47 protein-coding genes, 1 tRNA gene and 2 pseudogenes (1 of these 50 cut by a window edge) are annotated in these 57,671 nt (G+C 43.9%); 8 read left to right on the top strand and 42 right to left on the bottom strand.

The genetic code is table 11. The features are described from left to right. From ACG95_RS04040 to ACG95_RS04010, 7 genes are all read right to left on the bottom strand, one after another. On the bottom strand, nucleotides 1-986 hold the 5' portion of the coding sequence (locus ACG95_RS04040; RefSeq protein ID WP_047999269.1) for a hypothetical protein. The gene continues 163 nt to the left of window position 1, outside the view; 986 of the gene's 1,149 nt are visible here — the first part of the coding sequence; it begins with the start codon at nucleotides 984-986; the stop codon falls past the left edge of the window. Nucleotides 987-988: 2 nt separating this feature from the next. Then, a complete protein-coding gene (locus ACG95_RS04035; RefSeq protein ID WP_047999268.1) occupies nucleotides 989-1,588 on the bottom strand; it encodes an AAA family ATPase in 600 nt (199 codons plus the stop codon). Then, the gene (locus ACG95_RS04030; RefSeq protein WP_047999267.1) at nucleotides 1,589-2,254 is read right to left on the bottom strand and encodes a YveK family protein; all 666 of its coding nucleotides are present in this window, start codon (nucleotides 2,252-2,254) and stop codon (nucleotides 1,589-1,591) included. Nucleotides 2,255-2,341: 87 nt separating this feature from the next. Continuing rightward, nucleotides 2,342-3,055: a D/L-lactic acid transporter LarD gene (gene larD, locus ACG95_RS04025; RefSeq protein ID WP_047999266.1), complete on the bottom strand. Its 714-nt coding sequence runs from the start codon at nucleotides 3,053-3,055 to the stop codon at nucleotides 2,342-2,344. A 195-nt stretch (nucleotides 3,056-3,250) separates the two neighbouring features. Next, entirely contained in the window at nucleotides 3,251-4,168 is a 918-nt protein-coding gene (locus ACG95_RS04020) for a YihY/virulence factor BrkB family protein (protein WP_047999265.1), read from the bottom strand. Nucleotides 4,169-4,391: 223 nt separating this feature from the next. Next, a complete protein-coding gene (gene wecB / locus ACG95_RS04015) occupies nucleotides 4,392-5,510 on the bottom strand; it encodes a non-hydrolyzing UDP-N-acetylglucosamine 2-epimerase (protein WP_047999264.1) in 1,119 nt (372 codons plus the stop codon). A 271-nt stretch (nucleotides 5,511-5,781) separates the two neighbouring features. Further along, a complete protein-coding gene (locus tag ACG95_RS04010) occupies nucleotides 5,782-6,948 on the bottom strand; it encodes a serine hydrolase domain-containing protein (protein WP_047999263.1) in 1,167 nt (388 codons plus the stop codon). Between the two features lie 225 nt (nucleotides 6,949-7,173). On the opposite strand from ACG95_RS04010, the gene gdhA reads away from it, so the two are divergent. Further along, complete coding sequence (gene gdhA, locus ACG95_RS04005) at nucleotides 7,174-8,520, top strand: NADP-specific glutamate dehydrogenase (protein WP_047999262.1); 1,347 nt, start codon at nucleotides 7,174-7,176, stop codon at nucleotides 8,518-8,520. 128 nt (nucleotides 8,521-8,648) lie between these two features. Here the strand turns inward: gdhA and ACG95_RS04000 are convergent, their stop codons facing one another. Both ACG95_RS04000 and ACG95_RS03995 read right to left on the bottom strand, forming a co-directional pair. Next, complete coding sequence (locus tag ACG95_RS04000) at nucleotides 8,649-9,212, bottom strand: hypothetical protein (protein WP_047999261.1); 564 nt, start codon at nucleotides 9,210-9,212, stop codon at nucleotides 8,649-8,651. 624 nt (nucleotides 9,213-9,836) lie between these two features. Continuing rightward, complete coding sequence (locus ACG95_RS03995; RefSeq protein WP_047999260.1) at nucleotides 9,837-10,274, bottom strand: hypothetical protein; 438 nt, start codon at nucleotides 10,272-10,274, stop codon at nucleotides 9,837-9,839. Nucleotides 10,275-10,468: 194 nt separating this feature from the next. Between ACG95_RS03995 and ACG95_RS14355 the strand changes: the two genes are divergently transcribed. Continuing rightward, nucleotides 10,469-10,648, top strand: coding sequence for a hypothetical protein (locus tag ACG95_RS14355; RefSeq protein ID WP_152668278.1), 180 nt, complete (start codon nucleotides 10,469-10,471; stop codon nucleotides 10,646-10,648). Nucleotides 10,649-10,844: 196 nt separating this feature from the next. Here ACG95_RS14355 and ACG95_RS03990 read toward each other — a convergent pair whose 3' ends face one another. Together ACG95_RS03990 and ACG95_RS03985 are read right to left on the bottom strand one after the other, a co-directional pair. Then, nucleotides 10,845-11,711, bottom strand: coding sequence for an alpha/beta hydrolase (locus ACG95_RS03990; protein WP_047999259.1), 867 nt, complete (start codon nucleotides 11,709-11,711; stop codon nucleotides 10,845-10,847). Then, a complete protein-coding gene (locus ACG95_RS03985) occupies nucleotides 11,704-13,014 on the bottom strand; it encodes a PTS transporter subunit EIIC (protein WP_047999258.1) in 1,311 nt (436 codons plus the stop codon). Before ACG95_RS03985 ends, ACG95_RS03990 begins: the two co-directional genes overlap by 8 nt. A 133-nt stretch (nucleotides 13,015-13,147) precedes the next feature. Between ACG95_RS03985 and ACG95_RS03980 the strand changes: the two genes are divergently transcribed. Both ACG95_RS03980 and ACG95_RS03975 read left to right on the top strand, forming a co-directional pair. After that, nucleotides 13,148-13,588 (top strand): universal stress protein, encoded by a 441-nt coding sequence (locus tag ACG95_RS03980; RefSeq protein WP_047999257.1) that lies wholly within the window; start codon nucleotides 13,148-13,150, stop codon nucleotides 13,586-13,588. Between the two features lie 210 nt (nucleotides 13,589-13,798). Beyond that, complete coding sequence (locus ACG95_RS03975) at nucleotides 13,799-14,146, top strand: TM2 domain-containing protein (protein WP_047999256.1); 348 nt, start codon at nucleotides 13,799-13,801, stop codon at nucleotides 14,144-14,146. A gap of 100 nt (nucleotides 14,147-14,246) precedes the next feature. On the opposite strand, the gene ACG95_RS03970 is transcribed toward ACG95_RS03975, so the two are convergent. The 4 genes from ACG95_RS03970 to ACG95_RS03955 all read right to left on the bottom strand — a co-directional run bounded on the left by ACG95_RS03970 (nucleotide 14,247) and on the right by ACG95_RS03955 (nucleotide 17,133). Next, nucleotides 14,247-14,319: transfer RNA gene (locus ACG95_RS03970), tRNA-Arg, on the bottom strand. Between the two features lie 56 nt (nucleotides 14,320-14,375). Then, nucleotides 14,376-15,731 carry a DEAD/DEAH box helicase gene (locus ACG95_RS03965; RefSeq protein ID WP_047999255.1) on the bottom strand — a complete coding sequence of 452 codons (1,356 nt, stop codon included), beginning with the start codon at nucleotides 15,729-15,731 and terminating at the stop codon, nucleotides 14,376-14,378. 12 nt (nucleotides 15,732-15,743) lie between these two features. Beyond that, on the bottom strand, nucleotides 15,744-16,751 hold the full coding sequence (locus tag ACG95_RS03960) for a Gfo/Idh/MocA family protein (RefSeq protein ID WP_047999254.1): 1,008 nt from the start codon (nucleotides 16,749-16,751) through the stop codon (nucleotides 15,744-15,746). A 181-nt stretch (nucleotides 16,752-16,932) separates the two neighbouring features. After that, on the bottom strand, nucleotides 16,933-17,133 hold the full coding sequence (locus ACG95_RS03955; protein ID WP_047999253.1) for a cold-shock protein: 201 nt from the start codon (nucleotides 17,131-17,133) through the stop codon (nucleotides 16,933-16,935). 342 nt (nucleotides 17,134-17,475) lie between these two features. Here ACG95_RS03955 and ACG95_RS03950 point away from each other — a divergent pair, with 342 nt between their 5' ends. Further along, a complete protein-coding gene (locus tag ACG95_RS03950) occupies nucleotides 17,476-17,859 on the top strand; it encodes a DUF4828 domain-containing protein (RefSeq protein WP_047999252.1) in 384 nt (127 codons plus the stop codon). 167 nt (nucleotides 17,860-18,026) lie between these two features. On the opposite strand, the gene ACG95_RS03945 is transcribed toward ACG95_RS03950, so the two are convergent. The 20 genes and pseudogenes from ACG95_RS03945 to ACG95_RS03855 form a co-directional block, all read right to left on the bottom strand. After that, nucleotides 18,027-18,698: a GH25 family lysozyme gene (locus ACG95_RS03945; RefSeq protein ID WP_237756443.1), complete on the bottom strand. Its 672-nt coding sequence runs from the start codon at nucleotides 18,696-18,698 to the stop codon at nucleotides 18,027-18,029. A 20-nt stretch (nucleotides 18,699-18,718) separates the two neighbouring features. Continuing rightward, nucleotides 18,719-19,597, bottom strand: coding sequence for an SIS domain-containing protein (locus ACG95_RS03940; RefSeq protein WP_053072663.1), 879 nt, complete (start codon nucleotides 19,595-19,597; stop codon nucleotides 18,719-18,721). A 183-nt stretch (nucleotides 19,598-19,780) separates the two neighbouring features. Continuing rightward, the gene (locus ACG95_RS03935; RefSeq protein ID WP_047999250.1) at nucleotides 19,781-20,665 is read right to left on the bottom strand and encodes an alpha/beta hydrolase; all 885 of its coding nucleotides are present in this window, start codon (nucleotides 20,663-20,665) and stop codon (nucleotides 19,781-19,783) included. Further along, the gene (locus tag ACG95_RS03930; RefSeq protein ID WP_047999249.1) at nucleotides 20,655-21,971 is read right to left on the bottom strand and encodes a PTS transporter subunit EIIC; all 1,317 of its coding nucleotides are present in this window, start codon (nucleotides 21,969-21,971) and stop codon (nucleotides 20,655-20,657) included. Before ACG95_RS03930 ends, ACG95_RS03935 begins: the two co-directional genes overlap by 11 nt. Before the next feature lie 258 nt (nucleotides 21,972-22,229). Beyond that, nucleotides 22,230-23,489 carry a DUF4097 family beta strand repeat-containing protein gene (locus ACG95_RS14150; RefSeq protein WP_237756451.1) on the bottom strand — a complete coding sequence of 420 codons (1,260 nt, stop codon included), beginning with the start codon at nucleotides 23,487-23,489 and terminating at the stop codon, nucleotides 22,230-22,232. Nucleotides 23,490-23,570: 81 nt separating this feature from the next. Further along, nucleotides 23,571-23,894: pseudogene (locus ACG95_RS14710) on the bottom strand (PadR family transcriptional regulator); the annotation flags it as partial. A 212-nt stretch (nucleotides 23,895-24,106) separates the two neighbouring features. Next, nucleotides 24,107-26,446: a cation-translocating P-type ATPase gene (locus ACG95_RS03920; protein ID WP_047999248.1), complete on the bottom strand. Its 2,340-nt coding sequence runs from the start codon at nucleotides 26,444-26,446 to the stop codon at nucleotides 24,107-24,109. 173 nt (nucleotides 26,447-26,619) lie between these two features. Next, the gene (locus ACG95_RS03915; protein ID WP_047999247.1) at nucleotides 26,620-27,195 is read right to left on the bottom strand and encodes a TetR/AcrR family transcriptional regulator; all 576 of its coding nucleotides are present in this window, start codon (nucleotides 27,193-27,195) and stop codon (nucleotides 26,620-26,622) included. A 301-nt stretch (nucleotides 27,196-27,496) separates the two neighbouring features. After that, the gene (rlmD, locus tag ACG95_RS03910) at nucleotides 27,497-28,867 is read right to left on the bottom strand and encodes a 23S rRNA (uracil(1939)-C(5))-methyltransferase RlmD (RefSeq protein WP_047999246.1); all 1,371 of its coding nucleotides are present in this window, start codon (nucleotides 28,865-28,867) and stop codon (nucleotides 27,497-27,499) included. A 402-nt stretch (nucleotides 28,868-29,269) separates the two neighbouring features. Next, nucleotides 29,270-30,286 carry a diacylglycerol kinase gene (locus ACG95_RS03905; protein ID WP_047999245.1) on the bottom strand — a complete coding sequence of 339 codons (1,017 nt, stop codon included), beginning with the start codon at nucleotides 30,284-30,286 and terminating at the stop codon, nucleotides 29,270-29,272. 118 nt (nucleotides 30,287-30,404) lie between these two features. After that, the gene (gene gatB / locus ACG95_RS03900) at nucleotides 30,405-31,829 is read right to left on the bottom strand and encodes an Asp-tRNA(Asn)/Glu-tRNA(Gln) amidotransferase subunit GatB (protein WP_047999244.1); all 1,425 of its coding nucleotides are present in this window, start codon (nucleotides 31,827-31,829) and stop codon (nucleotides 30,405-30,407) included. Further along, entirely contained in the window at nucleotides 31,829-33,292 is a 1,464-nt protein-coding gene (gene gatA, locus ACG95_RS03895; RefSeq protein ID WP_047999243.1) for an Asp-tRNA(Asn)/Glu-tRNA(Gln) amidotransferase subunit GatA, read from the bottom strand. Before gatA ends, gatB begins: the two co-directional genes overlap by 1 nt. Then, on the bottom strand, nucleotides 33,292-33,612 hold the full coding sequence (gene gatC, locus ACG95_RS03890) for an Asp-tRNA(Asn)/Glu-tRNA(Gln) amidotransferase subunit GatC (protein ID WP_047999242.1): 321 nt from the start codon (nucleotides 33,610-33,612) through the stop codon (nucleotides 33,292-33,294). The genes gatA and gatC overlap by 1 nt, the downstream gene beginning before the upstream one ends. 32 nt (nucleotides 33,613-33,644) lie before the next feature. Beyond that, nucleotides 33,645-34,820 carry a CamS family sex pheromone protein gene (locus tag ACG95_RS03885; protein ID WP_047999241.1) on the bottom strand — a complete coding sequence of 392 codons (1,176 nt, stop codon included), beginning with the start codon at nucleotides 34,818-34,820 and terminating at the stop codon, nucleotides 33,645-33,647. Continuing rightward, on the bottom strand, nucleotides 34,817-36,856 hold the full coding sequence (ligA, locus tag ACG95_RS03880) for an NAD-dependent DNA ligase LigA (RefSeq protein WP_047999240.1): 2,040 nt from the start codon (nucleotides 36,854-36,856) through the stop codon (nucleotides 34,817-34,819). The genes ACG95_RS03885 and ligA overlap by 4 nt, the downstream gene beginning before the upstream one ends. A 20-nt stretch (nucleotides 36,857-36,876) precedes the next feature. Continuing rightward, a pseudogene (gene pcrA / locus ACG95_RS03875) lies at nucleotides 36,877-39,145 on the bottom strand (DNA helicase PcrA). Nucleotides 39,146-39,423: 278 nt separating this feature from the next. After that, complete coding sequence (locus tag ACG95_RS03870) at nucleotides 39,424-40,593, bottom strand: 5-(carboxyamino)imidazole ribonucleotide synthase (protein ID WP_047999239.1); 1,170 nt, start codon at nucleotides 40,591-40,593, stop codon at nucleotides 39,424-39,426. A gap of 118 nt (nucleotides 40,594-40,711) precedes the next feature. Next, nucleotides 40,712-41,257 carry a DUF2179 domain-containing protein gene (locus ACG95_RS03865; protein WP_047999238.1) on the bottom strand — a complete coding sequence of 182 codons (546 nt, stop codon included), beginning with the start codon at nucleotides 41,255-41,257 and terminating at the stop codon, nucleotides 40,712-40,714. A 127-nt stretch (nucleotides 41,258-41,384) separates the two neighbouring features. Beyond that, entirely contained in the window at nucleotides 41,385-41,972 is a 588-nt protein-coding gene (locus tag ACG95_RS03860) for a xanthine phosphoribosyltransferase (protein WP_047999237.1), read from the bottom strand. 52 nt (nucleotides 41,973-42,024) lie between these two features. Next, on the bottom strand, nucleotides 42,025-42,663 hold the full coding sequence (locus tag ACG95_RS03855) for a glycoside hydrolase family 73 protein (protein ID WP_047999236.1): 639 nt from the start codon (nucleotides 42,661-42,663) through the stop codon (nucleotides 42,025-42,027). Between the two features lie 139 nt (nucleotides 42,664-42,802). Between ACG95_RS03855 and ACG95_RS03850 the strand changes: the two genes are divergently transcribed. Further along, a complete protein-coding gene (locus ACG95_RS03850; protein ID WP_047999235.1) occupies nucleotides 42,803-43,777 on the top strand; it encodes a Gfo/Idh/MocA family protein in 975 nt (324 codons plus the stop codon). Nucleotides 43,778-44,059: 282 nt separating this feature from the next. Here the strand turns inward: ACG95_RS03850 and ACG95_RS03845 are convergent, their stop codons facing one another. Continuing rightward, nucleotides 44,060-44,983 carry a prenyltransferase gene (locus ACG95_RS03845; RefSeq protein WP_237756442.1) on the bottom strand — a complete coding sequence of 308 codons (924 nt, stop codon included), beginning with the start codon at nucleotides 44,981-44,983 and terminating at the stop codon, nucleotides 44,060-44,062. Nucleotides 44,984-45,114: 131 nt separating this feature from the next. Between ACG95_RS03845 and ACG95_RS03840 the strand changes: the two genes are divergently transcribed. Next, on the top strand, nucleotides 45,115-46,092 hold the full coding sequence (locus ACG95_RS03840; RefSeq protein WP_047999313.1) for a polyprenyl synthetase family protein: 978 nt from the start codon (nucleotides 45,115-45,117) through the stop codon (nucleotides 46,090-46,092). An 86-nt stretch (nucleotides 46,093-46,178) separates the two neighbouring features. Here the strand turns inward: ACG95_RS03840 and cydC are convergent, their stop codons facing one another. The 4 genes from cydC to ACG95_RS03820 all read right to left on the bottom strand — a co-directional run bounded on the left by cydC (nucleotide 46,179) and on the right by ACG95_RS03820 (nucleotide 52,237). Then, on the bottom strand, nucleotides 46,179-47,939 hold the full coding sequence (gene cydC / locus ACG95_RS03835; protein WP_047999233.1) for a thiol reductant ABC exporter subunit CydC: 1,761 nt from the start codon (nucleotides 47,937-47,939) through the stop codon (nucleotides 46,179-46,181). After that, the gene (cydD, locus tag ACG95_RS03830) at nucleotides 47,939-49,678 is read right to left on the bottom strand and encodes a thiol reductant ABC exporter subunit CydD (protein WP_047999232.1); all 1,740 of its coding nucleotides are present in this window, start codon (nucleotides 49,676-49,678) and stop codon (nucleotides 47,939-47,941) included. Before cydD ends, cydC begins: the two co-directional genes overlap by 1 nt. 131 nt (nucleotides 49,679-49,809) lie before the next feature. Beyond that, entirely contained in the window at nucleotides 49,810-50,805 is a 996-nt protein-coding gene (gene cydB / locus ACG95_RS03825; protein WP_047999231.1) for a cytochrome d ubiquinol oxidase subunit II, read from the bottom strand. After that, nucleotides 50,798-52,237: a cytochrome ubiquinol oxidase subunit I gene (locus ACG95_RS03820; RefSeq protein WP_047999230.1), complete on the bottom strand. Its 1,440-nt coding sequence runs from the start codon at nucleotides 52,235-52,237 to the stop codon at nucleotides 50,798-50,800. Before ACG95_RS03820 ends, cydB begins: the two co-directional genes overlap by 8 nt. Before the next feature lie 424 nt (nucleotides 52,238-52,661). Here ACG95_RS03820 and ACG95_RS03815 point away from each other — a divergent pair, with 424 nt between their 5' ends. After that, the gene (locus ACG95_RS03815; RefSeq protein WP_047999229.1) at nucleotides 52,662-55,142 is read left to right on the top strand and encodes a serine aminopeptidase domain-containing protein; all 2,481 of its coding nucleotides are present in this window, start codon (nucleotides 52,662-52,664) and stop codon (nucleotides 55,140-55,142) included. A gap of 130 nt (nucleotides 55,143-55,272) precedes the next feature. Here ACG95_RS03815 and ACG95_RS03810 read toward each other — a convergent pair whose 3' ends face one another. Continuing rightward, on the bottom strand, nucleotides 55,273-55,857 hold the full coding sequence (locus tag ACG95_RS03810; RefSeq protein WP_047999228.1) for an ECF transporter S component: 585 nt from the start codon (nucleotides 55,855-55,857) through the stop codon (nucleotides 55,273-55,275). A gap of 99 nt (nucleotides 55,858-55,956) precedes the next feature. Beyond that, nucleotides 55,957-57,381: an amino acid permease gene (locus ACG95_RS03805; protein WP_047999227.1), complete on the bottom strand. Its 1,425-nt coding sequence runs from the start codon at nucleotides 57,379-57,381 to the stop codon at nucleotides 55,957-55,959. Nucleotides 57,382-57,671: the final 290 nt, after the last annotated feature.

The raw sequence follows: 57,671 nt of genomic DNA, 5'->3' as shown, positions 1-57,671 counted from the left end.
GAACTATATGTCACCTTTTTCATTCTTTGCACCATTCTCAAAAAAAGCGAATTATATTTATTCATATAATCAGAGTCTTTAAATACTTTATCTGTAATAAGTACTAAATCAGCTAACGACATCCTGACATTCGAATTCCCCAAAACTGGACTCTTTGCAACATACTTATTCTTTTGGATAAGTATGTTTTTTTTCTTTAAATATTTATACCCTATAACATCGTTAGCCTGGTTTACTTCAGGTTTAATAATTCTTGTGTCTGATAATCCCCAGTCTTTCACAATAAGATCATTAAATGAATCTTCATAATTTTTATGAGTAATAGACGTAATCAAAGCAAGTTTAAGCAGTTCATCCGCCGACACTTGTTGTTTTGTGGTATCACCTACACGTAAATATTTCAAAACAAAGCTCTTACTTGTAGTATTACCAAACTTGCTAATATTTTTCTTGTTAATAACTAAATTTGATCCATTTAAAAGAAACGATCTTACACTAATCGTCTCACTAGATTTCAATTCAGGCAAATACGAATCTAGCCGATTATTTAATTTGATTTTTCCACTTTTAATTAATGAAAAAACCATTATATCATCAAGAAATTGCTGGAAATCACCAACGGAAACCGTACTATTAACCTTGAATTTGCTACGTGTACCCGCATTGGCATATCCATTTTGACCCGAAAAAATAATTCTATTTTTGGCAATTCCTAAATATGCACCATAAAACTGTGCCTCCGTCATTTCGGAATTATTCTTTTTCCATTGCACTAACTGTTTCTTTGAATTCAGTTCCAATGTATTAAGCGCTGTACTTTCAAAAAAAATTTTTTGCAATCCAACAGGAGCAGTTGTCTTGTTTTCTGTAATTTCTGACCCGTTTGGTTTCACTTTGCTTAATTCAAAAAAAGTTAAACTCAAAAATAATGTTATTAGAACAGCCACACAGCTATAAAAAAATATCTTTTTTGTGGCAACACTCATTTTCATTGCCCCTTAGCATTTATATAGCCTAACAGATTGATTTCATTGTTGCGCAAATTATTAATAAACTTGAACATCTGTCGCTTTTTTACTGTGTTTTTTTCAATGCTTACAATAACTCCATCACTTAATTTCATAACCCGTTCTACATCTGTATACGAATTATCTGTCATAATCGGTGTATTAATTAATATTTTATTGTAATTCTTTTTTAAGCTGTTTAATAAACTATCAAATCGAGGATCTCCAATTAAATATTTTGTATCCGAACTAGCCTTTTCACCAGAATTTAATACCGAAATATCTTGATTAGCCACTTTTTTTATTATTTGATCCCTCGAAATTTTCCAATTGTTTAGATAGTCTGATAAGCCATATGTCACTTTCAGTTTAAAAGCATCCACAAAAACATTCTTTGAGAAATCCGTGTCAATTATCAACACACTTTCTCCAGATAAAGCATACATTATAGCCAAATTAGCAATAATTGTCTGCTTAGAAATCGAATTATTATATGTAACAAATGTAAATACTCGATTTTGCTCATTGCTTTCCGTAATTTCCATATTTAATCTACGAATAACTTCTTTTATATTGTTCATTTACTCACCAGCATTTTCAATTTCAATTGTTCCAAAATTTGTTTTACCAAAAACATCAGAGACAAACTCCTCGTCTTTGATGTTTCCAAATGTCAAATCAGCTAACATTTTAAAAATAAAAATAATAATAAAAGCAATAATAAATCCATACTCAAACCGTTTTACTATACCAGAAAATGGTTTTTTTACAGTTACTTTGTTAGACTTGGAAACCAAAGAAATATTGGCGCCTGACAGGTATTTACCAATATTTGCTATCAATTGCGTTTCACCTTGTTGTGCTAGAAATTTAGCATAAGCTACATTATCACTTGTTACTACTAAATTAAAGAATGGCGTATTACTAGATTCTGAACCATTGGATACAACATCGACAGTATACTCAATTTTTTTCGATTCATTTTTCCATTTACTTTTATTGACCTGTTCAGTAAGGATTTGTTTGAATCTTCTAGACTGGACAAACTCGCTATACGAACTCACTAAACTATAATTATTATCATTCTGTACCATTTCACTTGAAACGCTATACTGATTTTTACTTCCAATTGAGCTAATATAAGCACATGCAGCGCCGGCAAGTATGCTAATTGCCAGTACAATCCAAATATTTTTTTTAATTATTCTGACAAATAGTTTCCTACTAATCTTTATTCCAAAATACATATTTTGCCCCTCTTTAAATAGAATCACTGTTAAACATGGGTTATAACATAAAAAAGCAAGTATGTATTAAAATACTTGCTTTTTTGATTAAATTCCAAAGAACCCATGCATAAACAATGCCGCACAAGCTGCCCCAATAAATGGTGCAATCCCTGGAACGATGATTCCGTATTGCCAGTCGCTATCAGCCTTATTCTTAATAGGTAAGATGGCGTGCGCAATCCGGGGACCCATATCACGAGCAAGGTTCATTGCGAACCCGGTTGGGCCACCAAGACCCATACCGATTGCCCATACTAACAACCCAACACCAATTGGAACGATACCTGGAGTCTTCACTTGAGAAATAGCTAAAATCCCAGAAATAAATAAGAACGTGTCGAAAAATTCAACGAAGAAGTTCCGTGGTAAGTTCCGTACTGCAGGTGCAGTTGAAAATAAGTTACGAATCGTAATTGGAGAAATTTCATCAGCTGAAGCAGCGAAGTGATCAGCGTACATCACCCACACGATTACAGCACCAACAACCCCACCCAAAACTTCCGCAATTGAATACGGGATAAACATTGCCCATGAAATGTTCCCTAAAATACATTGAGCGAACACCATGGCTGGGTTAATTGAAACGTCACCGAAAATAAATAACGCAATTGTAATCCCAAAACCCCATGTCGTAATTGCGAAGATATGGCCAGAACCCCGGTACTTAGTTCCTTTTAAAACCTCACTACAATGTACACCGACACCAAAAATAATCATCAAGGCGGTTCCCATGAACTCTGCCAACAGCTGATGAATCACTATGTTTCTCCTCCTGTGGCGATCAAAGCGCCTGTTTATTTTGAAATAGGCGCCGTCGACTTTCAGAAAGCGTTGGGCCTTTTTTCACATAGACACCATTATACACAAAATTCGAACTATTTAGTACCATAATTATAAAAAACAATAATTTTACAGGTTTCAGTCAGCCAATGCAATTATTATGACGCTTATCCATTACGATGACTTCTTCTTAAATAGACGCCGCCGAATCCGCCGAATCATCCGTGGCGACTTAGGTTCAATCGTCTGCTCGAACCATTCCTGGACGCTAGCATTAACCACCCCACCAAACATCAACAAAATCCCCGAGAAGTTCAGCCAGAACATCAAGACAATCAAACTTCCAATGGTTTGGTAAGAGGTAATCCGACGTGCAAAGAGCTCAACGTAAAAACGGAACCCTTGTGAGATGACAATCCAGCCAACCGTTGTGACTAAAGCCCCCGTCCACACGTATCTTAATCGAACTTTGGCATTTGGCACGAAGTAGTACAACGAGATTGCCACGAGAAACATCCCAACAAAGGTGATTAAGTTTTTATTCGCCAATAATTGATTGATCCAATCAGGAACAATCGCTTTGGTCAGATTAGTCAAGTTCAAGATCAAGTCCATGATCACCTGACTCAAGGTGAAGAAGATCGCGAACCCAACAATTAGTAACAAGAGTCCTAATGTCAGGAAGAACGCAATCACCCGCGTTAGGATCGCCCCCTGCGCACTCTTAACGCCATACGCTTCATTTAAGCTTCTACGAATCGCCGCAATGATTTGGGAAGCTGACCATATCGAGACCACGATCCCAATTGAAAGACTTCCGCTACTGCCACTGGAAAGGAACGAGACCAAGATTGGCTTAAACGTTTTATAGATATTACTTGGAATAAACTCCTGAGCATATGCCAAAATCTGCTCGGTCTTGAGGCTAAATCTAGCCACAATATTCCCAGCAATCAAAATAATCGGTGCAATCGACATCAATGCATAGTACGCCAGAACAATCGCGTTATTACTAACATTGGCTTGGTTATAGCGCCTAATCAGGATCTCTAGGCCTTTCGTAATTTTAGGATACCGTTCTTTTAACTTCATTAATAATTTCCTCAACGTTAATTAGTATCTACCATTATACAATGGAATCACGTCAACCACACGCTTGATACTAAGCTTTTGCATTTGTGACAAAAAAACAACCGGCAAATGATACGGTTAAGTACCATTGCCGGTTGTTTTCAATCTCGCATCATTATCAATAAGATTATTATCACTACAACATCTAAATACATAAGATAATAATTTAAAATTGTAAATTTCTCTATTTTAGGCCAATCTTTTTCGCAATCGCATCCAGAATATATTCCGCCGCGTGCCCATCACCATACGGGTTCTTGGCATCTGCCATCCGTTGGTATTCTGCATCATCATCCAACAACTGAGTCATTGCCGCTGCCACCTTTTCACCATCCGTCCCAACTAGCTTCAAGGTACCAGCAGTAACACCTTCTGGTCGCTCAGTCGTTTTCCGTAACACTAGCACCGGTTTGTTCAGCGATGGCGCCTCTTCTTGCACACCACCCGAATCAGTCATGATGAAGTAACTTCGAGCTGCCATGTTATGGAAATCTAAGACGTCGAGCGGCTCAATTAAATGAATGCGTTCTGTATCCCCTAAGATACGCTTAGCAATCTCTTGAACCACCGGACTCAAGTGCACTGGATAGACAACTTCAACGTCATCGTGCTGTTGCACGACCCGTTTAATCGCTGTAAAGACGGCTTCCATTGGTGCGCCTTGGTTCTCCCGGCGGTGCATTGTTAAGAGAATCATCCGGTTACCCGGTTTAATCATGTCGAGAGCCGTATGCTGATAGTTCTTTGATACGGTCTGGTGCAACGCATCAATCGCCGTATTACCAGTTACTGTGATATTATCCGCTGAATGATTCTCCTTGAGCAAGTTCTGCTGACTCAGCTCAGTCGGTGCAAAGTACATATCGGCTAAGACGTCCGTCAACTGTCGATTCATCTCTTCCGGGAATGGTGAATACTTATCCCACGTCCGTAAGCCGGCTTCAACATGGCCAACCGGAATCTGATGATAAAAAGCACTGACACTAGCCGCAAAGGTCGTGGTTGTATCACCATGAACTAACACGATGTCCGGTCGTACTTCATTCATAATTGTATCCAACTTGGTCAATACCCGGCTAGTAATACCGGCTAACGTCTGATTTGGTTGCATAATATTAAGATCGTAATCAGGAGTGATATGAAAAATCGCCAATACCTGATCTAGCATCTCACGATGTTGTGCGGTCACCACCGTTACTGGTTCAAAACGTTCTTGCTGTTGTAATTGTAGAACAATTGGTGCCATCTTGATAGCTTCAGGACGCGTCCCAAAAATCGTCATTACCTTAATTTGTTTTACCATTAATATTCACCTGCGTTATTTATATTCTAATTTTATGATAACGTTATTATCGCTAACTAGCCAGCTATCACACAATAATTTTCCATTATTTTAACGATTATAATTTTTCTCCCCCATCGTACAGGTCTAATCGATTATCAGGACAAGCCTACCAGGTATTCCGATATATCAAGTTGCTAAGGTTAGGCGACATCCTTAACGAGCTCTCGCATCTAACACAAATCAATCTATAAAAAAACTTGAGACTTATACTCAAGCTTTTATCTAGTTATTAAAAATTTTCTGTCTTCATTAAAATACTTTGGATCGAGTTTGCTACTTTATTATCATTTGAAAAATCACCCTGATTTTCAAACAGGACGACACCGACCCGCGCATCACGTGTCCCCATATAATAGGTATGAAAAGCATTATCATTCCCACCAACTCGAATCGTACCACCTTTTTGATAATAAATTCCGGCCGCATATTTAGTCTGGAAGTGATCCGATAATTCTGCAATTCCCGCATCGCTGAGCAAATCACCACTCTGAAGACTGTACATGAATTTGTAATAGTCACCGACACTCATATACAAACTGCCACAACCTAGCTCACTGGATTGCAACGGTTTCGAAATGATCGCGCCTTGTGATTCGCCATTACTTAATCGGTACGACGCCGGATTGACCACGTTACCCGGAATATCATTGTACGCATACGTATGTTTCAGCCCAAGCGGTTTAATAATCACGTTTTGTAACGCTGTCATATACGATTTATGTGTCACTTTGCGAATTACGCCAGCCAACAACGTAAAATTGGCATTAGTATATGCATAAGCATGGTTTCCTGTTGAAAGTGCATGCTTAATCGTAAAAGCGATTTGGGCCTGTTCGGTAGGTAGCACACTGTTAGGTGTATGCTCAACCATCCGCATCCCAGACGTATGATTAAGTAACTCACGAATCGTAATCTGATTTGCATACGGAATATCTGGGTAAAACCTACTCAATGGCGTTGTCATACTTAATTTGCCTTCATTAATTAGATGTTGAATAACCGCACCAGTAAGTGCTTTTTGCAGCGATGCTAAGGGGTATGCTTCGGTAGCTGTATTGCGAACCTGATCACTTGCATCTGCATAACCATATGTCCGAACTCTTACATTTTTAGGCCCATTCGTCGTAAATAACAAGGTTCCCATAATATGGTGTTGATTAACTAACTGATCAATCTGCTTAATTGCTTGTCGCTGCGTCAACCAGCCTGGTCGAGGCGTTTTCTTAACAACCTCTTTTTTCTTAGCTGGCTTGACTTTCGACGCTGCCCCTTCTACTTTAGTAGGTACAGTTACTTGTTCAGCTTGTTGCTTTGATTGCTGCATCCCCCATATTCCTGCAATAGTCAAAATAATTACAATCGGAATAGCGATAATTAGCCACCTAACTCTTCTCATGCAAATCCCCCCATTACTGATAATCAAGTATACTGCCAGCAATTCTAAATTGCATCTAAAATCAAATTAATGTTAGCCTGCTAAACTAAATCTTAACTTTATCCTAATCACTGATTAAGACAAGTAACGCTCAGTAGCTGATCTGTAATTTAACTCGTGCAATGAGCGAGCATAACCAGTAAAATTAAACAGATAGTTAGTCTTATTTTGAAAGGATGATTCCTAATGAGTCGTGCAACCGAATATTTACAACATGTTTACGCTGTAATTGAACAACGTGATCCTAACCAATCTGAATTCTTAGAAGCCATTCATGACTTCTTCCAAACAATGACCCCCGTATTCGAACAACATCCCGAATACATTGACGCTAACATTCTGGAACGTTTAACCGAACCAGAACGCGTCTTTCAATTCCGGGTTCCTTGGCTCGACGATGCCGGCCACGCGCAAGTTAGTCGTGGCTTCCGGGTCCAATTCAATTCTGCCATTGGCCCTTACAAAGGTGGTTTGCGACTACACCCTTCCGTAAACCTCAGTATCGTCAAATTCTTAGGGTTTGAACAGATCTTCAAGAATGCCTTAACTGGCCTACCAATTGGTGGCGGTAAGGGTGGCGCCGACTTTGACCCTAAAGGCAAGTCTGACAATGAAATCATGCGTTTCTGCCAGAGCTTCATGACTGAACTCAGCAAGTATATCGGCCCAGACACCGACGTTCCAGCTGGTGATATCGGTGTTGGTGGACGTGAGATTGGCTACCTCTATGGTCAATACAAACGCCTCCGTGGAGCTGACCGCGGCGTCTTGACTGGTAAGGGACTCAACTATGGTGGCTCACTCGCTCGGCCTGAAGCAACTGGCTACGGTCTCGTTTATTACACCAACGAGATGTTGAATGCCAACCAGCTTTCGTTTCCTGGTCAACGAGTCATCGTATCAGGTGCCGGCAATGTCGCTACCTACGCCATTCAAAAAGTGACAGAACTTGGCGGCAAGGTCATTACCTGTTCCGATTCTAACGGCTACATTGTCGATGAAGACGGCATTGACTTTAAAATCGTTAAACAGATTAAAGAAGTTGAACGAGGTCGCATTAAAGATTACGCTGACCGTGTTGCCAGTGCCGTTTATCACACGGGATCTGTCTGGGACGCTCAGCTAACTGCCGACATTGCTCTCCCATGTGCGACCCAAAATGAAATCAACGGTGCTCAAGCCAACAACTTAATTGCTGGTGGCATCAAAGTCGTCGCGGAAGGTGCCAATATGCCAAGTAGTCCTGAGGCCATCGAGGCTTACCAAGCAGCTGATATTCTCTATGGGCCTGCTAAGGCAGCTAATGCTGGTGGCGTTGCCGTTTCAGCACTAGAAATGAGTCAGAATAGTATGCGTTTAAGTTGGACTTTCGAAGAAGTCGATAACCGCTTGCAACAGATCGTGCAGGACATCTTTGCCCAATCTGTTGCGGCAGCTAATGAATACAGTGTTACTGGTGATTATTTAAGTGGTGCTAATATTGCGGGCTTTACCAAGGTCGCCGACGCCATGATTGCCCAAGGATTAGTTTAATTTAAATGGGGCAGTACTCGTTATATGGTTCTAATTAAAACAACCGCGAAATCAAAATTTTGATTTCGCGGTTGTTTTAATTATAAAAAAATTTCTGTTTCTTCTATATTAATAGCTAATTTAATTGATCAATCTTGATCATCCGGATAACCCGTATGTGCCACAAGCTGTGAATAAGTGGCATGCAACGTCTCGGCTGCCACGTGCCATCCAAGTTTAAGTAGCGGAATCAACCGTAATGGATCTTCTACTGGAACCTGATGCTCATGTGCAAATTTGCAAATTGCCGGCAATACTTCCATGTCAGAATTAGCGAAGTAATAATTTCCCTTTTCCGTCAAGACAAAGATGGTGGCCCGAAACGCGTGCCGTGGATCCAATCCTTGGCCCACGTGCCAACGAATCGCCCCAATCTGAATACGCTGAACATCACCTAAAGCCATCTCACCAAGATTACGACCTTCTGGTGACCATAAGACGACCCTTGTTGGAGTCAGTTCGACCATAGCGTACTTGCGACTAGTCGTGCCGGATAACCGGCGTAACCAGTTACGTTCTGGCTTTGGTTTTGGGTACTCCTGCCCCTGAATTTCAAAGTGAAACGGCACAATGCACTTCTGTGCCCGATCGATGGCCCGGTAATGACCCGCAATCTGATGATTAGTAAAAACTGATGCCATTGGTTTAAACATGCTGCTCACTCCTCTCACCGTCAGTATACGCTTTCATCACTAAAATAACAGCGATTTAGTCACGACAGTTTTCTAATTCTGTTGCTATTTTGACTTTTACCGCATGACTTTGATTAATCTATCTCGCTCATACCAATAAAAATAGTGACCAGATTATCTGACGTAATCTAGTCACTATCTCAACCCTATTAGTTGCGCTTCATCCTATGTGTTTCATTAACTAACAACTATGTGTGTGCTGGCTGATGATCAAAAGAATCAGCCACCCCCGCGTTGAAGCTCACAGTATGGGCCAATAAATGAAATCAATGATTGCTGAAATTAACAGCCTTCCCTTTTGACCTCAAAACGATAACACTTAAGTTACCATTCTGACCAACGCTATTATACCATCTTTGTTAGCGCTTACACAATCTTAATAACAGGCTTTTTGTTAATTAGACTATACCTTTAGATCTCAGTTGATTGATCTGTTTACTAGTAAGCTTGTTAACTGCCAGTAGTTCACTTATTTTAGTAATAAAAAAGACGGTGACTTTGTCGTCATCGCCTCCTCAGTAGTCGAATGTTAATAGCCGAAACGTGCGCTACAAGGCAGTTTGTGCCCCACTCTATTCCTGATTACTAAGCATTATTAGGTTCGCTATCATTGAAGTCAGCTGGCATGATGGCAAAGTTGCTAGCTTCCGTTGATAGTAATGCTGCATAGGCCCGTACCTTGGCAGATAATGCTGGAATAATCGCATCGTTTAAGTTATTTAACATATCTTGTTCGTCTTCTTCAATTGATTTACTATCTGATTGACGTTCAATAATGCTAACTAATTCGCCACTTAAACGGACAATTGCAAATACAGTGGCTGAAAGATCAAACATTTCCTCTTTATAGGTCACTTGCAATTGTGCTTGCACAACATCGTCACCAAAGGTCTTCTTCACGTCTGGGTTAGCCGTTGTGTAACTGAACTGGCCTTGTCCAGGTGTATCGTCTTCCTTACTCCGGTCGTAGATGATTTGGAAATGTAAGTCTTGGATTGCTGAGTTTAAGATTTCAATATTCATGTTAGTAAGCCCCTCTTTTTATATTACCTTCACAATAAAGGAAAACGACCTAAAATACAATTAAATTACAAAGCTTTTTGCGGATTGTTAGCTAATCCTCACTGATTGTGCTAAAAAGCTTCCTGTTAAGCCTGATTTGACGAGCAACCCAATTACTTATACACTAAATATTAGTTTAGGGGGATCCAGCTATTATGAGACAGCATCATTTATACCGATTATTACTGACGCTAACCGTTTGTGGTAGCCTGCTAGCAGTTCCGGCACTCGACGCCCACGCGCTAAGAGTTCGTGGTCCACGAATGGCCCTACGCCATACAACTAAATCTCGTCATAAAACAGCACACCATTCACGTGCTCGGGGACGACGTTAACAGAACGTGGCGCCTCAGACAGTTAGTTTGGTAACCCGACTGCTTATGGGACACGTTTCAAAACTAATGTGTTGTGACTAAATAGACGACTTCAGAAATTAAAACTCTGAAGTCGTCTATTTTAGTCACGTCCTTAATTCTTTTTATGACTCATCACAACAATATTCGCATCCTGACAATTCCTGCCTAAGATGACTTAATGCTGAATCCGCTGCGCATTTTGTTGCTGAACTTTATCAGACATGTTTTCTGCCAGTAGATATTGACGGATCAAACTAACAATCTGCTTATTTTGCGGTAAATCAGAATGCGCAGTGTTAGCACCCGTCACCGTGATTTCCGTAAAGTGTTTAACCTGATCTTGGAAGATGTACTTACCATAATTAACACTGTTATACGGTACGGTACCATCACTCGTATAGTTTTCCGTCCCGGCGATTGAGTACACCGTCAGTGATTCCGGCAACCCCGTCCGATATTTATAGAGTTCTTGAAACATCGGCGTCTTAGCTGTCGTACTCGTTGACTCCATATTGTACGGTGAGGCGATTGTCATTAAACGATCAATATGGACCTTAGGCGTTTCCTTCAGATAGCGTTCTAGGAATAGCGTCCAGATCAAGCCCCCATTAGAGTGACCTAACGCATAGAAATGATTGAAATGATAGGTCTTCACTAGATCCTTAAACGCCGTATTCAACCAGACCGCCTGCTTGTCGATATTCGCCTTACCATCGTGATTATTCGCAAAGCCGATCACAATAAACGGTTCATTATCGTTGTGATCAATACTACCACTATATTTAATCGAGCCATCCGTCTGTACGGTCAGTTTCAGCACACTATGCTTCTTCGGCGTTTCCTTACCCAATTCAGTAATCAAACTGTCAAACCGGTTCTGACTCGCACTAGAACCTGGCACCATGATAACCGGCGCCATCCGAGAACGACCGGTATTCTTTAACGTTTTAATATTTGCCTGTGTCCACGTGTAGGCGGGCCAACTGATCCCAATCAGCGCAACCAGCCCTAGTAGCCACCGCCACCAATACCGTCTAATCATGAGTTACATCCCCCGCTTCATCCGTTCGGTTCGCTAACAAGACAAATGGTAAATAAATTGCCGTTGCAACGACCAAGTTGATCACACTGACTACTAAGGCCTGCCAGGTGCCACCCGTTCCCAACCAGCCGGTTAAAAAGCCCGGCATCGTCTTAGTCACTGGATAAACGACTGGCGGCATGAATTTCAATACTAAGGCCGTCCACGTAATGATCATGCTTGCTATCGGTGCGAGTAAGAACGGAATTGCTAGGATAGGACTGTAAGCAATCGGTAACCCTACTAATAAAGATTGATTAATATTGAACAGGGCCGGCAAAGCGCTCACCTTAGCCACTGAACGATAGTTACGATTACGTGAACGCCATAGGATCGCAATCAGCAGCGCCAACGTCATCCCGGGACCGCCGACATTGGCAAAGGCGTCAAATAACGTATGTAACGTAATTGAATTAGGTGCGCCCCACGCAGAACCATGTTGTAACGCATAAGCTAGGTTTTGAACCGTGCTGGTTGTACTGTTACCACTAAAATCAACGGGCCCAATGATCCCAATCAGCCAGTACAGATTGCTCAACGATGATACCCCCAGAATCGCTAACAGTGAGGACCCAGGGTTAGTAAATGGTAAGCTAAACACGGCGTAAAACAAACCGTTCAAGCCAGCTTTACTAGCAAAGCTTATTCCGTAGCCCACAATGCTAAAGAATAATAGTGCCACGACCATTGGCAACCAGTTATTGCGTGCTCGCGCCAACAGGTGAGCTTGTGTTTCTACTGGTTGCGGAACGTGTGGCCGTCGTGATAAATGGCTAAACAGCCACCCCGTCACTAAGCCAACCAGCAATGCTAAGAAGATTCCCTGTGTGCCTAGATTATCCTCTAAGAAACGGGAACCAGTCATCTGACCCGATTTAGCAAAGAAATTATAATTAATATTTAGCATCATAAAACTAATAGCCGATGTAATCCCTGCCAACAAGTTATCTCGCTGTGCAGACCGTGCCACAAAGTTCGCCGCCGCAAACGCGGCAATGATGGCTAGAATGCCATTAATACTCAGATTAAGCATCGTCGTATACGTAGCTAGCTCCTTAAAGCCTGGTACCCAATGACTCAAGTAATAAATATGATTTAAAAAACCATTGCGTTGAAAAATAGCTTGATTCACAAAGCTAACGTAGGCACCAATAAGTGCAAACGGAAACAGTAACGTTAACGTATCTCGCAACGCTCGCCAATAGCGTTGCCGTTCTACCACCCGTTCAAATCTCAACAACCCAACCTGTAACCTTTTAATCATGGTTAACCCCCAAAGAAATTTACTGATTTAAATATACGCCAGTTCGACCACCTTGCCCACTACTGAGCGTTAAATTTTTAAGCAGCAAGGTTATCCATTATACTTATTAAAAAGATAACTGGAGGTGGTTAGTATGCCTAGCCGTTATACAAATATTCTCGTTCCTGTCGATAGTTCCGACGCTGCCCAAGCTGCCTTTATCGAAGCCGTCAATATTGCGCAACACCACCAAGCGTCACTAACCGCATTATACGTAGTTGATGACAGTGCCTATCACGCACCTGCTATGGACCCGGTACTGTCAGAATTATTGGATGCCGAGGCTGCTCATGCCAAAGCTGCCATGGAGAAACGTCAGCAGTTCGTGACCACTACCACAACGCCTGCTTTTAAAACTGAGATCACTTATGGTATTCCTAAACACACGATTGAAGACTACGCTAAGCAACACCCTGAGACTGATTTGATCGTACTGGGTGCCACGGGTAAAGATTCACCACACCGGGTCGCTGTTGGTTCCACAACTAGCTACGTGGTGGATCACGCACCGTGTAATGTGATCGTGATTCGTTAACTACTAATTAGATTCGCTTAGATAATAAATCCGATTTTTTATAAATTATCACAAGTCCTCATCATATTTCCCCTAATTATTGATCCACTTGATAATTAGGGGAAATATTTCTATTTCATCCTCTGTAAAATCATAGTATGATGGTCAATGGTACTTTTTTATTCGTTTATATTAAGTACTGAGGGATAAAATTATTTTGGAGGATCTATTATGTACAATAATTTACGCAACCAATTAACTAACGAGGAACTATTAGTTGTTAATTCTGAAGTCGAACGATTGCAGAAAAATACAGCAGTTGCCTTTCTACTTTGTATTTTTCTTGGCACACTCGGTGCTCACCGCTATTACATGGGTAGAACAGGTTCTGCCGTTGCTATGACACTGATTACCGTGTTAACCTTTGGGGTCGGTACCATCGTCACCGGAATCTGGACACTCGTGGACCTTTTCTTAATCAGTGACTGGTTACGCGATGACCGCGAAAAGATTGCCACTAATGCCGCCATGGCAGCAATCAATCGTCGTGGTATGCAAAACACAGCTAATAGTTTTTAAGGTTACTTGCTAACAGCTATTTATAATCTATTTTTTCTTAATTAAAAAGCTCACAACCCACATCAGTAACTACTCTGATGCGGGTTGTGAGCTTTTATTATGGCTCCACCCGGACTCGAACCGGGATCAACCGCTTAGGAGGCGGGTGCCCTATCCAGTTGTGCTATGAAGCCATTAACAATCCATCAAATATCATCTCACGGATTGTTGAATTTAGCAATTGTTGATTCTATTTGTCGCTGAAACGGTCGCGGTTCTTCTTCCGCATGCCTTTTTTCTTCGAGTGCTTGTTATGCCCCTTCTTCTTCACTGGTGCATCAACTTTCGCATTACGATGACCACTAACTGTTGAGTGCTTAGTTTTGTCACCACGAGTTGCATGTTCCGTTGTGACACCGTCTGCCCGACGTTGCCCATTAGCCGCCGTAGTATCAGATGTCTCTGCGTGATTATTAGGCATTGGTGGCTCGATCCGAGCTGGTTTAGTGTCGACAATATGATAGCCTGCCAAGTAGCCCGGCTTGATCTCATAATCGGTTTCGGCCATCAGCTTCTTGAAGTTACGGATATCGTGATCATTCCCAAAGGTCAAGACCAGTCCTTCAGCACCCATTCGACCAGTCCGACCACTACGGTGAATATACGTCGTGACATCTTTAGGCAGTTGGTAATTAATAACTGCTGGCAACTCAGGAACATCTAAGCCCCGTGCTGCTAAATCAGTCGTCAATAATAATTCAACTTTACCCTGACGGAACAAACGGAGTGCCTTTTCACGTGCAACTTGCCGTTGATCACTAATCAATGATACGTAGTCAACGTGTTGGTGTCGAAGTTCCAGCGCCACGTGCTTGAGTTCTTCCATCTTATTGAAGAAGACTAATGCCCGCATGTGATCGACTCGGCTAATCCGCTTCAGTAATTCTACTCGTTGACGATTACCGACTTGCATGGTTCGATGTCGAACCACACCCTGGGTCTGATCAATTGCCCGCACGTCGATCTTCTCAACGTTTTGTCCAAACCAACGTGGTAACTCATCCAAAATTTTAGTTTCAGTCGCTGAGAAGAAACCTAACTGTAACGTTTCCGCAAAGGTTGCGTCCAGAATTTCTCGAATCTGATCAAGGGTCTCATCAGTCAATAATTCGTCAGCTTCATCGACGATCATCAATTTTAAATGGCCGAATTTGAGTTTGCCATCAGCAATTAAATTCGTTACGCGACCGGGCGTCCCAACAATAATCTCAGGATGTTGCTTGAGCTTTTCCATCTGGCGCTTCACGTTAGCACCACCGGTAATTGCCAGCACCTTGGCGTCAATCAACTGTGCCCATTCGCGGACAACGGTCGTGGTCTGCATGGCTAGTTCTTGTGATGGTGCGAGAATCAAAGCCTGCGTTCCCTCACCAGGTTGAATCATTTCCAGTAATGGCCACGTAAAGGCCAGCGTTTTACCGGAACCAGTTGGGGCTAATCCTAAGACTGACTTACCAGCTGCTAAGGGTTCTGCTACCGCCGTTTGAATCGGTGATAATTCGTCAAAGCCTGCTTCGGTAAATTTGGTTTTAAATACGTCTAACATAGTGCCTCATTTCTATTTGACAGCGTCGCGCGTTTCACCCGTAAAGTACAGGTGGCCCGACTGCCGTAAATTAAATAATAGTTTATTAACGTTGCGACTCAGTTGTCGCCATGCTAAGTATTCACGTTGATGATTAGTTGGATCGTTGATGACCATCGCAAAGTCACGCGCCTCAGCTAACATCGGGTTAGCATCCGGCTGCACGCCTAACTCATGGGCCTGACCATCTGCATCTCGATAAGTTACCCGACCTAATTCAGCCGGATTATCAAGCACGATGGCATCCCGTAAGCCATTGATCTCAGATGATAGGAACGAGTTACTCGTCTTACCAACATTCAAGGTCACGGTAAAACCAGCATACCGTAATACGGCCACGCCCTTACCATCGACCTTGGTACGAGTCAGCGTTGGATAGTACGCCGCTTCCTCAGGCATTCCGAACCAGCCAACCGCATCATAGGCTAAGTAAACGCCAAGATCTTGAAGTGCACCCCCAGCATAGTTCAGAGAGAAGATATTCGGCTCTTCGCCTGCCCGGACCGCATCATAACGTGAAGAATATTTCATATAAGTTAAGGTCGCACCCTGAACCTGTTCCAGCTGATCAATCTGTTGCTTGACCCGTTGGAAATTCGTTTCATGTAATTGGCGGGCTGCTTCAAACAACAGTACGTCTGGATGCGCTTTTAACGCGGTATCCAGTTGCTGGAACTCACGTTGATTAGCAACAGCTGGTTTCTCAACAATCACGTGCTTGCCATGTTCAATCGCTTGCTGGGCCTGGCTAAAATGTAGGCTATTCGGCGATGCAATGTACACCGTATCAAAACTGCCCTGACTGAAAAAAGTCTCCAAGTCCGTAAAAGTCTCCTCCGCATGATTATGCGTTGCAAACTCCTGTGCTCGTTCTAACTGCCGTGAATAGACCGTTGTTAGTTGCCATTCACCCGATTCAATCGCCGCATCAACAAACTGCTGTGTAATCCAATTTGTCCCGATAATGCCTAATTTTAACATGTGCCGACCCCTTTCAAACACGCCATTTAACTGCTACACGTTGACGGCGCTTACTCGTATCCTTATTTTACCAGTTTTAAGGTCTGAGGTGGGCACCGATGTCTAAAAGATGTGGTATTCACAAGCTAAATTTGGCGAAAAAAAAAGAGCCACCACGCGGGTAGCTCTTTTAAAGTCATGCCTATTGAGGAACAACGTTAGTAGCTTGTGGGCCACGATCGCTTGATTCTTCATCAAAGGTAACTTTTTGGCCTTCTTCTAAGGTCTTGAAACCGTCAGTTTGGATAGCTGAGAAGTGTACAAATACGTCTGTACCATCTTCACCAGTAACAAATCCATAACCCTTATCAGCGTTGAACCATTTTACAGTACCATTTTTCATAAAGCAAATCCTCCTAGGATATATCAAACCAAAAGTAACGAAACATCTATGTTATTAACACCTAAAAGAATTTGAGGTAACAATCAAATGATACTTTAAAACTTCAGATAAATGCCAATCACTGTTTATAGATTACCACACTCCCCTAATAAATACCAATTTTAAATTGAATTAATCTGAAAAAACATTTTATTGATTGATTAAGTTAACATTGCGTTACATTCATTACCGCTACGTAACGAGGACGTAAAAGCTTCAATAAGAAACCACTTATTACGTGACGTCACCCTTGTTTTAGTGGTATATTTTAACTGTAAACATATCAGAAAGAAGGTTGATCCGGTGAAGCGACGTGGCGCTATTTTATTTGGTTTATCCCTATTGGCAGGACTCTCAAGTACCCTAGTCCGCAAACGGCACCCTAACCGAGTTACTACTGGGGATCTCACTGTTTTTTACGCGGGAACTTGGACTTATCGTGACGAAGAGCACCGCCGTGATCACACGTTAGAGATCGATCCTAATATGATCATCCGTGTCGACGGTCGGGCAATGCCCGCCACCGTTGAATCCATATCAGCTAGCAAGCTCGTGTTACTTGATCAATACGGCTTTCATCTAGAAATCAAGGCCAACGAGCAACGGCCTGTTGCCCTGTTTGATGAAGCTGACAACCGTAATTATGTGATTTTATCACCACAACAATTAAATCAAGTAAGTGACTAAAAAGGCCTGGAAATCAATCTTTCCTAGCCTTTTTTATTGACTTTAACTTAGATGAACGTGCTCATTCCAAATTCTTAGCAATCACTTGGTTAAACGCGTCCACGCTACCGTTATACAAAACGCCCGTAAATTCTTGCCGTGTTCCGTTTTGACGATACACGGCGCGGTCAGAATAATGGATAAACATGACACGTTTGGCTTGGCGATGTGTTTGGACCAGTGTCAGACCACAGTGCCGTTTTTTTCAACACCGGTGTCACTAATTGTTGGGCGACTGCCGGCGTAGACCAAACCACACAACTACGTCCATAATCCTGCGATAATTGATTGACTAAAGTCCGTAACTTAGCTTGATTTTGCTTAACCGCAACCGTTTTAGCCGTATAATCGCCATAATATTGAACTTGAATGGCAATCGGTAGATTACCGACGTTATCGCCGACCGTTTTCTCAAAGTAAGCTGCTTGATCTTCCGCAGAGGTTGAAAAACTGAACGTCTGAACAACACCAACACCTAACGAAGTTCCAAGAACCCGTTGATAGTTGCTAGCAAAATTGTCATCCGTATAGCTAGCTCCCTGAGTTGCGTGTAAGTAGACAAACTTCAGCCCATCGTTTTGGAGCGCCGCAAAATCTAAATAGCCATCATTTTGTGAAACAGCCACGCCGCGGACATTGAAGCCCCTAGTCGCAGCCATACTTCGCCAACGCACCCAAATGAGGCCACCCCAAATGCTCCCCATAAGTATCAATAAGACCAATAGCCACACTGCCCGCTGACGCCAACGTGCCCACCTAGTACGTGTATAGATTGGTCGATAATGTTGTCGCTTTGTCATCCCATCAATCCCTTACCTAACTAGAGTTCCGTCCGTGTTTGGCTGATTGCATCACGCACCCGGCCCAGACTCGCTGCCATCTCAATATTACCGTGGACCGCTGTCATTAAGAACAGACTGTCGATAATGCTCATCTGAGCAATCAATGACGTCAATCCTTCCGAACGATAATTAATTTCTTCAGCTACTGATATAAATGCCACCGTACTCTCCCGAGCTAATGGCGAATTACCGAAACTCGTCAGCGCAATCACTGGTACTTTTTGCGCAATCAAGGTCGATAATACTTGTAACGTTTGCTGGTTACGGCCAGTATGTGAGATAACGACCGCAACATCTTGGCTCGTCATCTGGGCCGCTTGCATTAATTGCATATCATAATCACTATTATGGGCACATAAAATCCCCGTACGAACAAACTTGTGATAGCCATCGAGCGCTGCCACCGCCGAGCCACCTAAACCATAAAATCCAATGATCCGGGCTTTTAACAATAAGTGGACCGCTTGCTTCAGATCGTCCTCTGTCATGACCTGGCTCGTCTGATCTAAGGAACTCCGAATACTATTAAACGTCGATTCTGCGATACCCTTGAACGTCGTCTGCTTCTCAACATCTTGAAAAGCCTCCGCGTTACTCTGTTCAACGGGCTCTGCTGCCATTAGTTCTCTTGAAAAATCCCGAAAACTATTAAAACTGATCCGCTTGACGAAACGCGAAACGGTCGCCGTCGAAACACCAACTGCGGCAGCTAAATTTGAAATAGACTGGGCCGCCGTTTTAACGGGGTCAGCAATAATATAATCTGCAATTTTTCGATCGGTGACACTAAGATTCGGATAATATGAACGAATCAAAGTGAGCACCCGATTACGATGTGTGGGCATTTGTGTCGACAAACTAGCCACCTCCATAACCAAATTTTACCACAGTTCTTAGCAACGCCCTAAACTTCTCCGCACCGCCCTCAAAAGACAAGCTGCCAGTACCAGCTTCACATCCAGTCATCAAGGCTATTAAAGTAGGTAATATGTAAAAAACACAAGCTCCTTGATTTGAACTCAAGCAACTTGTGTCCTCACTTATTCAGTGGTATTAGCCGTCACTAATCTTTTATTCCGACTTGGCTTTTTGTCCAACATATACGTCCGAATCAACGTAACAATCTGTTGATTTTGCGGTAGATCCGAGTGTTGCGCATCGTTACCCGTGACCGTAATCTCGGTAAAATGCTTCACTTGTCCCTGATAGACGTACTTCCCCGCTTCAACACTGCGCGCAGGAACCAAACCATCCGAATCGTAATTCTCCGTCCCCGCTACCGAGTACATGGTTGCCGACTTCGGTAAGTTGTCGCGGTACTTAATAAAATCAGCTAACATCTGCGTCTTATGACTAAGATTAGCTTCTGAGAAATTATACGGTGAACCGATCGTCATAATTCGTTTGACCGTAATATCATCACGATTAAAATAATGTTCAAAGAAGTAGGTATAGATCAAGCCCCCGTTAGAATGCCCGATTGCTTTAAAATTATTGAATTGATATTTAGCCGCAACTTTTTTAAAAGCTAGTGAAAACCAGCGCGCCTGCTTCTTAATATTGCCATAGCCGTCATGGTTGTTTTGAAACCCAACGACAATTACCGGCTCATTATCACGCGGCCTTAACGCCCCAGTGATTTTAATTTGATCATCCGTGCCAACCGTGATTTTAATAAGGCTATGTTGCCGATGATCCGCCTTATTTAATTGCTTGACCAACGTGTCAAAGCGATTCTGCGTGGCACTGCTGCCGGGAATCATGATAATCGGTGACATCTGTGAATCGTGCCGACCCGTCATGGATTTAACATTTGATTGCGTCCACTGATACGATGGTCCCACTAAGAGTCCTAAGAAAAGGAGACCTAGTAATAAGACAATCAAACTACGCCGCCGTCGCGGCCAATTAGGTTTAAGCATCATGATGTACCCCCGCTTCAGCTTTTGCTGCGTTAAGAATGGCTTCCGCTAACCGCATAAATGGTAAATAGATTGCTACTGAGAGTGCTAAATCAATAATCCCAATCAATAATGCAATCACGTTGCCGTTGGTCCCAATAAATGCAATTAGGGGTCCCGGTGTTCCCACTGGTACGGGATACACGACCGGCGGAATCCAGTTGAGCCCAATGGCAACGGTTGCCACTGCCATATTAACTAAGGGCGCAATAATAAATGGAATTAAATAAATCGGATTATACAGCACTGGCAAGCCGGTCATCATTGGACCGTTACTGTTAAACAGCGCTGGCAGTAAACTCCAACGTGCCACCACGTGATAATTATGATTATTACTAGCAATATAAATCGCAATAATCAGCGCTAGCAACATCCCGGTACCACCAAACGTGCCAAAAGCATGGTATAGCGTATTGGCAGTATAGCGATATGGCACGTGATACGCAGAATGATGGGTCAATGCATAATTCAGATTGGTCGTCATACTCGTACTGTTAGTGACCAGCCGTTCTTGAAACGGCCCCGCAAAGCCAAAAATTTCTAGTACTAAAGTTAATGCCGCTAATCCAAACGTTAACCACAAACTATGACTAGTCATAGCGAATTTTTGAAACGCCACTAAATTTTCAGCTGAATAAGTCGCAACCGTTAGCCAATTAAGCCCCAGACTAATGATCACAGCTACGATTAAGACGACCGCCATCGGTAATAATGAGCCAAACGTACGGTTTAGGATCTCAGAAGTATGTGCGTCGCGGGCACCATTGACTGGTTTACTAAACCATTTGAAACACAATCCCGTCATCCCGCCAACAATCAAAGCACCCGTGAATCCATTAGTCCCAATTAGTAACGTATTGAACGTACTGCCCTGACTTTGATTAGTGTACTGGTAGGCCATGATCAACAACGCGATGGCCGCTGTCAATCCAGCTAACTGATCGTCACGCTGATTAAACTTAGCGTGATACTTAGCCGCACCGAAAGCGACAACTACGGCCACCCCGTTCAACGTCAGGCTAGTCAAACCATCAAACGGATAGTGTAAATATTGATAATACGGCACCCACTTTGACAGGTGAAAAATGCTGGCAATAAAGCCAGTTTTCGTCAAAACCGCCTGCTGAATGATTTGACTAAAAGTCCCAATTAAAATCAGCGGAAACGCCAAGATCAACGTTCGTTGAATAATTCGATAAAAGTTAGTTTCTCGAAATCGCAATAGTCGCGGAACTAACCGTTGAATCAGTTGTTGCTCGCTGATTCTCATGAACCCCCACCCCAATTCCTGTTAGTTGTTGAACTCTATTATAAGCCGTTTTCATGTCGCAAACTATCAGAGTTTTACAAAATAGGTCAGCAATCGACGCTACCCTATACTTGGGCCAACTAAATTTGTATTTTTCCACAACTAACCGACTTCCATCGGCTAATTATGCCCGACGTCTCTCAATTTTTAGAAATAAAAAACGTTCAGGATTTTTATCCCAAACGTTTCTTCACCTCACAAGACCAATTAGTTAAGCCATTAATAAACGTAAATAGAACCAGAATGCGCACGACCACGAATCAAGTAATCGCCAGCCGTACCAACGCGCCCCGTCTGATAACTGTCAGCAACGTGTTCGGCTTGCCCAGTACGTGGAGCTTTAACACGACCACTATGTGATTCTAGTTCGTAGCGATAACTTGCCGCTGTCGGCGTTGTGACCTTAACGGAACCACTGTGGGCATCCAGATTAATATCACCATCAATACTGGCAAAGTCCAATTTGAGTGACCCTGACTTAGCCTTCCAACTACCGCCACCACGCAGTTGACTGCCAATAATGCTACCGCTAGTTGCACTAACTGTATAAGTTCCAGCTGTCACTTCACTCAACCGAACCCGGCCACTCTTAACTAACAGTCCCAGTTGTTCAGTTACTTGAACCTGTGAAACGTCGCAACTGCCTGAAATCACTTCAGCGCTCAATGCTTGTGCATGTATGCTAGCAAGTCGCGCGCTACCACTAGTGAGCTTTAAGCTGAACTGATTTAATTGTTCTAATCCTGCTGCTAGAACACTCCCTGAGCGACTGATTAGAGATAAATCACCGGTGAAGTCTACCGGAATCTGAATCTGAACGTGTACTCGTAAGGGAATCAAGAATGGCACCTTCCCCTGAACAACTTGAAGACTATTGCCAACCTGTTCAACCTGCGCCTTATAAGCTGGGTTCTTATGGTTCATATACTCACGAATAATGATTTCATCGCCAGCACCCTGAGTGGGTAAAATCTTTACCCGTGCTGATTTATAATTAATCGCAATTGTCACGATTTGATCCGTTGTCAGCCGTTGTTCATTAACTAATGGTAAATTATCATGGTATTCGCCCGCCAAATTAATCGGGATGCTAGGTTGCACAAAGTCTGGTCGTTGCCGAGCATCACCATTCAAATTAATGCCGTTACCGTCAACCGTCCAACTACCTAATTTAACCCCGTTGGCATTTGCCTGAATTGCGCCGTGATTAATTGACACACCCTCACCAGTGATTTTAAGGGTCTCACCATCATCAATCATGATGCCATCCTCATTCATCTCAACGTGATGTCCATGAATCGTTTGGGTTGTGCCATTCTCATCATTGACCTGCTTGATCAAGTCGTTGATGTCGCCAAAGTCACTGAATGCTTCAGCAACTGCTTCCTCTGGTTCCATTCCACTACGTTCCTTATCATTAGCAGCTTCGTTCAGATCAGTCGCTAGCTCTGTTTTTAGTTCCGTTAAAGCTGGCGTCATCGTTTGTGTTTTAAAATAAGTTGTTAGTCGCATTGCAACCAGTTGTTCAATCTTTGCTGACATCTGCATCGATCCTTCTAAAATTAAGTCATCTATTACTTGCTTGGCAAACTGCCACTCTTCAATGCTGTGCGCTAAAGTCGTGCGACCCTGTGTCGTAATCTGATAATACTTACGCCGGCCACCCTGGGTCTCATTACCCCAATAACTTGTGATTTCACCATTCTTTTCTAACCGCCGAAAGACCGTGTAGAGTGTGGCTTCATTGATGTCATAGGCTTCATGACTCAACTGTTTAATCGTTTTAGCAATCTCATAGCCATAACTATCACCCTGATTCAAAATATTGAGGACAATCGTAGCAGTGTGACCGCGAATCGTATCCTTCGAAATTTCCGGTTTCATCTGACATGCTCCTTTACCATAACTACTTTGTGTCACATAGTAATTCAATAGACATAATATACCATCGATTACTGTGTGTGTCAAAGTAATTGTCTTAAAATAATCTCTATAAAAAGAAATACCCTAAAACCAAAATGATCAGTTTCAGGGTATTTCTTACTAACCGCTATCCATTTTTAACTTAACTAAGTTCTTATATCCTACTCTAATGCCTAGCGCCAATTGATTCGGCTCAAGACGCGTTTACCCAAGCCATTCTGTAACACAATGAAGACGGGATAAGCACTGATCATTAACGGTAAGTAGATAGCCGCCAACGACCAGTCCCACAAGCTGACCAATGAGAAAATCTGACCACCGAATAAAAAGACTAAGACAAAGAGTGTCGACATTAACAATACTAAGCCAATTTTAAAGCGGTTGAGCGGCCGTGCCGCAATCAACAGCGCGTTCAAACTGATAATCCCAGTCATTAGGACACTCAAAGTGGCGGTAGTTTCAAAGCTCAACTGGAACTTATTGCCCAGCAACATGATAACCATCACATAACCCACCACGCAGATTGCTGCTGGTACGGCAACCTCCATGACCTGTTTCATAAAACGGCCGGTGATTCGGCGATAGTCCGGTTGTAAGGCTAAGAAGAAGGTCGGAATTCCAACCATCAATGATGAGATAGGCGTTAACTGAATCGGTTCAAACGGATAGCTGTGACTCATAAAGATAAAGATCAGCGTCAACGCGACTGAATACATCGTCTTAATCAAGTACAGCGCAGCCACGCGCTCAATATTATTGATAACTCGACGTCCTTCATTCAGCACTTGGACCATCGCATCAAAATTTGAATCAATCAAGACAAAGTCAGCTAAACTCTTAGTCGCTTCGCTACCGGTCGCCATAGCGATACTACAATCTGCTTGCTTCAGCGCCAATAAGTCGTTGACGCCATCACCCGTCATCGCAACGGTATGACCAGCTCGCTGGTAAGCTTTGATCAAGCGCTCTTTCTGTTGGGGCGTCACCCGCCCAAAGACCGTGTAGTCAGCTACTAGTTGGTCGTAATCAGGCTGTTCACCGACCTGACTCATATCAACGAGCCGATCCGCATCTTTGATCTCAGCGCGTTGGGCAATACTTGCGACAGTAACCGGGTTGTCACCCGAGATGACTTTCAATGCCACATCTTGATTTGAAAAAAAACTAAAAGTTGTTTTGGCGTGGGGCCGCAATTCATCCGTAATCAGAATCAACGCTTGCGCCTCTGCCTGAGTCGGTTTTGGTGTCATCAACGCTTGTACTTGTGCTAACACTAGCACCCGGTAACCAGCTTTTGCCAGCTCATGAATTCGTGCTTGCAGTGCTGCTGGTACGGTCTCGAAGATAAATTCTGGCGCCCCCATCACAAAGGACTGACCATCAAATTCGGCCCCACTCCACTTACGACTAGAAGAAAATGGTAACACTTTAGTCGCGTGGATTTCGGGCTGACCAAATGCCGTTTTGATTGCCTGAGCAGTCTCGTTATCATCGTCAATGGCCGTCACCAGTGCAGCTAATCGATGTTCAACATCGGCTTGCACGTGTTGTCCCCACAGCTCTAAACGTTCAAAAACTAGCTTGCCGCTCGTAATCGTACCAGTCTTATCCAGACAGAGCGTATCTACTCGTGCTAACGCCTCAATCGCGGGTAATTCTCGGACTAAGACCTGGTGCCGCCCCAGCGTAAACGCTCCTGCAGCCAATGCCACCGATGTTAATAAGACTAACCCTTCCGGAATCATCCCAACCATTGCGGCTACCGTACCTAGAATGGCCCGATTCTGGCTCTCACCACGCATCAACGTGGAAATAAATAGCGCAGCCCCTAACGGAATAATCGTAAACGTCAAAATTTTAATGATTCGATTAATAATTGCTAATAACTTACTTGGTGTCCGGCGTTTCTGTTTAGCCGCCTTAGCCATCTGTTTGATAAAGCTGCCATGGCCAACCCGCGTTGCTTGCACCACAGCGTGACCACCCAAAATGACGCTACCAGAAATCAGTTCATCACCAGCGCTCTTAATTACTGGATCAGCTTCACCCGTAATCTGAGATTCGTCAACCTCTAATCCGGCTGTGACCCTGACAAGTCCATCAACCGGTAGTTGGTCGCCACGCGTCACCATCAATAAGTCGTCCTGCACGATCATTTCCTGCGCAACTTCAGTGACCTGACCACCACGCCGGACTTGCATCTTAGTAGCTGAAAGCAGCGACAACTTATCCACCTGCCGTTTAGCCCGAATTTCTTGGAAAATTCCGATACCAGTATTAACAATTACAACGAATAAGAAGAGTATATTCTTATAACTACCGGTGAGTAGAACTAGCCCCGCCAGCAGAACGTTGATCAAGTTGAAGAGCGTCAGTAAGTTATCCCTAAAGATCTGCTTTACACTTCGCGTTAGTGGTGGCAGTGGTTCATTCTTTAGGCCCGCTGTCAGGCGTTGATCAACCTCCACAGTAGTCAATCCATGTTTAACTGGTGGTAAATATCGTTCTGACATAGCGTGCCTCCTCATTTGAAAAATCCGTTAACTCTATTGTAAACGATTTTCTAAAACCGGTTCCATAAAGATGCTCGAATTTGGTAAATCCTAATAAATATTAACTCTCTTATGCTTGATTCCACAAAAAAAGCGCCTACCAACTAAACTGGTAACCACCTTAATGTTAAAATTTAAATTTCAGTATTTTCTGCTGGCAAATGCGTTTGATCAATCGCTAGCTGCATGGTTTTAGTGAACCGTTCGTCCAGCACATCACCCTGCATCAAGAAGAAACCACCAATTTCTTGGATAATAAACCCAAATAAGGTTGACCGGTAGAGCGTATTTTCCACTCGTGCCGAATCATCTAACTGTAGTGGTTTAAACATATCTTGATATAATTTCACGATGTTTTTCCGCGTCCGGGGAATCTTCAAACTATCATTTAAATCCAGTAGCACAGGCGCAAGACCGCGATGTTGCAGACACGCTGCACGAAATTCCTGAGCAAAAGCCATCAACGCTTCATCACCATTAATTCCAGAAATCTTTTCAGTTAGCCGATCCGCCACACTCTGCACGAATTGTAACCCAACTTGATCTAAAAGATCACTCAAACTATCTACATAGTTATAGATGGATTGTGGGCGGACATCTAATTCTAATGCCAAATCGCGGATGGTTAATCCGTTAATACCTTTGCTTTCAATCAACTGATTAGCCGTTAATAACACCTTTGCCTGTGTTAGCGTTCTTCTCTTGACCATAATGCTCCCCCGTCTTCAAATTATTCGTTTATCATTATAACCCAAACAGCCGTTCAACCGGACCAAAACGCTTATTTTTTATTAAAATCACAACAATTAATGAATTATTTTACTAACTGATGGCCTAATTAATGCAGATTGGAAATAATTTTATGCTACTTTCTATACGTTTAACCATTTTCATCAAGTAAATAAATCAAAGTTCATTTTTGGTCCTACTATCAATTAACCTTATCGTCATAACAGTTATCCAACAAAAAAAGACACTCCAAGTAAAAAGAAGTGTCTTACAAGTTCAAATCTATTTCCGTGTTAAAACGGTCACTGCTTCGATATGCGGCGTTTGTGGGAATTGGTCGACCGGTTGGACCGGTGCACTAATTTCGTAGCCGTATTCAGCAAAACGTTGAACATCACGTACTAAAGTTGATGGGTTACAACTAATGTAAACGATCTTCTTAGGTGCCATTTCGCCAGCACTCTTGATGAATTCAGCATCCAAACCTTTACGTGGTGGATCAACGACAATCACGTCCGGCTCAACGCCTTCTTCTTGCCACTGAGCCATAACTTTTTCAGCACTACCAAGAACAAACTTAGCGTTCTTAATACCGTTCTTATCAGCATTTTGACGTGCATTGTCGATAGCAGATGGTACGATATCAACCCCGTACACTTGCTTAGCATGTTTAGCCATCGTTAATGAAATCGTTCCGATACCAGAATAAGCATCGATAACCGTTTCGTTACCCGTTAGTTCAGCTTGATCAATGGCTAATTGATACATTTTTTCAGTTTGTTGTGGGTTCACTTGGTAGAATGACTGGGCTGAAATTGCAAAGTCTAAGCCTAACAATTGATCAGTAATCGTTGCTTTACCAGCTAACAAGTTGTTATCTGGTCCCAAGATAACGTTAGTCCGCTTTGAATTAACGTTTTGAACAACACTCACAACTTCTGGTAACGCTGCCCGAATTTCTTCAGTAACCACGTCAGCCATTGGTAAACGCTTCGAGCGGGTCACGATGACAACCATCATTTCATGGCTGTAGTAACCACGACGTACCATGATGGTGCGAACCGTGCCACTGTGATGGAATTCATCATAAGCCGTTTCATGATACTTACGTAAGATATCACGAACAACCACGATGGCCTTATCAATTTCTGGATCTTGAATATAGTAATCTTCAATTGGCATTAATTGATGACTATTCTTCTTGAAGAACCCAGTTGTTAGCTGTCCTTGAACCTGACGAACAGGAACTTGGGCCTTGTTACGGTATTGCGTAGGGTTTTCCATCCCAATCGTTGGTAAGACTTCTACATCGTCCATATGAACCTTAGCAAATAATTCAGCAACTTGATGTTGCTTGAATTTTAGCTGTTCACTGTATTCCAAATGTTGTAATGGTGCAATCCCAGTTTGACGGTAAACACGTCCCTTAGGATTAACTCGGTGTGGACTAACCTGATTGATTTTTTCGACTTCACCGAACGCAAAGTTTTTAGTAGTTTTGGTAACCTTAACTGAAATCTGTTCTTCAGGTAAAGTATTTTCAATAAAGATTGGGTAGTTGTCGACTTTCGCCACACCCATCCCTTGGTACGTTAAATCCATGATGGTAACGTCTAAGACATCACCCTGATGTACTGGTAAATCAACTTTCATTAATTGGTTCCTCTATCTTTCTTGACGACTTAATTATCATTCAATAACACTTGAACTGGTTATTGGTGCCGTTGTTCGTTTTGTTTTAAGAGCGACAGTTAGACGTAATCAGCGTGTAAGTTTAAATGGCTTACTGTGCTAACTAATCCACTTGATTGGCTGTGAACTCGTCCTAACTTTACTGTCGAAACGTGTAAGGCCCAGCTGCTCCCTGCGCTTACTCACCTTAACTGTCGAAACGTGTTCATGGGGACAAATGGCTCCGCTTGCTACGCTAATGAATCATTGCCAAACCCGCAATCATCCACTAGCTAGGCAATGCTCACCATTTACCCGCCCCCATGAACACTCTTAAAAAAATTACCGCTCCCCATTGTATCGGTAAACGGTAATTTTAGCAAGTTATTCAGGTTTATCTTCATCCGTCGCCGCTGGTAATTGATCTACCGCTGACACGAATTGACGTTCCGCATTCTCAATTTCCAAATCAGATTCCGTGATGGCTTCATCAGGAATCTGATCCGTATCCGCAAACATTTCAATATGTTGCTTCAAGTTACGGAAAGTCATCGGTGCATCGCCACCATATTCACCATCTAAATTAATCATCAGACGATCATTGACTGGTTTAGCAACCACCTTGTTGGTCTTCACATAAATGATTGCTGGATCATTGATATGTTTACCACCATTTAGAACCAACGTCATCAGATGTAACATCTTCGCTAAGTTCCCGGTCTTCACGATAATCATCGTGAATTTACCGTCATCTAACGAAGCATCCGGTACCAACTGTTCAAAACCACCAACTGAATTAGTCAGTGCTAAGAAGAACATCGATGCCTTGCCCTTATAATGACCACCATCATACTTAAGATCCATCTCAACTGGCTTCACCCGTGGCAATAATTCAGCTCCCTTAGCCAAATACGCCGCGTAACCAAAGATTGATTTCAACTGTGACGGTACGTCGTAAGTCAATTCAGTCAATAGACCACCAGCCGCAATATTAATAAAATATTGCTCACCAGCTTGGCCGATATCCATCTTGACGGTTTGGTTCTTTAATACTACTTTCGCAGCCGCAACCGGATCATCACGCGGAATCCGCAGTGCCCGAGCATAATCATTGGTTGTCCCCGCCGGAATGATTGCCATCTTAGGCCGTCGCTTTAATCCTGCCAGCCCATTGACCACTTGATTGATGGTCCCATCACCACCAGCTGCTACAATCAATTCAAACCCATCCTTGGCGCAGCGATGAGCTTCATCCGCTGCCGAATTAGGTACCGCAGTCGTTGCAAACGCACTGGTTTCATAACCAGCTTGTTCAAAAACGCCAAGAATTTCAACCAAGTCGTGAGCTAGTGCTTCACGCCCAGAAGTTGGGTTGTATATAAGTCGTGCCCGTTTACGCATGTTTCATTTTCCTCCGCTCACACGATCGGGTGTCTACATCTGTCATGCCAGATCTACTGGCAATAACTTTGTAATCCGGATTCAACACCCGCATTTACCTTACTCCGTAACACACACCTTACCGTGCTTTTAATGATGTCATTAATAGTTGGTTGACCACTTTAGGATTGGCTTGACCATGCGTCTGCTTCATAATTTGACCCACTAAGAAGCCGACCGCACGATCCTTACCATTCTTGAAGTCATCGATTGATTGTTGGTTATTATCCAAGATATCGTCAATGATTGGTTGTAACTTGGCTGGATCAGATAATTGCACTAAGCCCTTATCATTGACCCATTTTACAGGTTCTGAACCCGCCATGATGGCCTTGAAGACCTTCTTGGCAATCTTACTTGAGATAGTCTCATCCGCAATCATCTTAACCATACCAGCTAAATGCTCTGGTGTTAAGTCCGTTGCCAATAATTCAACCTTATTTTCGTTCAGGTAGGCGTTAACGTCCCCTTGTAAGTAGTTCGAAGTCAACTTAGGATCTGCACCCTGAGCAACGGTTGCATCAAAGAAATCTGACATTGCCTTAGTCTGCGTTAAGACACCCGCATCATAAGCCGTTAAACCAAATTTGTTGATGTACCGTTCGCGACGTGATCCTGGCATTTCAGGAAGTGATTTTTGAATTTCTGCAATCCAGTCATCATCAATATCAACTGCTGGTAGATCTGGTTCTGGGAAGTAACGGTAATCATCGCTACCTTCTTTGACCCGCATCAAGATCGTCTTACCAGTAGTTTCGTCAAAACGACGCGTTTCCTGTTGGATCTTGCCACCCGCCATCAGAACACGTTGTTGACGTTGTTCCTCATATTCAAGTGACTTACGCACGTAGTTGAAGGAGTTCAAGTTCTTCATTTCGGCTTTGACACCGTACTTGTCAGAACCAGCTGGTCGAATCGAAATATTAACGTCGACCCGCATTGAACCTTCTTCCATCTTAACATCAGAAACACCAGTAAATTGAATCCGTTGCCGCAACGCTTCACAGTAAGCATAAGCTTCTTCTGGCGTGCTAATATCTGGCTTAGATACGATTTCAATCAGCGGGGTCCCCTGACGGTTAAGGTCAACGTAAGAGTAATCACTCTCATGGGTATTCTTACCGGCATCTTCTTCGATATGCATCTCTTCGATACCGATCTTTTTCTTCTTACCATCAACTTCGATTTCAATCCAACCATCGTGCGCAATTGGTTTTTCATGTTGCGTTACCTGGTAAGCTTTCGGATTATCTGGGTAGAAGTAGTTCTTACGATCAAAGTAAGTGTGTTGTTCAATCTCAGCGTGTAGGGCCGTAGCAGCCTTAATACCGGCTTCCACCACACCCTTATTAGGTGTTGGTAAAACTCCAGGATAACCCCAGTCGATCACGTTCGTATTCGCATTTGGTTCGGCACCAAATTGAACGGGTGACGGACTAAAGATTTTGGAATTGGTTTTTAATTCAACGTGGACTTCTAGCCCAATTGTCGTAACAAAATTCATTAGTTAGCACCTCCGACTTCTGGGGTCTGCTTGTAAACTTGCGTGGCTTGTTCAAAAGCGTACCCAGCCTTGTAAAGCGTACTTTCATCAAATGCTTTACCAATCAATTGTACCCCGACTGGCATCCCATCAGCGAAGCCTGCTGGAACGGACATCCCTGGTAAACCAGCTAAGTTAACTGGAATCGTTAAGACGTCATTCATATACATCGTAATTGGGTCTGAGACTTCATCACCCAACTTAAATGCTGGTGTTGGGGCAACTGGTCCCATGATTAGATCGTAGTCTTCAAAGACCTTGTTGAAATCATTGATGATCATTGTCCGCACTTGACCAGCTTTATGGAAGTAAGCGTCGTAATAACCAGCTGATAAGGAGAACGTCCCCAACATGATCCGACGTTTAACTTCGTCCCCAAAACCTTCAGAACGGCTACGAACATAGACATCTTCTAGGTTCTTAACGTCATCTGCTCGGAAACCATAACGAATCCCATCAAAACGTTGTAAGTTTGATGACGCTTCAGAAGAAGCAATGATATAGTAAGCGGCCACACCGTAACGACTGTTTGGCAAGGAAACTTCTTCAACAGTGGCACCGAGATCTTCAAACTGTTTGACAGCCTGTTCGATAACGGCACGGACTTTAGGATCGATTCCTTCGCCCATGTATTCTTTTGGTAAACCAATCTTCATGCCCTTGATGTCACCAGTTAAACCAGCAGTAAAGTCTGGGACTTCACGCTTAGAAGACGTCGTATCATGGACGTCATTACCGGCGATCATGTTCAAGGCAGCGGCATTATCCTTAACCGTCCGTGTCATTGGTCCGATTTGGTCCAATGAAGAACCGAACGCAATCAAGCCCCAACGTGAAACCCGACCATAAGTTGGTTTCATCCCAACGATACCGTTAAAAGAGGAAGGTTGGCGAATTGAACCACCCGTATCAGAACCAAGTGCAACTGGCACTTGACCAGAAGCTACGGCAACAGCAGAACCACCCGAAGAACCACCAGGTACCCGGCTAATGTCCCAAGGATTACGAGTGACGTGGAAAGCAGACGTTTCCGTTGAGCCACCCATGGCAAATTCATCCATGTTGGTCTTACCAACGATCAATGCGTTGCTAGCCAATAACTTATCAACGACAGTGGCATCATAGACAGGCACAAAGTTCTCGAGCATCTTTGAAGCTGCAGTTGTTGTTAAGTCCTTAGTGACGATGTTGTCTTTAACGGCTAATGGAATACCAGCAAAGAGATTGTTAGCATCAATTCCGTTTTGATCTAATAAGGCAGCTTGCTTCAGCGCCTGATCTTCATTGAGGTTTAAGAAAGCCCCTAATTGTGGGTCAACTTGAGCCATGTTAGCAAAAGTGGCTTTAGCTAATTCAGTGGCACTGATCTTTTTAGCAACCAGGTCAGCATGCAAACTAGTTAAATCTTGGTCGAAATAAGTCATTATTCACCGTCCCCACTTTCATCAATAATTGCTGGCACCTTAATTAAGCCGTTGGCAGTCTCTGGTGCGTTGTCCAACAGTGCTTGTCGTAATTTTTCGTCACTCTTAACGGCAACGTCTTCACGTAATGAATTCGTATGGTCACTCATCCGTGACGTTACGGCAACACCAGTCGTATCAACCGCACTCAATTCTTCGAACATTCCGATAATTTTTTCTAATTGTGGTGTAAAGGTTGCTAATTGCTCAGGCGTAAATTCTAGCTTAGCTAGTCCCGCAACGTGTTGCACTTGTTCGGCGTTAATTCGTTCTTCAGCCATCAGATTTCCTTCTTTCTCACATCTTACTTAATTTAATTGTCGCCCTGGTCACTAAAGACGTGGGTGTAGTACGAACTACCCGTAGCCGTTCGTGCTAAGAAACTTTGAATATCCCCATTGGCACTCTTAACCGTGATTTCAACGGGAACACCGGATGGCAAGTAGCGTTTAGCCGCTGTTGCCAAGTATTGCGTGAAACTAGTAATTTCAGTTTCACTATAGAACTTAGTCGTAATATTGACACTCAACTTGCTCAATGACTTGTCTTTGTAATGCGCATTCGCCGTTACACCAGACAAATTCGGGAAGAAGTTTTGGACGTGCGACTTAAACGAACTGAAATCAGATTCGTCATTACTATTTGCGCCAGAGTTTTTAGACTCAGTCGTTGCTGGGAAGACATAATTTTGCCAGTTCAGGGACTTCCAGTTAGTAATCGAAGTTGACCCGTTCTTTGAAACAGCATAAGCAATCATGTTACCACCTACTAAGCTATCATTGGATGACTGCTTATAGAGTGCTAAAACGATTGGGACGTTCTTCAAAGCAGATTTTTGACGTAACCGTTGTAACACAGTATTAGCCATCTTCTTACCCTGAGCCGTTAATTCTGTCGTTGAGATATCAGTTTCGTAAGTCGCCCCGTATTGAACCTTTGTATAGTAATCAATGGAGTTCAATCCTAAACCAACGGTAACGCCACCTAAAGTTAGCTTACTACCACTTTGAATCATATAATCCTGTTCTTCAAGTTGTTGTAAGTAGATTGGGTTACGCGTATTTGGATCCGTTTTACCATTATTCTTCGGATTTAAACCGTCTGGGTTACTGCTTGAGACGCGTCCCAACCAGTTTTCAACCGTTGACGTACTCAAATACTGACCTTCTTGGAAAACGTATTTACTCGTCGAAAACTCTTTCTTAGAGACGTCCAACAAACCCGTTTCAAAGCTCTTCAAGTTCATCACGTTGTCATTTTGCGATACGTTGACGCCCCGCGACGTACTCGTCCGGTAACGGCCATTCTTAATGACTCCTTGATAAAATTCACTATCAGTTGAACCAGTTGTAGTCGTGGCTTTTGAACCCGTTGTCGTGGTGCTAGTACTACTTGAGCCAAATGATGAGCCCTTTAAATTTCCGCAGGCGGCTAAGACAATGGCAGCCATTGCCACTAAACCGATCGTGCGTATGCGTTTAACATTCACGCTTGTGCATCCTCCCTCATTGTCTCGCTGAACTGGGCTTCATCCCATACAGTAATGTCCAGCTGTTGTGCCTTTTGCAACTTACTACCGGCATCGCTACCCGCAATAACCAGGTCAGTCTTCTTTGAAACACTACCGGTAACGGTTGCCCCGTTAGCTTGCAGCCACTGAGTCGCATCACCACGGGTGAAACTAGTCAGCTTACCCGTTAACACGACCCGTTTACCAGCAAACCAGCTATTGCTTTCTTCAGCTACTTCAACACTAGGGCCCTGATAAGTCGTATTGACCTTAACTTCTTGAAGCTCCGTGATCAGTGTATGGACTTCTTCGCTCGCAAAATACTGGACGACCGCATCCGCAATGACGTCACCCATCGAATCGATTTCAGCAATCTCTTCTTGAGCAGCGCCCATCAACGCTTCGATCGAACCAAAATGTTGCGCAATCAGTCGAGCAACCTTCGCGCCCACGTGTCGAATACCGAGGCCGAACAATAACCGTTCAAGTGAATTATCACGGCTACGGTCAATTGCTGTCAAGAGCTTTTCAGCAGATTTATCTTTTACTTTATCTAATGTGAGTAATTGTTCCGTCGTTAAACGGTACAAATCTGCGACATCCGTTACTAAGTGGTTGGTATATAACTGCGCAATGATCCGAGGACCAAGACCATCAATATTCATCGCATTCCGCGAAGCAAAGTGGACTAACCCCTCTTGTACTTGGGCTGGGCACTTAGGATTGATGCAGCGCAATGCGACTTCATCTTCCAGATGAACCAGTGGCGCCTCACACGACGGACAAGTCGTTGGAATCACTAATGGTTCAGCATCTTTAGGCCGTTTAGTCATATCAACCGCTGAAATCTCAGGAATAATATCGCCAGCCTTATGCAGTAAGACGGTATCCCCAATCCGAACGTCCTTAGCCGCAACGTAATCTGGATTATGCAATGAAGCCCGCGCAACCGTCGTTCCGGCTAACTGTACGGGTTCCATAACGGCAGTCGGTGTGACCACTCCAGTTCGGCCGACCGTCCATTCAACTTCTAACAACAAGGTCGGTTGTTCATCCGGTGGGAATTTAAACGCAATTGCCCAGCGAGGGACTTTAACCGTTGCCCCTAACGAGCGTTGTAATGGCAACGAGTTCGCTTTAATCACGATTCCGTCAATGCCATAAGCTAAGTCAGCCCGTTGATTTTGATACCGATCAATATAACTAAAAATGTCAGCCATCGAATGAGCGACTTTAAAATCAGGATTGGTTGCAAAACCTAGGTCTGCCAATTCTGTCAGCATCTCACTCTGCGTACGTGCCGTCAGTGGTTCGTAGTCGGCAACGTTATACATAAACGTACTCAACTGCCGTTCAGCTACGACTCGTGAATCAAGTTGCCGCAACGTCCCAGCAGCTGCATTCCGCGGATTAGCAAAGACTGGCTCACCAGCAGCTTCACGCCGTTCATTCAGCGCAGCAAACGCCGCTTTGGGCATGTAACACTCGCCCCGAACCTCAATGGTCAGTGGCCGGGTTAACTTCTGTGGAATCGACTTAATCGTCTTGATGTTAGCCGTGATATCCTCACCAATCGTCCCGTTCCCACGAGTGGCTCCTTGGACTAACACACCCTCTTCATATCGGAGTGAGAGTGCTAAGCCGTCGATCTTCAACTCACAGTTATAGTCAACCGGCTCACCAACGTTTTGCTCAACGCGCTCAGTGAACTCTTTTAATTCAGCTTGTGAGAAGACATCGCCTAGTGACAGCATTGGAATCGCATGGGTTACCTTGGTAAAACCAGCCCTGACAGTCCCACCGACTAACTGCGTTGGTGAATCCGGTGTAACTAGTTGGGGATAGGCCTGTTCCAATTCAACCAACCGCGCATACTGGCGGTCATACACATCATCTTCAACGTTCGGCGCATCTTCATCGTAATACTGGCGACGCCATTCATTTAGCTGGGTCCGTAATGCAGTGACTTCTTCAGTCGCCTGCGTAACGTCCGTTGCGTTGGTTTTATCTGCCATCAGCCACTCCTCCTAACTTTTTAATCCTGAACTTTTTGAATCGGAGCAAAGGCTGCTAAGAGTCGTTTGATTCCTTCTGACTTAAATGCGATATCTAATTCCGCGTCCTCACCAGCGCCGGTCACTTTGACGACTGTTCCAGTTCCCCATTTACGGTGGGTCACCTTGTCACCAATTGACCAACTATTCTTGTCAGCGCCAGTCCCAGAAGCCTTTTTAGCTGTTGCTCGGGTACCCACAGGATTCTTCTTGTAAGACGGTGTAAACGCCCGGCGATCCCGATCAGAACCGAATGGTACTTGTGGTCCATCACTACTATTCCCATCCAAGGTGTTCTCGTTTTTAATCAACTTGGTGTCGATTTCATCGATAAATCGTGACGCAGGATTATTCTGTCGGCGACCATAGAGCATCCGTGAATAAGCATTCGTTAAGTACAGCTTAGTTTCAGCACGGGTGATCCCCACGTAGGCCAAACGCCGTTCTTCTTCTAGCTCGTCTTCATCCATCATTGCACGTGACAGTGGGAAGATGCCGTCTTCCATCCCAATCAAGAACACAACTGGAAATTCAAGTCCCTTAGCGGCATGTAACGTCATTAAGGTCACAGCTTGTGGTTCTTCTTCCACGTTATCAATGTCAGAAACCAGTGCTAAATCAGCTAAGAAATCAACGAACTTATCGCTGTCCTCTTCCTCAGGTTGGTAGCTATCGTCGAATTGCTTCGTTACGGATAGAAATTCTTCGATATTTTTCAATCCGCGCTTGGGCTCCCAAGGACGTGGTTGCTTTGGCATCCTTCAACGCCTTCATGTAACCCGTCCGATTGAGAATTTCCTGTGTCAGATCCGTTACGGACAAGTATTCGCGCATCGCCCGTAACTCATTCATGGTCGTTGCAAACTTCGCTAACGCTCCCTTAGTCCGTGCTGAGATACCGTTAGCCATGTCGACGTTACTTGCAGCTTCCAGCATCGAATAACCAGCTTCATCAGCGAATAAACGCAACTTATCAACACTAGTTTGACCGATACCCCGTTTAGGTTCGTTAACGATTCGTTCAAAATTCATTGAATCTTGGTCATTAACCACTAACGTCAAGTAAGACAAGACGTCACGGATTTCTTTACGGTCGTAGAACTTGTTACCCCCGACCATCGTGTACGGAATGTTGGCCTTAACCAGTGATTCTTCCATGACACGTGACTGGGCGTTGGTCCGATATAGAACGGCAAAGTCACCGTAATTAAAGTGCTGTTCCTCAATATTTTCTTGGATCTTAGCAATCACAAAGTGGGTTTCATCACTTTCACTCTGACCACGATAATACGAAATTAATTCGCCAGTATCATTTTCTGTCCATAATTTTTTAGGACGACGCGTCGAGTTATTGTCGATAACCGCGTTGGCAGCTGTTAAGATCGTCTTCGTTGAACGGTAATTCTGTTCCAACATCACCGTATCAGCTTGTGGATAATCCTTTTCAAAATCAAGGATATTCTCCATATTGGCACCACGCCAACCATAGATTGATTGGTCGGCATCCCCAACAACACAGAGATTCTTGTACTTGTCAGCCAACATATTGACCAACGTATACTGAGCGTTATTCGTATCTTGGTATTCATCCACGTGAATATAGTGGAATTTGTTCTGGTACCAAGCTAACGTTTCGGGGTTCTGTTTGAATAGTTGAATCGTCAACATGATCAGATCATCGAAATCGACCGCTTGATCCGCTGCTAACTCACGTTGATACTGCACGTAAACGTCTGCCACAACACTTTCGAATGGGCTAGCTGCCGATTCTTTATACATCTCAGGCGTTTGTACGTCATTTTTTGCATTTGAAATTGCCGATAAAATGGATCGTGGATCAAACTTTTTAGAATCAATATTTTGTTCCGTTAAGATTCGTTTAACTAACGTCCGTTGTTCGCTTGTTCCCGCAATCGTGAAGGCACGGTTATAACCGATCTGTTCAATGTCTCGGCGTAGAATCCGAACACACAACGCATGGAACGTTGATACCCAGACGTCGCGTGCTGAATCACCTAATAATTTCCCAACTCGTTCACGCATTTCACGAGCGGCTTTATTCGTAAATGTAATCGCTAAAACGTTCCAAGGATTGACCCCTTGTTCTTCAATTAAATAGGCCACTCGGTGCGTTAAGACCCGTGTCTTTCCTGAGCCGGCACCGGCCATAATCAGTAGTGGTCCCTCTGTGTCTAAAACGGCTTCCTGTTGCTTGTCATTCATTCCTGCCAATAAGCTTTCTTTCGACACGCTATTCGCCACCCTTTCTAAAAATCAGTCACTTAATATTATAGCAAATTTCACGCGTATTTGCTGGGTTTTAAGGACCCAAAATCAACAATATAGGCGGCTTAAAAATGCCTTAATTATTAAGTCTCCTCCAAGCAGACAAAAGCGTTCATTTGTAATCGCCTGCTCACCTTAAGTGAAAGCCATGACCAGTTTCAACCCTTAGATTAATCTTTAGAAAAGCAAAAGAGTTTGGGCGTTTAGCCCAAACTCATCGTTAAAATTCATTTAATTATCGTTTACTCATCATCACTATTTTCATCACTCAGTGCAGCGTGCCCTAGCTGCCAAATAGTGGTATCTTCAAGCTGTTCAAGAGCTTCCTTGACACTTGGTGCTTCAACCAATACGTGACCGGCAACCGGTGCTCGATCTGCCTGTAATAATGTGCGGTGATAGAAATTAAAGAACCAGTTCGTTTTGATCTGCCACTGGGTCCGAATACCACTTTCCTGTGCAGGCGTGAAGTATGCTGCCACAACCGGCATCAATAACTTAACTGGCATCAGTGGTAGTCCGGCAATAGCTCGTAAGTGTTGTTCCGCCATACTAATGTTGGTTGCACGTTCAAAGACGTAACCCGCTTTATGCATCGCAGGTACGATCCGTTTAACGTACAAGTTACCACTTGCCGTTAGGAAGAACGCCACTTCAAAGACACCGGTGTAACTCAAATTATCGCTGATTTCCTTAGTGATCCGCAGCATTTCATCATTAACCGCTGAATCAACCTGAGCTGGTACAATTGAAGCCACCAGTTCATGGTTACGGTAACGATTCTCAACGGTTGGGAAGAAGGCCGTCGTGTCACCACTCTTGGCACCGAAGACCGACAATTCTTTTTCATAGGGAATCAAGGATTCGAGTAAGTACGTTCCCCAATCTAACAAATCCGCCGCTTTAACAATGTCGGACTGCGTTTTGATGACCAATTGACGATTCTGTCCCAAACCTTTTTGAATGGGCTTCAAGATACTTGGATAACCGATTGACCCAATTGCTTGGTACACATCATCCAAACTAACGATCGTTGCAGATGGTGCCACGTTAAAGTTTAGCTGACTAAAAAAGGCCCGTTCTAACGACCGATCTTGAGTGATTTCTAAGGCATCGCCACCCTGTGGCACTCGCGTGTGCGCCGCCAAGAAATTAACAACGGCTGCATCAATGGTTTCTGATTCATAAGTCACCATGTCACAACGTTCCGCAAAGTTTTGTAACTGTCGCTGATCATTGAGGGCCCCGACAACGCGAAAATCCGCCAGTTCCATGGTCTCAGTATTTTCGTTATCGCCGTATACTCCGACAGTGATGCCAGCATTACGCGCGGCAATTACTAATCCAACACCATTAGTACTGCTACCAATAATGCCTAGCGTACCACCTGGATTTAAAATCGAGTTGTCCACTTCAAAGTCCCTACTTTCTTATCCCTTAATAACTATTATTGATTGAATGATTATTAATCCAATACTCATTATTCTGTAACAATCATACTTGCTGTACCGTTTCGTTGCAAGTATTGAACTAATTTTTTCGCCGCGCATTACGACGCTTCACCCGCTTAAGCCAGAAACCGCCTGAAATATAGCGTGGTTCGTAAGCAATCACGAATGCGTTAGGTGCTTCCTCTCTAATCAGGTTATAGAGTTGACGCTCATTCTTGCGTGGTGCGAGAATCTCTAACGCTAACCGTTCGCCTTCAAGTCCGTATGCGGCGTGTTGCGTTACACCAAAACCATGCTCCCGTAAAACACCGGGCAATCCTGATTTAGGATCTGGCAAGATTACTGAAATCATCGTGTAACCTAAAGCTAACTTATCTTCAATCACCATACCAACGTAGACACCGACTCCGTAGCCTAACGCGTAAACGAGTAGGTTGAGTGGATTATCCAGCCGATTCAGAACTAACGAGAGTCCCAAGACATAAATTGTAATTTCAATAATACTGGCAAAGGCCGCAATATAGCGGTAACCGCGCATTACCAGTAAGAATCTTACTGTGTTCAACGTAATGTACGCAAAGTTAATCACAAAGATAAGCGCTAAAATCCCAACATCGACTCGCATCGTAATCCCCCCCACTTTCTTTAGTTAGGACAAAACCAAACTCATTTTTATCTCCAACTAGTTACAATCGAAACGTGGCACAAGAGGTGACTCCCCTCACTTTTTATGCCACGCACTTTGCGTCGTGCTAATCCGTTGTTGCTTCTGAAGCAAAGTGTACCCGATCACCATCAAATGACGTAATCTGAGCAAGTGATTCCAACCGAACACCACGATCAGCAATCAATTGGTGACCAGTCTGGAAGACCTTTTCAATGACAATCCCGACACCCGCAATCTTAACTTGCGCCTGATCACAGATTTCAAAAAGTCCCTGAACAGCTTGACCATTGGCTAAGAAATCATCGATGATCAAGACGTTGTCATCTGCGTTAATGAACTTTTTAGCAATTGAAATGTGGTTGGACGTCTTCTTGGTATATGAATAGACTTCCGCCGTGTATAAATCGTCAATTAACGTGACCGACTTGTGTTTACGTGCGAAAACAACTGGAACGTGCATCGCTAATCCGGCCATCACTGCGGGGGCAATCCCCGATGATTCAACCGTTAAGATCTTTGTGATCCCAGCATCTTGGAACAAGTGGGCAAATTCAGTCCCCATCGCAAACATCAAATCTGGATCAATCTGATGATTCAAGAAACCATCAACCTTCAATACTTCGCCCGGGAGCACCCGTCCGTCTTTTGCAATGCGTTCTTCAAGTTCTCGCATAATAGCCTCCTAAGAATAAATAATAATAAAAATGATTAACACAATTATTTCGTTACTTACTATCATACCGTTGTAAGTGATATTTTTGAATAATATTAATTAATTTTTGTGCATAACTAGGATCAGTCGCGTAGCCGGCCGTTTGCAATGCTTTAGCGGCGGTTTGATAATCCTTAGCTTGAATGACAGCAGCATAGTGCTGTGAGTCCCAAGTCGTCCCGTAAGCTAATTTCTCGGCATGATCGACTAATGAGTCGTGCCAACTAGTATACACCCGAAAGCGGCGCTTAACGGTATGATAGGCCCCGTCGTAATACTCTTGCGTCGTCATGAGTTTACCAGCCTGAGTCCCATAGGCTTTCACTCCGAACAGGTTATTATTTTCAGTGGCATTCGTACTCTGACCCCAATCAGACTCTAAAATGGCCTGGCTGAGCGTAATACTCGTCATCACGTGATATTTTTTGTTCAATCGCTGTGCTTCTGGGGCCAAGCGCTTAATAAACGCAGTATGCGACGTTAACGGTGCCGTTGTGGTTTCCGCCTTAGACTGCCATGAACGCTGAGCAAGCCATCCTAAACCGATTACAGCAACACAAACAATCAGGACGTTCAGCCACTGAACGCGTCCTTTTTTTACAAAAAATTGTGATTGTCGCTTTTGCCGTGGTCGTCGTCGCTTACTCGCCATTCCAGCCGCTCCTTTTTTATTGATTACATCTTATTCTACCGGGTTTTAAATTAATTTTAAACGGTTATTCGACACTATTTGTTTATTTTTTTGCTAAAATATAGGTGTTCACAATTGATTATCTAGGAGGAACCTCTGCATGGCTAAAACTTATCGTTGGGCAATTGTCGGTCTCGGCAACATTGCTCACAGCTTCGTAAAATATTTTGATCAACCCGATGGCGAAATCTACGCGGTCTGCTCACGCTCACAAGCAAAAGCAACTGCCTTCGCCAATGAACACCATATTGCTAAGGCGTATGGTAACTTGGATGACTTACTAGCAGATGATCAGGTCGACATTATCTACGTCGCCACTCCGCATAATTATCACATTGAGACGATTCTACCCGCATTACGAGCGGGCAAACATGTCCTGAGCGAAAAAGCGATCACGATGTCTAGCACTGAGCTGAACATTGCCCGTGAAGTAGCTACAAGCAACCACCTTATCTTGGCGGAAGCTATGACCCTCTACCACATGCCATTATACGAAAAATTACATGACTTCGCTGCTGAACGACACTTAGGCGACTTAAAAATGGTGCAGGCCAGCTTTGGTAGCTTCAAGGAAGCTGATCCAACTAACCGTTTCTTCAATCCAGATTTAGCCGGTGGTGCCCTGTTAGATATCGGTGTTTATGCCTTGGCTTTCGTGGAAGAATTCTTAACCGCGAAACCTTACATTACCGGTACGACGATGCACCGCTTCAGCAGTGGCGTTGATGAATCTTCAACGATTACGTTACGCAATGCTAATGATGAATTAGCAACGGTAGCGTTGACTTTCCGTGCTAAGATGCCTAAACGTGGCATCGTGGCCTACGAGAACGGCTACTTCACCGTGGACACTTATCCACGTGCAGATACGGCTACCTTTACCGATAACCAGGGTAACGTTGAAACCATCACGGCTGGTGACAGCACCAATGCGATGAACTATGAAATTGCCAATATGCAACAGATGATTGCTGGCAAAGTTCACAATACTAGCTTAGCTAAGACGGCTGACGTCATGGATGTCATGACTGCCGCTCGAGCACAGTGGGATTATCGCTATCCATTTGAAAAGTAAGCTATAAGAGTGCACCAGCAGGCGTTTAGTTTGCGAGCATTAACGTAAAACCGGTGATTATTCCTGGGCTTGGAATAGTCGCCGGTTTCTTCGTTAAGCGGAACAAACTGCCTGCTGGTGCACGTTTCAAAACTGAATAACCGTCACTACAAAAACAGACCACTTCAGAATGATAATCATTCTGAAGTGGTCTGTTTGATATTACTAACTTATTCTTACATTTGGCCAGTCTCAATAGCAAGATAATCATAGTTCGCAATTCACGCTACGAGTACCCCTAAGTTAGTTAAAGACTAACCCTAACCCCATGAACACGATAAATGACAGGCAGATCAGTGTGGCATTCTTAATCGACAGAATAAACGTTTCCCGCTTAACCTGCTTGCCCATAAAGATCCGGGTATTGCGCCATACTGGCACCGCACTGATTAAAGTCAGTAAACTGAACTTAGGTAAGACGCCCATCAAAACGGCCACAACTAAGCAGATATACCCTGCGACGTAACTTCCCGCAAAGACCCTCAGCATTGTTGGTTTACCTAAGTAGTACAGAATCGTATGACGACCAAGCGCAATATCTTCGTCCATGTCACAGATATTATTGGCCAACATGATATTGGTAATTGCAAACATCGCTAACCCTGAAGCTACTAAAACCGCTAGCGCAGAAGACCACGTGATCGCCGCTACGTCATAAGTATTGATGAAGACCGCGATCCAAAAAATCATGAAGCCCATTGTAAACCCTGAGAATAATTCTCCAAACGGCCCCTGTGAGATTGGCTTGGGGCCACCCGCATAGAAATACCCCACTGCATATGAATAGAGTCCCATCCACAGTAATGGCAAACCAGTCTTAGTGACTAACCAGAGCCCGATAATCAGTGAAACGCCACCCAATCCAAAGGTAATCAGACGAGCCTGACTGATTGAGATGCGGTTAACCCCGACCACGTTAGTTGCTTCAAGGAATTCCTGATTATCCGTATTTCGTGGGGCGTGCAGGAAGTCTTGATAGTTATCGTTGGCGTTCGTTGCCATGTGAAATAATGAGGACGCAATAAAAAATAGCACTAAATAGCCTAGGTGTAATTGATGATAATTATAAACGGCATACAAACTACCAAGAACGAATGGTAACACACTAGCAATCAAAGATTTAATTTCAACAAATTCAAGAAAAACTTTTGGTTTCAATAATAGCACCGCCTTTTGTTTGACAAGTTTTCAAGTTATTTGTACCTTTAATATAGATTGTATTTTAGAATGTGACTGGCTGCAAGTGTTGGCGTCTCAACGCCCCGGAGCCATTTCTAAAAAAACGGGGGATTTTCATGATGATGCAAACGATTTGGCAACCAGAAAGTGCTGTCGCTACTGAACTAGCGGATTTAAAGCCTTACCTTGCCACTAATGTTCAAATTAATAATCCGGCCATTAATGATCGGGTCCACGAACTACTCGCAGCTGGCGGTAAATTTTTACGCCCCGGCTTTTTCTACCTGTTCAGTCAATTTGGGACTGAACGTGATGCAGTTCGTTTGCGGGCAGGTGCCGCAGCCATGGAATTATTGCACGTCGCAACGCTCATTCACGATGACGTGATCGACAATTCGGCGGAGCGCCGCCACGTCACAACGGTACACCAAGATTACGGGCAACGTAATGCCATCTATGCAGGTGACTTACTGTTCACCTGCTACTTTGATCAGGTCTTAATCGCTGCTAAAACGGCGGATGACGTCAAGGTCAATACGGCGGCCATGCGTGCCATCTTACAGGGCGAACTCGACCAAATGGCGCATAACTTCCAACCCACTACTACCGTTGATGATTACCTGGACATCGCTCGTGGAAAAACAGCCCGTCTGTTCAGCCTTAGTTGCGAACAAGGCGCTCACTTTGCGGGTGCCCCAGCGGCCGTCGTCACCCTTGCCCAACAGATTGGTGAACGGATGGGCTTAGCCTACCAGATGCTCGATGATGTTCTCGATTACGCCGGTGACGAAGCATTGACGCAAAAACCCGTCCTGAATGACTTAAAAGATGGGGTCTACTCGCTCCCCTTAATTTACGCTTTAACCGCTGATCCAACTTTGGCTGAACAACTCCCACAACTAGGCGACACCATTAGTAACGAGCAATTATTAACGATTCGTGATCAGGTTATCGCTTTAGGAGGCGTCACCCAAGCTCAACAGTTAGCAACGCACTATACCAAAACAGCTTTAAATCTAATTGACACCCTCCCAACTGGGGAGACTCAGCAGACCTTACGCCGATTAGTTACGGAGCTACTCGTACGAAATCACTAATCAACATTCAAAGACAGAATAAGCCCCATTGGCACACTTCATTACTTGAAGCTGCCAATGGGGCTTATTTTAATACGCTATCAACTTTAAACTTCTTCGTTAGGCGTATCATGACCTTGATCTAAATCGTATAACCGTTTAAATCGTGGGGTTGTCGCGTACAGTTTCTGTGGGGTTCCAGCCATATCAAACTGGCCATCCTCCAAGAATCTGACTTGATCCACGTGTTCAATTCCAGCCAAGTGATGCGTGACCCAGAGAATCGTTTTATCGTGCAATACCCGGAAGACTGTTGCTAACAGGTGTGCTTCGGTAATCGGATCTAGACTAACGGTTGGTTCGTCTAAGATAATGATAGGCGCATCCTGCAATAAGATTCGTGCCAAGGCTAGGCGTTGGCGTTCCCCACCAGAGAAGCGGGCACCGCCCTCCTCGACCACCGTCTCGTAACCGTCTGGGAGCGTTGCAATCAACGCGTCCAGTTCAACTGCCTTGAGTGCAGTCTTAACCTGTTCATCCGTCGCATTCAGGTTTCCCATCCGCACGTTATTCATAATCGTCGTATTGAAGAGATACGGCTGCTGGTCAAGCACCCCGAATAACCGTGCGCGTTCATTTTGCAAACGTGTGACCGGCACATCGTTAAGTTGTACCGTTCCCTGATCTGGTATTAAATCACCAAGAATCAGTTTCAGCAACGTACTCTTCCCCGTTCCAGAAGGTCCTAACAAGGCCAACTTTTCACCTGCTTTCAGCGTCAGATTAAGTCCGCTGAAGATGGCATGGTTATCCGCTGAATATTGAAAGCTTAGATCAGCAACTCGTAACATTTGTACGGGCTCCGTCAAAGTTGTCTGGTCATGTTCATCAGCAGGTGTCGTATCCAAGTCATTAACGCGTCGAATCGAGCGCTGATAGCTTGGCCACTCACTGACCCCTTGGCTAACGGATTGAAGCGCGTCAACTAGTGGAAACACAGATAACACGAACGCTGCAATCCAGTTAGAACTGGCCGCATTACTCGTCCAATAAAAGCTACTCCAAATCAGTAACGCAAGACAAATGATCCCAAAGATCATCTGAATCGTAAAATCACGCCACCATTGGAATTGATGATCTTGGCGTCGCAACGCTGCGATCTCTTTAATCGGCTTAGTCTGACGTTCATAGAAGTCCCCTTGGCGCCCCGCAATTAACCAGTCACCAAGTCCCATGACAGCATCCGTCAGTTGGGTATAAAAGCCCTGCTGTAGTTGCCGACTTTGAGATTCACGTGCACCGTTGATCAATACTGACCACAGTGGCATCACCACCACGACTAGCCCCAGCATTAAGAGCATTAGTAGACCAAACCACCAGCTGAAGTAGCCCAATGCAATGACGATAATCAGCGTCATTAGCCACGCAATTACGGTTGGAAAAACGGTCCGTAGATAGAGATTTTCAATGTGATCGATATCGTCTGCTAAAATACTGAGGACGTCACCCGTTTGAAAGTTCTGTCGAATGGCAACCGCGTGTTTTTCAACGGCTTGATAGAGCTTCTTACGGAAATCCGAAACGATTCGTAAGACCCAGTTATGGCTAGTAATTCGTTCGGCATAACGAAAGGCTGGCCGACCAATCCCAAACGCCCGTGTCAGTACAATCGGCACGTAAATCATCAAAATGTTATACGGATGACGAGCGGCCTTACTGATTAAGTAACCGGAGTTAAACATCAACGCCGAGCCACAGAAGAAGGTCATTAAACCTAAGAACAACGTCAACGCTAATAACTTTTTGTACTTACGTAGATAGGGCATGACCCAAGTATCGTGCTTGAATGTTGCTAAAAAGTCTTTCATCAGATTGCACCTACCATTTCATCACGTAAACGGACGTATGCGCCGTCGTGTTCAGCTAACTCGGCAGGCGTCCCCTGCTCAACGATCTGCCCGTGATCCATGACCAGCACGTAATCCATCTGGTTGATCCAGTGCAGTCGATGGGTTGCAAAGAAGACTAAGTGATCCTGTAATACTGGCAAGATGGTCGTCTTCAATTCAGCTTCTGTCTCAATATCGAGATGCGCTGTAGGTTCATCAAAGAGTAAGATTTTGCGGGAGTCATCCAGGAATGCTCGTGCTAACGCGATTCGCTGGGCTTGCCCGCCACTGACACCGCGTGAACCTTCGCCAATCGGTGTGGCGAGTCCATCAGGTAACGTTTGAATCCACGCCGTCAAACCGGCTTTATTAGCCGCCTGCTCAATAGCCGTTTGACTAGCTTGAGGCTGGTAAAAGGCAATATTTTCAGCCAAGGTCGCGTGAAATAGATATGGACTTTGAGGAATATAGAAGAAGCTTTGTTGCCAGGCCTGTTGACTCAGATGTGAGACTGTCTGCCCGTTAACCTGAATCTCTCCTTGATCCGCTACCGGCGTTAAGAAACCACCCAGTAAGTTGATTAAGGTTGATTTACCTGAACCAGACGCCCCGATAATACCAATCCGTTGATAACCATGGGCCGTCAGCGTCAGCTTACTTAGTGCAGGCTGACTAACGGTATCATCATATTTAAAATCAACTGCTTGGAGACTTAACGTACTATCTTCATGCCAGTCTAGCGGGGCTTCGCCGAGTTGTTGACGGTCAGTCGCTACTGGTAAGGCCAACATTTCCTGTACTGCTGTAAACGCATTTTTACCATTTAACGTTGCGTGATAGTCATTCGCAAATGTCCGTAATGGCAAAAAGTAATCCGGTGATAACACTAGAATCACTAACGCTGGCAACAAGGTAATCGTGCCATTGATTAAGCCAAACCCTAAGAAAACAGCAACGACCGCAATCGATAACGTAGTGAAAAAGTCGAGTGCGAAAGTCGACAACATGGCAATCTTAATAACTGCCATCGTCTGCTGACGGTAACCTTCACTCACTTGATAAACATTATTGGCATAGCGTTTGCTAAGCCCTAATTGCTTGAGTGTTGGCAATCCCCGGAGCGTATCCACAAAGTGATTCGACATCCGCTGATAGCCCACGTACTGCTTATCAGCTTTAGCTTGGGCGGCGTAACCCAAAATGATCATAAAGATAATAATTAATGGAAAAATAGCTAGTAAAAATAATGCTTCACGCCACCGCAACCACGCAATGTAGATTAAAACGATCCACGGAATTACCATCATATCGACAACTTTGATGACCACTAACATCAGATACGTTTGAACCTTATCGATTCCTTCCAACGCCGTGGTTACCACGTTACCAGTCCCCGTTTTAGCGACGTAGCCTGGTCCTAATCGGTATAACTTCTGCATCACTTGCTTCCGTAAATCACCAGTCGTCTTCTCGACTAGTGGGTACATCAAGCGATTCTTGATCACCACTAATAATTGACGGCCAGTCCATGCCAACGCAAAGAAAAGCATCGGTCGTACAATCGTCGCTAATGAATGCAGGTGCCACAGCCCAACGATTGCGACTGATAAGTAATAGGCCTGCAACACAATACAGATTCCTTCAACTACTGCTAGCAAGCTTAAAATAACCGTTACTCGCCGCATTCCGGGTAGTTTAAATAAAGCTGGATCAAACACATGTCATTCCTCCCTGCCTATAAATGAACAGGGCCGCGCCTCGGCACATAGCCAAGGTCACGACCCTGTTGATGCTATTAGATTAATTGTACCACCGCACCCCGTGATACTGCTTACATTGACAATTTAAATTACGATGCCAACCGCTTGTAAAAGACCCAGTAGCTCCAAATGAAGTAGACCAACATAATTGGTAAGACGGTTAATGAGATCACCGTCATCAAATGTAGCGTATATGGCGAGTTCGAAGCGTCCTTGATCAAGATACTATTAGCCGCATTGTTAGCGACCATCACACGTGGGAACAACCCGTTGAATAACAGCACAACCACATCAATCAGTGATAAACCACTGCTGATGAATGAGAGCCATTCGTGATTGCCGTAAACGCCCCACGTTGCTAGCACCGTTAATAGGACCAGTGCAACCACTAAAATTGTCGTTGAAATTGGTTTCTTAGCAAAGAAATCCGTATTGAAGAACAATAAAATTGCAAAGACAACTTCACCAGCAAACAGTACCCAGTAGAGTGGTTTAGCCCACTTTAAAGCCCGTTCCCGTAAGGTACCCGTCGTCTTCAGTCGAATAAAGTTCAACCCGTGCAAGTAGCATAGCAAGGAAACAGCCACCCCACCAACGATTGAGAACAAGTTCACGTAATCCGTAAAGTGTGCCGTCATATCGCCATGAGCATTGATTGGCATTCCTTTGACCATCGCAGTAAACATCATTCCGAACAGAAATGCTGCACAGAAACTACCAATAGCTGCGGCCCATTCCCAGAAATTACGGCCGGATTCACTTTCCATCCGACTCCGGAATTCAAATGACACTCCACGCATAATTAAGGCAACTAAAATCAACAATAGAATCAGATAGAAACCAGAGAATAGTGACGCATACCACATTGGAAATGAGGCAAACATCGCCCCACCAGCAGTAACCAGCCATACTTCATTGGCATCCCAGTGTGGTCCAATCGTATGGATCACAACGTCACGTTCCTCACGATTTTGAGCTAAACTTTTGATAGTCATCCCGACCCCAAAGTCAAAACCTTCAAGGAAGAAGAAACCACTAAATAGGACCCCAACTAGCACAAACCATAAGAATTGTAAGTTACTCATGACTGAACGCCTCCTTACCATAAGGATCGTACGGTGCATCGTCGCCCGCTTGTAGCAAGTCATCCGGACCATGATGCAATGCACGCCGTGATAAGACAATCATGACGGCACCTAAGCCACTGAACAAACAGAAGTAGACAATATTTGAGAATAATAATGAAGCAACACTGACATTTGGCGAAACCGCGTCAGCAATTGTCAATAATCCGTAGACAACCCATGGATAACGACCAAGTTCAGTAATGAACCAACCGGCCGTATTGGCTGCAAATGGTAAGAACGTACAAATGCCCATAATCCACAAGAACCAACGTTGCCGCTCGATCATCGTCGATTTGGCCCGGTTAAAGTAGAGGCCAACAATGGCGATCAGCGCAAACAAGCCACCAGAGACGGCCATCACACGGAAGCTCCAGAACAAGGTCTTAGTTGGGACGTAGTAATTCATGTCCTTACCAAACTTCTTGTCATACTTTGCGTGCAATTCCTTATTGATTCTATTCTGACCCTTAACGTTACCTTGAAGCTTATGGTAACTCAGGATGTCTAAGACGTAAGGAACCTCAATTGACCAGTTACTCTTGTGATTCTTGGTATCCATTCCTTCAATGATTGCCCATGAAGCTGGTGAACCAGAATCTTTATATAACCCTTCAGTAGCTGCAAACTTCATCGGTTGTTCCTTAATAATGTAACGGGTCTGTAAGTCACCCATCCCAACAACACCGATTGAAGCAATCAAGCCAATGATAAGACTAACCTTGATTGACTTGCGGTAGAATGTGACGTTTTTCTTCTTCAACAAGCCAAACGCTGCCATCCCAGCAACCACAAACGAACCAGTTACGAACGCCCCAAACAACACGTGTGGCAATTCGTACCATAATTGTGGGTTCTTGATGACTGCCGCAAAGCTGGTCATTTGAGCCCGACCCGTTTTAGCATTAATCATAAACCCAACTGGATTTTGCATGAAACTGTTCGCTGCTAAGATCCACATTGCAGAAATCATGGTCCCAATTGAGGTTAACCAGATAAACGCACAGTGCAGCTTGGCATTGAAACGATCCCAACCAAACATCCATAACCCAATAAACGTGGATTCCATGAAGAAGGCCACTAACGCTTCAATCGCTAATGGTGCTCCAAAAATGTCACCCATAAATCGTGAATAATCAGACCAGTTCATCCCAAATTGGAATTCTTGAATAAGCCCGGTCACAACCCCAACGGCAAAACTAAGTAAAAAGATTCGCCCCCAGAACTGCGCCATGTGCTTGTACAAGATGTCCTTTTTGACAACGTACACTGTTTCCATAATTGCAACAACTAAAGCTAAGCCGATTGATAATGGCACGAAAAAGAAATGAAATACCGTGGTCATTGCAAACTGGAAGCGCGCCAAGGATAAGATACTTAATCCGAGATTCATAATGGTCCCCCCTTTGTATTTTATTTCCGTCAAAAACGGAAACGCTTCATTCATCCCTTATGATAGCAACTGATAAGTGAAATTTCAATCAAACTTAACTTTTATTGTTAAATTAGTCAACACCGCTAATTTTCAAGGTCGCCATCAGTCAGCTTATTCGTTTGTTAGTTAACTGTTCAGTTGGCCTGTACATTTGAGTATTTATGTTGTATCTCCCTGCAGGTCCGCCTTTTAAGCGTATTATCACGATTAATGTGGTCTGTTAATCATTCAGTGATTAAGTTTTATAGTGTAAACAAATTCTGCGGTTATCTAAAAGTCGTGTTTTCAATCAAGTTAAATCGTATAAACCGTAACAATAACAACGATGCGTGCTATATTTTTAATTGTGCAACAGACTAAAAAGTTACGAGGAGTAAGTAATATGAAAAGGAATTCACCAAAAAAGGATGACCTTGTCCATTACAAAATGTTCAAGGATGGAAAGCATTGGGTATATGCCGGGATTACGATTGCGGGGCTCGGAAGTACCTTAATGCTGACAACGAATGCATTCGCTGCCACTACTGCAGCAACGTCAGCTTCAGCTACGACACAAACACTTAGTACCAACGAATTAGCCAGCAGCGCTGCCAGTGTCTCCGCTGATACGCTCAGTGCCAGCACCACTAGCTCAGCGAACAGTTCAGTAGCCAGCAGTTCAACTACCAGCACAGGGACACCGGCTGCCAGTCAAGCCTCAAGCGCGACAACTAGTCAGGCCAGTGCTGCCAATAGTAGTTCAACCAGCAGTGCTTCGTCACAAGTGACTAGCCAAGCAAGTAACGCTACTAGTCAATCAAGCGTTGCTGGTAACAGTACAGTCAACTCTGCTAGCTCAACAGCAACGAGCAGTGCCGCTACTAATAATAGTACGGTTACCTCAGCTGCAGCTAGCAGCGCCACTAGTACTGCTAGTCAAAGTAGCCAGGTTGCAACTAGTACTGCTAGTGCTGCGGCCAGTACTGCGGCTACTAGTGATAGCGGTCACGGTTTGATCTACGAAACCAATGTAAAAGTTGGTAACCAAGTCAGCAAAATCACCATTACTCAGAGTGGTCCCTACAGCGTCACTTGGACTAAGACTGAAGTCACTAATACAAACGAAACAACCACCGTTACCTTGGATGCGACTGACATCGTATCGATCGTTAATACGATTAAAGAATTATCTGGCAAACAACTGACACCTGAAGTAGCCGCTAATCTAGCTGCTGCCAAGGCCAAGCTAAACGCAATTGTCACACAATTAAAAGAATTACCAACTAATATCGCCAGCACCATCGTTGGTAACGTCCTCTACCCAATCGTCTTTACTGGTAGTGGTTCTCAAATGTTATCTAATCTTCGGACTCAAATGAATGAGCATCGTTACGATATCTCAAACACTTGGGAAGGTCTCGATCCCGTTGCCTACGCAACTGACCGTGCTGCCGCAGAAGCCTACTATCCTGGCACCGTTACTTGGTGGAATACCGTCACCAAAGAAACTTGGACCTTACCAGAATATAACGATCCAACACAAAACGTTCGGGCCTACTATATTCAAAATGGTAACTCAACTAAAACCGTTATTATTGGCCAAGGCTGGACAGAACACGTTGATTGGATCGGTTACGTCTCAAAGATCTGGTATGACATGGGCTATAACGTGTTGATGCCTAGTCAACGGGGTCAGTTCCTCAGTGATGGTAATGATCTTACCTTTGGCTATCAAGATAAATACGACTGGCTCAACTGGGTCAAAATGGTCGATGCCCGTAACGGTGCCAATAGTGAAGTGGTCTTCTATGGCCAATCACTAGGTGCCGATACCGTGTTAGAAGCTGCTTCAGTCCCTGGTTTATCCAAATCCGTCAAAGCAGTTGTTGCGGATGCTGGCTACGCTACCTTGCCAGAACTTGGTAGTTCACTCTACACTAAGGCAATCGCTGCCGTTTCCAATGCACTTCAGTCAGTTGGACTTTCAGCAATCACCCAGTTACCTTTCTTATCTTATGACAAGATCGTAGCTGCGATCAACGCTCGTTTGATTAAGGAACAGGGATTCAGCGTTACTGATATCTCAGGTTTAGATGCTGCTAGCAAAGTAACCGTACCCCTTCTATTGATTCATACAGAGGATGACTCCTTTATTCCTTACACACAATCATTAGAATTAGCCGCTGCTAACCATTCAACCGACCAAGAAGTCTGGATCTTACCAGGACAAGTTGGCGGTCACGCTGCTGCCAACAACGCTATCTTGCAATATCGTCAGCATTTAACGGACTTCTTAGCAGCTTTAGTTGGTGCAGAGGCTGTTGAAGAACCAACTACTGATACCGATAATAATAATTCTGGCAACTCGAATTCTGGTGACACAGATACTGATAACACTAACTCTGGTAACTCGAATTCTGGTGATACAGCTACTGATAACACTAATTCTGGCGACTCGAACAGTACGGATGATAAGACAACGACTAACGATACAAATACTGTCGACCTTACAAGTGATGCGGACGCTATCAACAGTGATACTGGTGAGACAGTTGCTCAAACACTTACCACTTCTACTAGTGCTGACCAGATTGTCACTAATGCCGATTGGTTAGTCAACCATGATCAAAGTGGCTCAGCAGTTACGGCTAGTTTATTACGTGATCAGAGTGTGGCGACACCAGTAGCAACTGACAGTTCGTTAGCTCAAACAGCTAGCGAAGATTTAGTACCTGTTACCTCACCCGCAACGGCTAAACAAGCTACCGTTGCACTACCACAAACGGATGAATCAACTTCTCAGTCATGGATTGCTGCAGTAGGCGTCAGCTTATTAGCTGCTGCAACCGGACTATGGGCTGCCATTCGCCGTCGTTTCGTTTAATATCAGGATACATTTAATTAACTAGTTTCATAAATAAGCGTTCCGACATTATTATGCCGGAACGCTTATTTTAATTGCACGCTACTATTTTAGAAATGCTCGCTAGTTTCCAAATACATCAGGGTTTCACTTATCGTTGTTTAAATCGCATTAGCGGTGTCCCAATCAACGGCGTCAGGATTCCAGCCAAGATAGCTTCGGGAACCCCATTTGACGCCACGACCGTCAGCAAGTATGGCATCAACTTGCTAAGGTTAACTTGGTAGAACCCAGCTGCTTGATGGCTGTACAGCAGCCCAATTAGCCCTAATACTAGAATCGTATTAGTCAACGCCCCCGCAATGCCGGCCAATGTAAAACCAAGCGTTGTCCGGTGACGTTTGCTGAACCAAATGAAAATCCAACCCGCAACGAGACCAATCAACACCCGCGGTAAAATCGAAACTAGCGGATTCGTGAAGACAATTGGCGCTAACGCACTCGTTGGCGCTACAAATGCCCGGATCCAATCGATCAATCCCCAAATACCACCAATAATGGCCCCATCACGAGGTCCTAATACTACGGCCGCAATGATCACCGTGATATGAATCGTGGTGATACTAAGTCCTGGTAAGGGAATGTACCCAAAGAACGGCACAATATTTTGCATAATAACAATTGCCATTAATACTGCCAATACACTAATATGATAGGCGTTTGACCGTCGCTGCATAATTAGCCACCTCTACTCTTTCAACCTGTTGAATAACGGGCTTAATTATAGCATAACCCCTCAAAAAAACGAGCCCACAACGGACTCGTTTGATTAAAACTATTTTGTTTCTTTTTCGCGTAAATCTGCTCGGATTCGTGAATGACGGTAGCTGTATAGGAAATAGATGACAACGCCAATCAATATCCAGATAGCGAACATATGCCATGTAAAAGCCTGTAAGTTCATCATTAAGTAGATACAGGCACCAAACGATACGATCGGTAACACTGGATAGAACGGTACTTTAAATGAACTATCAATCTGCTGTAACGTTTCATGACGACGTAGGAAGACTACCCCAATCGAGACCATGGCGAATGCAAATAGCGTTCCAATATTGACTAACTCCGCAATCTTATCCAGTGGAATAACGGCTGCAAAGATACTAGCAATAATCCCGAAGATCCAAGTACTCTTAACGGGAACCTTCGTCCGCGGATTCAGCGTCCGGAACGCTTTTGGTAATAAGCCATCCCGACTAATCGCAAACAGTAAGCGCGTTCCACCGTAGAGCATAACGATTAGAACCGTGGTCATCCCAACGACAGCACCTAATGAAACGATCCCAGCCGCCCAATTCTGATGAATCACAGCTAAAGCGTACGCTACCGGATCGCCAACGTTTAACTTAGTATAATTGACGACACCTACCAGCACGGCTGCCATTGCAACGTAGAGAATCGAGGCAACTACCAGCGAACCAATAATCCCAATCGGCATGTCCCGTTTAGGATTCTTAACTTCTTCTGAAGCCGTTGAAACCGCGTCAAAACCAATGTACGCATAGAAGGCTAAGGAAGCCCCTTTGACTAATCCATGCACCCCGTGAGGCATGAACGGATGAAAGTTAGCTGGACGAACGAAGAAGATCGCAACACCGATGAATAATACAATTACTAGAATTTTAACGACCACCATAATTGTATTGACCCGCGTCGATTCTTGTAAGCCCCCTACTAGCAACAGCGAGACTGCTAAAACGACGATGAACGCAATCAGGTTAAAACCCGCGTGAGACGTTCCAGCCGTCCCCGCAGCAGCTGACAAGAATTCTGGGAGCTTTATTCCAAAACCACTCAACAAATTCTGAAAATAGGCCGACCAACTGACGGCTACCGATGAAACGGCAAATAAATACTCCGAAATCAACGACCATCCGAGAATCCAGGCTAAGAACTCACCAAAGACCGTATAAACATAAGTATAGGCACTGCCGGCTAACGGAATCGTTGACGCAAATTCAGCGTAACATAATGCTGCCAGTGAACAGACTACCGCAGCAATCACAAAGGATAGCATGGCAGCGGGTCCCGCATACTTAGCGGCAATAATCCCGGGCGTAATAAAGATCCCGGAACCCACAATGGCGCCAACACCCATCATCGTTAAACTGAAGGCATTCAACGTCTTCGCAAGACCGCCCTTATTAAAGTTAGCTGGATTGACTGGCTTCTTAACCAATAACCGCCGTGATGCTTTCATATGGTAGTGCCTCCTAATCAAATTCTTATTAATTCAATGTTACTAATTCTATTAATTTTTGGCAGATTAGTCAAGTAAATCCGTGTTTTTTCGGTAATTCGTTTGAAATCAGCGAAGTTATACGGATTTTAGCGTTAGTTATTTTAAACAAAATGGCTGCTCAATCGGACTCTAAATTAATTATTTTTTAATTTTATTATTTCATTAGCAATTACTATATTTGAGGACGTCGTGCTAGTTAAAAGTTTAGTTCATTAGATACTATTATATTGCTATATAGGCAGGACTTT

The organism is Lactiplantibacillus herbarum, assembly GCF_001039045.1.
Classification (GTDB): Bacteria; Bacillota; Bacilli; order Lactobacillales; family Lactobacillaceae; genus Lactiplantibacillus; species Lactiplantibacillus herbarum.
Note: the sequence above shows the minus strand (reverse complement) of the source record. Positions and strands in the feature narration are given on the sequence as shown.

Excerpts from the sequence above, each read along its gene's own strand:
- ligA (WP_047999240.1), bottom strand. The coding sequence starts at position 36,856 with ATGGCAGATAAAACCAACGCAACGGACGTTACGCAGGCGACTGAAGAA.
- gatA (WP_047999243.1), bottom strand. The coding sequence starts at position 33,292 with ATGACTTATTTCGACCAAGATTTAACTAGTTTGCATGCTGACCTGGTT.
- ACG95_RS03935 (WP_047999250.1), bottom strand. The coding sequence starts at position 20,665 with ATGATGCTTAAACCTAATTGGCCGCGACGGCGGCGTAGTTTGATTGTC.
- ACG95_RS03980 (WP_047999257.1), top strand. The coding sequence starts at position 13,148 with ATGCCTAGCCGTTATACAAATATTCTCGTTCCTGTCGATAGTTCCGAC.
- ACG95_RS03990 (WP_047999259.1), bottom strand. The coding sequence starts at position 11,711 with ATGATTAGACGGTATTGGTGGCGGTGGCTACTAGGGCTGGTTGCGCTG.
- ACG95_RS03965 (WP_047999255.1), bottom strand. The coding sequence starts at position 15,731 with ATGTTAGACGTATTTAAAACCAAATTTACCGAAGCAGGCTTTGACGAA.
- ACG95_RS03905 (WP_047999245.1), bottom strand. The coding sequence starts at position 30,286 with ATGCGTAAACGGGCACGACTTATATACAACCCAACTTCTGGGCGTGAA.
- ACG95_RS04035 (WP_047999268.1), bottom strand. The coding sequence starts at position 1,588 with ATGAACAATATAAAAGAAGTTATTCGTAGATTAAATATGGAAATTACG.
- ACG95_RS03915 (WP_047999247.1), bottom strand. The coding sequence starts at position 27,195 with ATGGTCAAGAGAAGAACGCTAACACAGGCAAAGGTGTTATTAACGGCT.
- ACG95_RS03945 (WP_237756443.1), bottom strand. The coding sequence starts at position 18,698 with ATGACAAAGCGACAACATTATCGACCAATCTATACACGTACTAGGTGG.
- rlmD (WP_047999246.1), bottom strand. The coding sequence starts at position 28,867 with ATGAAAGTTGATTTACCAGTACATCAGGGTGATGTCTTAGACGTTACC.
- ACG95_RS04010 (WP_047999263.1), bottom strand. The coding sequence starts at position 6,948 with ATGAGAAGAGTTAGGTGGCTAATTATCGCTATTCCGATTGTAATTATT.
- ACG95_RS03850 (WP_047999235.1), top strand. The coding sequence starts at position 42,803 with ATGGCTAAAACTTATCGTTGGGCAATTGTCGGTCTCGGCAACATTGCT.
- cydC (WP_047999233.1), bottom strand. The coding sequence starts at position 47,939 with ATGAAAGACTTTTTAGCAACATTCAAGCACGATACTTGGGTCATGCCC.
- ACG95_RS03805 (WP_047999227.1), bottom strand. The coding sequence starts at position 57,381 with ATGAAAGCATCACGGCGGTTATTGGTTAAGAAGCCAGTCAATCCAGCT.
- ACG95_RS03820 (WP_047999230.1), bottom strand. The coding sequence starts at position 52,237 with ATGAATCTCGGATTAAGTATCTTATCCTTGGCGCGCTTCCAGTTTGCA.
- ACG95_RS03920 (WP_047999248.1), bottom strand. The coding sequence starts at position 26,446 with ATGTCAGAACGATATTTACCACCAGTTAAACATGGATTGACTACTGTG.
- cydB (WP_047999231.1), bottom strand. The coding sequence starts at position 50,805 with ATGAGTAACTTACAATTCTTATGGTTTGTGCTAGTTGGGGTCCTATTT.
- ACG95_RS03995 (WP_047999260.1), bottom strand. The coding sequence starts at position 10,274 with ATGAATATTGAAATCTTAAACTCAGCAATCCAAGACTTACATTTCCAA.
- gatC (WP_047999242.1), bottom strand. The coding sequence starts at position 33,612 with ATGGCTGAAGAACGAATTAACGCCGAACAAGTGCAACACGTTGCGGGA.
- ACG95_RS14355 (WP_152668278.1), top strand. The coding sequence starts at position 10,469 with ATGAGACAGCATCATTTATACCGATTATTACTGACGCTAACCGTTTGT.
- ACG95_RS03975 (WP_047999256.1), top strand. The coding sequence starts at position 13,799 with ATGTACAATAATTTACGCAACCAATTAACTAACGAGGAACTATTAGTT.
- ACG95_RS03955 (WP_047999253.1), bottom strand. The coding sequence starts at position 17,133 with ATGAAAAATGGTACTGTAAAATGGTTCAACGCTGATAAGGGTTATGGA.
- ACG95_RS14150 (WP_237756451.1), bottom strand. The coding sequence starts at position 23,489 with ATGACGCCAGCTTTAACGGAACTAAAAACAGAGCTAGCGACTGATCTG.
- gatB (WP_047999244.1), bottom strand. The coding sequence starts at position 31,829 with ATGAATTTTGTTACGACAATTGGGCTAGAAGTCCACGTTGAATTAAAA.
- ACG95_RS04000 (WP_047999261.1), bottom strand. The coding sequence starts at position 9,212 with ATGTTTAAACCAATGGCATCAGTTTTTACTAATCATCAGATTGCGGGT.
- ACG95_RS04020 (WP_047999265.1), bottom strand. The coding sequence starts at position 4,168 with ATGAAGTTAAAAGAACGGTATCCTAAAATTACGAAAGGCCTAGAGATC.
- ACG95_RS03810 (WP_047999228.1), bottom strand. The coding sequence starts at position 55,857 with ATGCAGCGACGGTCAAACGCCTATCATATTAGTGTATTGGCAGTATTA.
- ACG95_RS03985 (WP_047999258.1), bottom strand. The coding sequence starts at position 13,014 with ATGATTAAAAGGTTACAGGTTGGGTTGTTGAGATTTGAACGGGTGGTA.
- ACG95_RS03860 (WP_047999237.1), bottom strand. The coding sequence starts at position 41,972 with ATGCGAGAACTTGAAGAACGCATTGCAAAAGACGGACGGGTGCTCCCG.
- wecB (WP_047999264.1), bottom strand. The coding sequence starts at position 5,510 with ATGGTAAAACAAATTAAGGTAATGACGATTTTTGGGACGCGTCCTGAA.
- ACG95_RS03930 (WP_047999249.1), bottom strand. The coding sequence starts at position 21,971 with ATGAGAATCAGCGAGCAACAACTGATTCAACGGTTAGTTCCGCGACTA.
- ACG95_RS03855 (WP_047999236.1), bottom strand. The coding sequence starts at position 42,663 with ATGGCGAGTAAGCGACGACGACCACGGCAAAAGCGACAATCACAATTT.
- ACG95_RS03960 (WP_047999254.1), bottom strand. The coding sequence starts at position 16,751 with ATGTTAAAATTAGGCATTATCGGGACAAATTGGATTACACAGCAGTTT.
- ACG95_RS04030 (WP_047999267.1), bottom strand. The coding sequence starts at position 2,254 with ATGTATTTTGGAATAAAGATTAGTAGGAAACTATTTGTCAGAATAATT.
- ACG95_RS03865 (WP_047999238.1), bottom strand. The coding sequence starts at position 41,257 with ATGCGAGTCGATGTTGGGATTTTAGCGCTTATCTTTGTGATTAACTTT.
- ACG95_RS03840 (WP_047999313.1), top strand. The coding sequence starts at position 45,115 with ATGATGCAAACGATTTGGCAACCAGAAAGTGCTGTCGCTACTGAACTA.
- ACG95_RS03815 (WP_047999229.1), top strand. The coding sequence starts at position 52,662 with ATGAAAAGGAATTCACCAAAAAAGGATGACCTTGTCCATTACAAAATG.
- gdhA (WP_047999262.1), top strand. The coding sequence starts at position 7,174 with ATGAGTCGTGCAACCGAATATTTACAACATGTTTACGCTGTAATTGAA.